The sequence below is a fragment of the Caulobacter sp. P4_E5 genome (assembly GCF_056401555.1).
On sequence record NZ_JBFUJD010000037.1, the window covers coordinates 1 to 45,645 of the forward strand.

Sequence of the window (45,645 nt, forward strand, 5' to 3'; positions counted from 1 at the left end):
TTGAGGATCATTGAGGATCAGCGCCACGTCGCGGGCCTGGGCGATCGGCGCCAGGGCGGCCACGGCGGCGGCCACGACGTCGTCGGGAGCGTCCTTCAGGCGGATCTGCAAGGCGGCCACGTCGCCGCCGTCCAGCGCCTGGGCCAGCTGGCGCCCGAAGCCGGCGAGGTCGTCCAGGGCGGGCGGGGTGATCAGGTAGAGGCGGCAGGGGAGCGTCATGGGGGCGGCTTCTAAGCCAAAACCGGAGGAGGCGCGACTCCATGCCGCTGCGAACCAGAGTGAGAGTCAGTTGCAAAGAGCCGCGCGACCGGCTAGATGAGAATGACACTCAATCGGGTAGGGCGTTCCTTCCTTGTACGTCTGCAACTGTAACGGCATCCGCGAGCGCGAAGTGCGCGCCGCCATCGACGCTGGCGCCGCTCGGCCGGCCGATATCTTCCGTCACAAGGGCTGCCAGGCGCAGTGCGCCAAGTGCGTCTGCGAGATGCGCCAGATGATCCAGGAAAACCGCGAAGCGCTCAAGTTCGCGGCCGAGTAACGGCCAAAAACCCAGCGTTTTCAGCGATCGCGAAGCACTCTCACGCTTTTCCGTGAGACCGCGAAACACTCGCACACATTGAGGTTGAAGCCTGTCCGGGCTTGGCCCAGGTTCGCCCCGACAACGAATCCCCCAGGTCGAACCAAGGAGGCCGCCATGCAGGGCGATCCCAGCATCATCCGACTGCTCAACGCGGTGCTCACCAACGAGCTGACGGCGGTCAACCAGTACTTCCTGCACGCGCGGATGTACGACAACTGGGGCTTCAAGCGCCTCGGCAAGATCACCTACGACGAGTCGATCGGCGAGATGAAACACGCCGACAAGCTGATCAACCGCATCCTGTTCCTGGAGGGGCTGCCGAACCTGCAGGACCTGCACAAGCTGAAGATCGGCGAGACCGTGCCCGAATGCCTGGCCAGCGACCTGCAGGTCGAGCTGGGCGGCCGCGAGACCCTGATCCCCGGCATCATCCAGTGCGAACAGGCCCGCGACTATGTCAGCCGCGAACTGCTGCGTGAGATCCTCAGCGACACCGAGGAGCACATCGACTTCCTGGAGATGCAGCTGGGCCTGGTGAAGTCGCTGGGCGAGCAGAACTACCTGCAGTCGGCGGTCGGCGAACTGCCAGCGTAGTGTCGAGATCCAGGGCGGAGCGCTGATCAGCCTCCGCCGGCGGATCCGGTCGGTCCCCTCCCCGGCCGGTAGAGAAAAGATCGCCCGCCGCGCGGATGTCAGGCCTGCGCGACGGGCAAGGAGGAGGAGTGGCGTCGCGCGTGAGGGCGCGGCGCTCTGTTGTCAGCCCATCTCGATGATGGCGCTGATCCGGGTGGCGGCTCGCGGGAACCCGGTCGCCCGCCGCTGTTGCTGCGAACCTCCGCGCCAAGAGCCCACGTCGCTGCCTAGGTCCTGCGTCGCCGGCACGCTATTCCGCTTGGAAGAAAGAGGCTGGCCCCCAATGGCGGGGACCAGCCCAGTGGCTTCACGGGGAGTGAAGGTTAGAAGGTGGCGCGCGCCGTCGCTGTGAAGGTGCGGCCATCGTAGTCGACCCAACGCGACACCCGGTGGTCGTTTTCGTATTCGAAGCGAGCCGAGTTCGTCAGGTTGTAGGCGTCCAGCGACAGGGTGACGTTGTCGTTGACGTTGTAGGATGCCGAGAGGTCCAGCTGGCCACGCGCCCGCACCGAGCGGGCGCTGCCGGTATAGGTGCCATTGGCGTTCAGCGGATAGTCGGAGCGGTAGTTGTAGACGGCGCGCAACCCGTACTTCGGCGTCTCGTAGTAGCCGATGACGTTGATGTTGTGCTTGGAGATGCCCGGGAACGGGGCGATCGACGGGCTCTTGGACGTCGTATAGGCGTAGTTGAAGCTGCCGCCGAAGTTCTTCCAGAAGCCCGGCAGGAAGTCCAAGTTCTGCTGGATGTTGAACTCGACGCCCTCGACGGTGGTCGGCTTGTCGAGGTTATAGGCGCCGCTGGCGTTGACGTGCACCGTCTTGGCGGCGCTGCCCAGGGTGGTGGCGTTGCAGTAGGTGCCATCCCACGACAGGGCCCCGAAGCCCCAGGTCGAGCCGTCCGACGGGCAGATGATCGACGGATCGGTGGTCGTGGCCACGCGGCCGGTGATGTTCTTGTGGAAATAGGCCAGCGAGATCAGGCCGTTGGGGCGGTTGTACCATTCCAGCGACAGATCGAACGACTCGGCCAGATAGGGCCGCAGCTTGTTGTTCCCGATCTGCACCGAGACGTCATAGACGCTGACCGAGCCCGAACTCAGTCCGTTGTTCAGAATCTGGCCGGGATTGATCTTGGTGGCGGGCGAATACTGGCGCGGGTGCGGGCGAACATAGGTCTTGTAGTAGGCGCCGCGCAGGATCAGGTCATCGGTGACGTCGGCCACGAAGATCGCCGACGGCAGGAAGTAGTGGTACTTGTTCTTGTACTGGTCCGTCACGAAGTCGTTTGGCGAGCCGATCGAGTCGGTCGGCGGCCTTTTTCGGTCCAAGGTGGTGATGGTGTTCTTGGTGTCTTCGTAGCGGCCGCCAAAATTACCGCGCACGCCGTGACCGAAGATCTCGGTGTCGTACTTCGCCTGGATGTAGAACTGATTGATCTCGTTCTCGTTGGTGAAGTTCTTGTCGTAGTAGGATCCGTCCGTGTACTGGATATTCAGGCCGGTCGGCGACAAGCCACCGCCCGGATACACCGCAACGGGTTGGACGGCGTTCAGGAAATCTCGAATCTTCAGCGTTTGCCAATTGTGGCTGTAGTCGCCGGCGATACCGCCCATGAAGTCCTTTACGAACGGAGCGGTCGTCAACATGTCCGGCGTGATCTTGGACACTTGGGCGCCGTAGCCGAAGACACGATAACCGGTGGAGACGTACTTCTCGCGCTCCAGGCGCACGCCGGCCTGCAGGCTCTTGATCGGGCCGAACTTGACGAAACGCTCGGCGTCGAAGGCGGCGCTGTTCAGTTCATTCTTGGCGTAGCTTTGCGAGCCTTCGATCCCGATGCGGGCCGTGCTGTTGGCCGACGTGCCGTTGTTGTAGTACGAGACGGGGTCATTGGGTCCGCCCCAGGTCCAGGTCGTGCCCGCCGCACCGAGCGAGTTCTGCGGGTTGGGACGCGTGACGTAGGAATAGCCGCCGATATCGTCCAGGCCGGTGGAGATCGAGCCGGTAATGCCGTTGCCGCCCGCGCGGGTTGGGGTGACAACGTCGACCGAGGTCTCGACCGACGCGTTGGAGCCCGACGACAGGCTCAAGACGGCGGCCAGGCGCCACTCGTCGTTGCTCCAGTCGACATTGCCAATGACGCCGTTCGACTTTTGACGCTGTGAATATAGCCGCGTCGAGGACAGCGCGTTCATGTTGTCGAACGAATAGCTCTCGTAGAGATAGCGGTCGTCATTGGTCTTGATCGGCGTGCCGGTCGGGGTGATCACCGTGCCCGCGCCCGGGGTCGAGGCCGGGGCGACGTAGTTGATCAGGAAGTACTGGGTCGTGTCGGGCAGGTTACGGTCGGTGAAGAACCCGACCAGGCCGACCTTGGTGTTGTCGTTCGGCTTCCACTCGAGGCCGCCCGAACCCGACCAGACCTTACCGACGTTCATGCGGGTGTACTGGCGGATGGCGCTGTTGGCCCAGACGCCGTTCTTGCCGGTCGCGCCGGTGTTGCTGGTCACATAGGCCGCCGCCGCGGTCGGCGAGAGGCCCAGGGCCTGGCCCAGCGAGCGGCAGTACGAGGTCGCGCTGGTGGGGCAGGCGGTCGGCGAAAAGTATTGGCCGTAAGCCGCGTTGAACTGGGTGGGCGTCAGGCCCGTCATCGCCGAGGTCAGATAGTCGTAGTTGTTGAGGCGGACCGTATCGCGGCGGAAGTTTTCCTTCTTGTAAGCGATCGTCCCGAACACAGCGAGGGTGTCCGACAGATGCTTGTTGTAGCCGACGGTGGCGGCCGGGGCGTTCAGGTCCCCTAGGGTGTTGTGCTCGTACGACACCTTCATGAAGCCGCCGTCCTTGCGCGACAGCGCCGGGGCGATCTGCATGTCGACATTGCCCGAGAGGCCGCCGGACACAGTGTTGGCCATCGGCGACTTGGCGATCACGAAGGCCGAGAAGATGTCGGAATTGAACGCGCCCAGCGGCGAGCCCTGGTTGTCGCGCAGCAGCGCCGGGCCGGCGAACGACTGGCCGTTCAGCGTGGTGCGAGCGTATTCGCCCGGCATGCCGCGCAGGTTGATGGTGGCGTCGCGGCCCTCGGCCTCGCGGTTGATCTGCACGCCCGGGATGCGCTGCAGCGCCTCACCGACGTTCAGGTCCGGAAAGCGGCCCAGGCCGTCCGACGAAATGCCGTCGGTGATTTCGACGGCGGTCTTCTTGGCGCGAACCGCGTTGGCGTAGCTCTGCTTGAAGCCGGTGACCACGACCGCCTCGAGCGTGTCGGTCGGATTGGCGGCGGCCGCCTGCGCGGCAGCGAGGCTCGGCAGCCCTGCCATGACGGTGGCGGATAAAAGCACGGCCCTGAAGGCGCCGCCCGGGCGATTCTTGAAGCTCACGATAACCCTCCTCATGCGCTGGGCCGTCTTATCGGTGGCCCTTATTGGCCTGACCTCTCCGCGTTTTCCCCGCCGGCCAGCCCACCTTCATTTCTCATACAAACGCCTTTTTGGGAATGAAATATTTTTCTAGTTTGAAATACGCTTCATAACATATTGTATTAAAACAGTTTATTTCCACTTTTTGACTGGCACGAAAATTCGCACTCGATCGAGAGTTGGAACCTAAGTTCCAGTTACCAGAAGTGGTCAGGCCAAATTTTCGAGATGAAGCGCACCGCGCGCCAAGCGCCTGTCGCCGCGCAGATGGCCGCCCCGCGCGCGCCGGCGCGAGTCTCGCATCGCTTGTCAGTGCGATCGTCGGCAAGCCGTCGCCGAAGTGCGGTCTCACCAGCGGACAAACCCGCTCGGTCCAGCGCATGGAGCCTTAAGCGTTGAAGCTATGAAGCCTGTTCATCCGGAAGCTTCGGCTCTGGAACTGGAGRATCGCGACCCCCAGCCTCGTTCAAGCCGCCCGGCGACCCGTGTCGGCGCCGAGGTCGAACTGGCCCACCAGGTCCGACAGCCGTCCGGCCTCGCTCTTCAGCGCGTGGGCCGCGGCGGTGGTTTGCTCGACCATGGCCGCGTTCTGCTGGGTCATCTGGTCCATCTGATTGACGGCGGTGTTGATCTGGCCAAGGCCGGTGGCCTGTTCCTGCGCCGCCGTGGCGATCTCGCCGACCAGGGTCGAGATCTCGCCGACCCGGGTGATGATGCTGCCCAGAGCCACGCCCGTCTGACCGACCAGGCCAACGCCCTCGCTGACCTTGGCCGAGGCGGCGCCGACCAGGCCCTTGATCTCCTTGGCGGCGTCGGCCGAGCGCTGGGCCAAGGCCCGCACCTCCTGGGCCACGACCGCGAAGCCCTTGCCGGCGTCGCCCGCGCGGGCGGCTTCCACCCCGGCGTTCAGGGCCAGCAGGTTGGTCTGGAAGGCGATCTCGTCGATCACCCCGGTGATCTTGCCGATCTGGGCCGAGGCCGTCTCGATCTCGCCCACGGCGCGGACGGCGTCCTCGACGGCCCGCTCGGTCGACTGAGCCTCGCGGCGCGCCTCGCAGACCATGCCGTTGGCGCGTTGGGCGCCCTCGGCGGCCTGGCGGACCGTGGCGACGATCTCGTCGAGGGCGGCGGCGGTCTGTTCCAGGCTGGCGGCCTGCTGTTCGGTGCGGCGCGACAGGTCGTCGGTCGCCTGGGCGATCTCGACCGCGCCGGCCCCCACCCCGTTCGAGGCGTCCTGGATGTCGTGAAGGGTGCGGCTGAGCTTCTCGGCCGTGGCGTTGAAATCGGTCCGCAGCGCCTCGTATTCTGACGCGAAGGCGTTAGGCAGACGGAAGGCGGCGTCGCCGGACGCCAGACGGTCCAGCCCCTGGCCCAGGGCCTCCATGGCCACGCGCCGGTCCTGCTCGCCATGGCGGCGCTCGGCCTCGGACGCGGCCCGCTCGGCTTCGTCACGAGCCTGGGCGGCTTCCTGTCCCTCGCGCATCGCGCGGCGCTCGAGGACGTTCTGGCGGAACACCTCGATAGCCTTGGCCATGTCGCCCAGCTCGTCGGTCCGGCCCGCGAACGGCACGGGCTTCTCGTAGTCCCCGGCCGCCAGGTCGCGCATGTAGCCGGTGATCGACTGGATTGGATTGACGATCGACCGGCGCATCTTCCAGACGCCGCCGACGATGATCGCGCCCAGCAGAGCACACAAGCCGGCCATGATGCTGACCAGCACGATCTGGCGGTGGCGCGCGTCGGCCTCGACGGCGGCGTTGTCGGCGGCGATCATCGGCACGATCTCGTCGATCGCCTTGCGGTGGGCGCGATAGCCGTCCGTCATCTCCGCGAAGGCGGCGTCGGCCCCAGGCCCGTCATTGGCGCGCAACGCCTGGATCAATCGGTCCGAAGCAGCCCAAGCTTTCTGGGCGCCGGCGTCCGAAGCGCCCAGCAGCACGGTCTTGACGCGAGGATCGAAGTCATAGGCTCGCCAATAGGTGGCGCGAGCCTCGTATTCGGATTTCAGGCGACGCAGCTCCTTATCGGCGCTGTCGGTCTCGGCCGGGGTGCGCAGGCGATAGGCGGTCTGGGCGTCGAGATAGGCCTCGATCACATAGAGCGGCGGAGGCAGGATGTCGGCCGTCAGATCCTTGCCGGCCACGATCTTGGTGTAGAGCGGTCCGCCGATGCGGACGGTGGCGATGGCATTCCACGAGGCGGCGATCAACACGATCAAGCCGATCGCGAGCGCGCCCCCGAACACATTCATCGCACCCGCGAGTCGCAAGCGCATTGGGCGATCCCCCCGATTCCCTTGCGACAAAGAGTCCGCGCTTCGGCTGAAGAAAACTTTAAGGCGAAGGCTCTCGGCCGAACACCTCTTGCGAATGTCGGGCCTTACGAGGGAAGGAAAAACCGCGACTCCTCGTGGATGGTGCGCCAACTTGCCGCACCCACTAGTCTCTGGAGGTGCGCGCCATGAACAGCCGTCGGTCCTCGTCGAGGCCCCGAGCCAGGTGCTCGGCGCGAATGGCCAGCAGGCCCGGCGTCAGCGTCTTGAGCGCGACGAAGCCCAGCCGCCGGTAATAGGGCGCGTTCCATGGCACGTCACGGAACGTCGACAGCGCCAGGCCGGCCAGGCCCAGGGTCCGCGCGCGCTCGGAGACAGCGTCCAGCAGGGCCGCGCCCAGCCGTCGGCCCGCGAAGGCCGGCAGAACGTCGATCTGCTCGACATAGACGTGATCTTCCAGCGGGCGGAACATCACGAAGGCGGCCAGGACGCCGTCGACGGTCGCAACCAGCAGGCCGCCGTCGTCCAATCGCTGGGCGAGCAGAGCGGCGGGCGAGGGCTCGTCGGCCGCTATGGCGTCCATCAGCCCGACGAAACGCTGGGCCGAGGCGCGTTCGATCTCTCGAACGGCTTCGATCTCGGCGTGTAGGGCGGAGCGGATGGCGACGGTCACGCCGCCATGCTGGCCCGGTCCCCGCCCGTTACCAAGCCGCTTAGACGGCTAGGCGCATCGTTTGAGGCGATTTCGCGTGGCGTCGCCGACAGTCTGCGCCATCATGGGTCGCAGGCCCTGCTGAAGCTGGAACCAAGGTTCAGCTGGGCTGTTTGACCTTGCGAGTTCACGAGGGAGTCCCGCCATGCATATCGCCAACGGAAAGTCGCGCGAGCGCGCCCTGGCCGGCCGCGAAGCGTTCCAGCTCGATCGGCGGGAGGGGCATCACCCCGTGGCCCAGATCGCCGTCGGCGCGGCCTTGGCCGGCGGCGCGATCGTGGCGGCCATGATGATGGGCCGTCGGCACGAGCGCGTGCTGGACGACGAGATGTACGCCGTCGAATTCGCCGAGATGCACGAGCCGGTGGCCCATCAGCCCAAGCCGCTGACCAGCCTGCTGCTGCCGCCGCTGTTCATCGCCATGACCCTGTCGGGCCTGCGCACCTGGAACGCGCCGGCCAGTCCCGCCCGCACCCGGGCCCTGACGATCTGGAGCCTGGTGCAGGGCTTCAACGCCCTGTGGCTGGGTCTGGGCGCCCGCCGGGTCGGCGGCCAGCTGGGCGCGGCGACGGCCTCGCTGGCGGCCTCGGCGGCTTACGCCCTGGAGGCCCGCAAGGTCGGCGGCGGCACGGCTCCGGACCTCGGCTGGCTAGGGCTGGCCAACGCCCTGACGGCCCAGCTGTGGCGCCGGCCGATCCCGCGCATGCCGACGATTCATTGAGCCGACGCAGGGCGCGTTCGCTCACGCAGGGCCAGCAGCAGCGGCAAGCCTAGAGAGACGCCGACCACCAGGGTCGCGGCGGCGGTCAGCCACAGCACATGGCGGCCTAGCCGGCGCGACTCGACGGCGGCGAAACCCAGCAGCACGACGGCCGAGACGACGACGTCCCAGCCGAAGAAGGCGCCGATCCGGGTCGAGAACAGTTCGGCCACGAACAGGCGCGGCGCGAGCCCGTGGTCCACGACCCACGGTAAGAAGGCGCCATAGGGCAGGATCAGGCCCGGCAGGCACAGGAACCAGTAGAACCGAGCCATCGGCCTCTCCCTCCGCGAGGTCTGATTGACCGCGCGCGGGCGGCCGTTGTCGACCTCAGGGCAGCCGCAACAGGTGATCCAGGCTGAACCTGCCGCCGCCGCGGGCGATCAGGAACAGCAGCAGCCCCGCCCACGACAGGTGGGTCGGCCAGGCGTCGGGATAGACGAAGATCTCGATCACCGCCGTCATGCCCAGGAAAGCCAGGGCCGACAGGCGCGTGAACAGGCCCAGCACCAGCAGGATCGAGAACAGGTGCTCTGAATAGGTCGCCGCGTGGGCCGCCACGGCCGGCGGCAGCAGGGGCACGTGGTACTCGCTCTCGAACAGCGAATAGGTCCCGTCAGTGATGTGCAGGATCCCGTCGACCTTGGTGCGGCCGGACTGGAAGAAGATGGCGGCGACGCCGAAGCGGGTGACGAGGGCCAGGACGTCTTCGGTCAGCAGCTTGCGGGCGGTCTGGGCGAAGAGGTCGAGGGGCGCCCTCAAGGACAAGGTATTGGCGGTCATCGGTCGGTTTCCAGGGTGAAGCCGCCGAACACGCCGTCGGCGATCAGGGCGGCGAACAGGGGGGCAAGCGGTACATCGGGATCGGCCATGGCCGCGCGCTCGGCGGCCTCGGCGCAGGTTTGGCCCGCGCGGCAGGCGCGCAGGAATTCGGTCTCGGCGGCGCCGACGACCCGACTTCGGACCGCGCTGCCGCGGCGGACCAGCAGCAGGGCCTCGGGCGTCTCGGAGAGATCGAGCTCCTCGGCGCCGTCGCGCGCGGCGACCCACAGGCTGGGCAGGCCGGCCTCGAACGCGGCGAAGCGGACGCTGGGATGCAGAGCCAGGCGCATCGTCGCCAGGACTTCCGGCGCCCGGGCCGACAGCGCTTCGGCCGTCAGGGCTGGGGCCTCGCCCGCGAACAGAGTCTCGGTCCACAGCCGGTCCAGATGGGCGATCCCGGCCAGGTACGGCAGGTCCAGGGCCGGCGGGAAGCGGTCCAGCCAGGTGGGGAAGTCCTCGCCATAGTCCAGCAAGGCGGCGCTGGCCGGCGGGACCTCGCGGGCGAACAGGGCGGCGGCGGCGCGGAACCAGTCTTCGCCGACCATCGACAGCACGGTCGGAAAATTGGCCGCCAGGGCGTCGATGCAGCCCTTGGCGATCGTGTTGCGATAGACGGCCAGGCCCGCCTCGCCCTCCCCCGGCGCCAGCCACGGGGACAGGGCCAAGGGCGCGCCGGCCAGGGCGGCGACGAAGGCGTCTTGGAAGTCCAGCAGCTCAGGCATCGGCTGTTTCCAGCGCGGCGAGCTCGCCGGCGGCGCGGTCGCGCTCGGCCATCAGGACCGCGAAGGCGGGAATGTCGTCATCCCGCTCAATGAGCGTTGGACGTGGGCCGATGCGGTGGATCAGCCGCCGGTAGAGGGCCCAGACCGGTTCGGCGATCGGCGCGCCGTGGGTGTCGATCAAAAGATCCGAACCACCTTCATCGGCGCCGTGGCCAGCCAGGTGGATCTCGCCAACCGCCTCGGCTGGGATGGCGTCCAGATAGGCCTCGGGCGCATAGCCCAGGTTGCTGGCGCTGACGAAGACGTTGTTGACGTCGACCAGCAGGCCGCAGCCGGTTCGCCCGACCAGGGCCTTCAGGAACTCGACCTCGTCCAGGTCGTGGCCGGTCAGCGGCAGGTACAGCGACGGGTTCTCGATCAGCACGGTGCGGCCCAGCGCGTCCTGCATCCGGCCGATATTGGCGGCGATGCGGGTCAGGGCGGCCTGGGTGCGGGGGAAAGGCAGCAGATCGGGCTGGTGCGCGCCGCGATGGGTGGACCAGGCCAAGTGCTCGGAGACCACGAACGGCTCGAACCGGTCGACCAGGCGCTTGAGGGCGGCCAGGTGCTCGCGGTCCGGATCGGCGTCGGCGGCCAGGGACAGGCCCACCCCGTGCAGTGAGACGGGGCGGCGTCCGCGGACCTTCTCCAGCGCCGCCAAGCGCGATCCGCCGGCCGACATGTAGTTCTCGGGATGGACCTCGAACCACAGCCCGGCCGCGTCGCTGGCCAACGCGTCGTCATAGTGCTGGGGCTTCAGGCCGAGGCCGGCGGTGCTCATGGGGGAGTCCTTGCGGTGGCCTACTCGCCCCCTCCGGGCCTGCGGCCCTCCTCCCCCGGAGGGGGAAGAAGACACGCGCCCCTTCTTCCCCCTCTGGGGGAGGAGCGCGAAGCGCGGAGGGGGCAAGTGACCGCGGCGGCCGTTAGGCCTTCGGCGTCAGCGAGCCCATGCCGGTCGGCGTCTTGATCGTGACGCACGTGCCCTTCTTGACCATCTTCCAGGCGTCGCCCTGGTAGTCGGCCTTCGAGGTGCCGGCGCACGAGGTGCCCGCACCCGCCTTGCAGTCGTTCTCGCCGGCCTTGGCGACGCCGTAGCACTTTTCGGTGTCGCCCTTGGCCTTGTGTTCGTCGGCGGCGGCCATCGAGATGCCGGCGCTGAGGGCGAGGACGGCGGCGAGGGCGGCGGTGGTGGCGGTGCGGTTCATGGGGGGCTCCTTTGAAGCGTTTCTCTCGCCGAGCGGCCTGTCGCCGCCCGGTCGATGGGGGATACGAAGGTTCCGGGGCGAAGGTTACACCCGCTCCAAACAAAATTGGTCGGCGAACAAAATTTCGGCCACGTGGCGCCAGGCGGTTCCGGCGCGGCGCGACAGCGTGTAACCATCCGGCCCTCGCACGCGAATAGGGGCTGGCGTGACGGATACTGAAACCCGTTTGAAGGCGCTGATGCTGCGCGGGATGGATGGCGACGCCGCCGCCTATCGCGAGTGTCTGGCCGTTCTCGGTATCCGGCTTCGCGCCTATTTCGCGCGACGGATGTCCGGCGCGCCTGGCGATGTGGAGGATCTCGTGCAGGAGACGCTGCTGGCGGTGCATCTCAAGCGGTCGACCTGGGACAGCGCCCAGTCGTTCACCGCCTGGGCCCACGCGGTGGCGCGCTACAAGCTGATCGACCACTGGCGGCGACGGAAGATCCGCCAGACCCTGCCGATCGAGGACCACATCGAATTCCTGGCCGCCGACGAGCCCGATCCGGGCGTCGGCATCGAGCTGGACCGCGCCTTGGCCAGCCTGCCGGAAAAGCAGCGGATCCTGGTGTCCGACGTCAAGCTGACCGGCCTTTCCCTCGCGGAGGCGGGCGCCCGGGCAGGCATTTCCGAAGGCGCGGCCAAGGTCGCCCTGCACCGGGCGCTGAAGGCCCTGGCCGAAAGGATGCGCCGTGCGGACGGATGATCTGATCGACGCCCTGGCCTCGGACGCCGGCGAGGCTCGGCCCGCGCCGCCGCGCCGCCTGGCCCTGGTCGCGGGCCTGGGCGCCCTGGCGGCGCTGATCCTGGTGCTGGCCTGGCTGCACACCCGTCCCGACCTGATGCCGGCGATGCGCGGCGGCATGTTCTGGATGAAGGCGCTCTACACGGGCGCGCTGGGCGTCGCCGGTTATCTGGCGATCGAGCGCCTGGCGCGGCCGGGCGGCTCTGGCCGGCGCGGTTGGATCCTGGGCGGCGTGGTGCTGGGGCTTTTCGCGCTCGTGGGCGTGATCCAGGCGATGATGAGCCCCGACATCCAGATGGCCCTGGGGATGCTGCGCGGTCATTCCTGGACCCGCTGCAGCCCCAACATCCTGGCCTTGTCGCTGCCGATGCTGGCCCTGGGTCTCTGGACCGTGCGGGGCATGGCCCCGACCCGTCCGACCCTGGCCGGATTCGCCACGGGACTGTTCTCCGGCGGGGTGGCGGCCACGGTCTATGGCCTGCACTGCCCCGAGCACACCTTCACCTTCGTGGCGCTGTGGTACAGCCTGGGCGTCCTGCTGACCGCGGCCCTGGGCGCGCTGATCGGGCGCTGGGCCCTACGCTGGTAGGCGCTCCTCCAGCGACAGCGCCGCCGTCGATCAAACTTTGTTCCGTCGCCTTCCGGTCGGTTGACAAACCATCGTTCCGCCACTGAAGTGCCGGACGCTTTTCGCGAATGAGACGCGATAAGCGTTTCTGCAACCGCTCTCTGTGGGGAGAGGCGCGTGACGATCGACGAAACCCTCGTTCCCGCGAGTGGCGCGGGAGGCGGCGCGCCCATCTGGTCGGCTGCGACCCTGCCCTGGCGATTGGCCGAGATCGCCGCCGCCGGCGCCCTTGCGGGCGTCCTGATGATCCTGCTGTGGCTGGGTCTGCGGCCGGATCTGCCGGTCGCGGCGGCGCATCCCTTCTTCTGGATCGCGGCCGCCTATCCGGCCGGCGCCGCCGGCTGCGCTCTGGTCGCCGCCACCTGGCTGGCGCGCGCGAGACCGGGCGGAGCCATGGCCCTGGCGCTGGCCGGAGCGGGCGCCTGCGCCATGCTGATCGCCGCCGCCGCCCAGGCCTCGGGCATGGCCTCATCCGCGCTGGCGTCGCTCTACTGGCCGAACGGCGCCATCTGCCTGGGCGACATCCTGGTCATCGCCGCGCCAATGCTGGCCCTGGCCGTGGCCGGCCTGCGCCGCGTCGACCTGGAGCGGCCAGCCGCCACCGGTTTCGCCTGCGGTCTCTTTTGCGGCGGTGTCGCCGGAACCATCGACGGCCTGCATTGCGGGCAAGAGACCTACGCCTTCGTCGGCGTCTGGTTCACCCTGGCCATGCTGGTCAGCGGCGGCGTCGGGGCGGTGGCGATCACGCTGCTGACCCGCCGCCGCCTGGTCGCGGCCGAATAGAAAAGGCCTCCCGGATCGCTCCGGAAGGCCCCTCGCTTCTTCGATGGTTCGTAAGCCTTACTCGGCGGCGGCCTTGGCCGCGCCGGCGCCGAACTTGGCGTCCAGCTCGCCCTTGACGTAGCGCTTGGCCATGACGGCGGTCGACAGCGGCTTGATCTTGTCAGCCCAGCCGGCCGAGCCGAACTCGGTGAAGCGCGCCTGACAGACCTTGCGCATGGCTTCCTTGGCGGGCTTGAGATAGGCGCGCGGGTCGAACTCGTGCGGCTTCTCGGCCAGGATCTTACGGATGGCGCCGGTGATGGCCATCCGGTTGTCGGTGTCGACATTGACCTTGCGCACGCCATGCTTGATGCCGCGCTGGATCTCTTCCACCGGCACGCCCCAGGTCTGGGGCATCTCGCCACCGTACTGGTTGATGATGTCCTGCAGGTCCTGCGGAACGCTGGACGAGCCGTGCATCACCAGGTGGGTGTTGGGCAGGCGGCGATGGATTTCCTCGATCACGTTCATGGCCAGGACGTCACCGTCCGGCTTGCGCGTGAACTTGTAGGCGCCGTGGCTGGTGCCCATGGCGATGGCCAGGGCGTCGACGCCGGTGGCTTGGACGAAGTCGACCGCCTGGTCGGGATCGGTCAGCAACTCGTCGTGGCTGAGCTTGCCCTCGAAGCCGTGGCCGTCCTCGGCCTCGCCCATGCCGGTTTCCAGCGAACCCAGCACGCCCAGCTCGCCTTCGACCGAGACGCCGCAGCTGTGGGCCATCTGGACCACCTTGCGGGTGACCTCGACATTGTACTCGTAGGTGGCGGGGGTCTTGGCGTCTTCCATCAGCGAGCCGTCCATCATCACCGAGGTGAAGCCGTACTGGATCGCCGTGGCGCAGGTCGCCGGGCCGTTGCCGTGGTCCTGGTGCATGCACACCGGGATATGGGGATAGATGTCGACCAGAGCGTCGATCATCTTGGCCAACATGATGTCGTTGGCGTAGTTCCGCGCACCGCGCGACGCCTGGATGATGACCGGCGAGTTGACGGCCTCGGCCGCCTCCATGATCGCCAGGCCCTGTTCCATGTTGTTGATGTTGAAGGCGGGAAGCCCATACTCATGCTCGGCGGCATGGTCCAGCAACTGTCGCAACGTAATGCGAGCCACGTATTTCTCTCCTGCAAGCGTGAAGTGAGGCTTAAGTCGTTTCTTGTTTTTGGGGCCGTGACGCTTGTGCGTTCTCTGCCCGGGCCTGTTCTATCAAGGTTGAACGCGGATCTGCACGATCCGCGCCAACGAAGTCGGTCAATTATTCAAGGCGGCGACGCCTGGAAGCGTCTTGCCTTCCATCCATTCGAGGAACGCGCCGCCGGCGGTCGAGACGAAGGTGAAATCGGCCGACACGCCCGCGTGGTTCAACGCGGAGACAGTATCACCGCCCCCCGCGACTGCCACGATCTTACCCGATTTCGCCAGGAAAGCGGCATGTTTCGCCGCCGAAACGGTCGCTTCGTCGAACGGAGGGACTTCGAAAACGCCAAGCGGACCATTCCAGATCAGGGTCAGGCTCTGGTCCATGGCGGCCAGCAGGCGCTTGGCGCTCTCGGGGCCGGCGTCCAGGATCAGGTCGTCGGCTAGGACTTCGCTCAGCGCGCGGACAGCGGTCTCAACACCGGGAGCGACCTTCTTGGCCACGACGACGTCGACCGGCAGCAGCAGCTCGCAGCCGGCGGCCTTGGCTTTTTCGATGATCTCGCGGGCGGTGTCGGCCAGGTCCTTTTCGCAGAGCGAGCCGCCGACATCGTGACCCTGGGCGAACAGGAAGGTGTTGGCCATGCCGCCGCCGATCGCCAGACGGTCCAGCTTGGCGACCAGGTTGTTGAGCAGGTCCAGCTTGGTCGAGACCTTGGAGCCGCCGACGATGCCGATCACCGGCTTCTTCGGATTGCCGAGCGCGGCGTCCAGCGCTTCCAGCTCGCGCTGCATCGACAGGCCCGGATAGGCCGGCAGCAGCTTGGCCAGGCCTTCGGTCGAGGCGTGGGCGCGGTGGGCGGCGCTGAAGGCGTCGTTGACATAGAGGTCGCCGTTGGCGGCCAGGGCGGCCGCGAACGCGGCGTCGTTCTTTTCTTCACCGGCGTGGAAGCGGACGTTCTCCAGCAGGGCGACGCCGCCGTTCTCCAGGCCGTTGATCACTTCGGCGGCGGCCGGGCCGACGCAGTCGTCGGCGAAGGCGACCGGCTGCTCCAGCAGCTTGCTCAGCGGCTCGGCCACGAAGGCCAGGCTCATCTCCGGCACGACCTTGCCCTTGGGGCGGTCGAAGTGGGCCAGCAGCACCACCTTGGCGCCCTGCTTGGACAGGTAGGCGATGGTCGGCAGGGCCGCGCGCAGGCGGGTGTCGTCGGTGATCTTGCCGCCATCGACGGGGACATTGAAGTCCACCCGGACCAGGGCGCGCTTGCCGGCGAGGTCGGCGGTGTCGAGGGTGCGGAAGGTCATGGGAGTCACCAAGAGGAGGAGGAAGCTTTTTGTTCTCTTAAAGTTCTTGCGGCGGACAGAGAGAATCGGCGACTATCACGTTGCTGGGGAGCCCGGTTTGATCGCTGGATACCTCCCAACTCGCCCGGAGGAAACTGGGATGGAGCACAGTAAAACCTCGTCCGTAGCGCTCAAGTCCCGGCAACGGGGAGCCTCGAGTTTGCGCGGTGATCAACGAGTGACGCCCGATACGGTCTAGAACGTAAAGGGCGGACCGATAATCGTTCTAACGACGGGTATTCGTTGTGAACGGGCCATTCCGCTTTTCCCTTACCGGATAGGCGGCGCGCTGCCATCCGAGGGATCAGGACCATGAAGTCCTCCTTTCGGTGCAACGTGTCAGTGACCTTAAATGTGAACGTAGCTGCCTGCCTTTTGGCTATTGCTGCGATCATCAGGGCACTGACCTGACCAAGGACAGGGTCCCAGGAAACTGGGACCCTGTTTTGTTTGTCTACAGGAACTTCGCCATCTCGAGAGCGGTGTCGCTCATGCGCGTCGCGAAGCCCCACTCGTTGTCGTACCAGCTGAGCACGCGGACCAGCTTGCCCTCGATGACCTGGGTCTGGGGCAGGGCGGCCGTCGAGCTGGCGGCGATGTGGTTCAGGTCCGACGAGACCAGCGGGTCGGTCGTCGTGAACAGCACGCCCTTCATGTCGCCGTCGGCGGCGGCCTTCAGGGCGGTGTTGACCTCGTCCACCGTGGTGTCGCGCGAGGGCACGACCTTCAGGTCGATGACCGAGACGTTCGGGGTCGGGACGCGGATCGACGAGCCGTCCAGCTTGCCCTTCAGGGCCGGCAGAACAAGGCCCAGGGCCTTGGCGGCGCCGGTCGAGGTCGGGATCATGCTCAGGGCCGCGGCGCGGGCGCGGTAGAGGTCCTTGTGCATGGTGTCCAGCGTCGGCTGGTCGCCGGTGTAGCTGTGGATCGTGGTCATGTAGCCACGCTCGATGCCGACCAGGTCGTGCAGGACCTTGGCCACCGGGGCCAGGGCGTTGGTGGTGCACGAGCCGTTCGAGACGACGATGTCGTCGGCGGTCAGGGTCTCGTGGTTGACCTTGTAGACGATGGTCTTGTCGGCGCCGTCGGCGGGCGCGGAGACCAGCACGCGCTTGGCGCCGGCTTCCAGGTGCAGGGCGGCCTTGTCGCGGGCGGTGAAGATGCCGGTGCACTCGAAGGCGATGTCGACGCCGAGATCCTTGTGCGGCAGGTCCTTGGGATCACGGATCGCCGTGACCTTGATCTTGCCCATGCCGACGTCGATCCAGTCCTCGCCCGAGGTGACGACGCCCGGGAAACGGCCGTGGACGCTGTCGTAGCGCAGCAGGTGGGCGTTGGTCTCGACGGGGCCCAGGTCGTTGATGGAGACGACCTCGATGTCGCGGCGACCATGCTCGGCGATGGAGCGCAGGACCAGACGTCCGATGCGGCCGAAGCCGTTAATGGCGACGCGAATAGCCATGGGTCGTTCTCCTGTTATGGCCGCCAGCCGGTGTCGACCGACGTTCCCTATTTGGGTGCGCGTTTTGCGGGGAAAAGGCGCGAAGTCAAGCCCGAGAAACTGACACCGCCAGACCGATAGCTGAAAGCGAGCGGATTTCGGCGCCGCAAATATGGGGAAGAGCCCCTCCGCGACGCGGACAGGCGAGGACAAATGCTGCTATGGGCACTGTATCGCCCAAATCTCGCCCCGCCGTATGGCTTAGACGGGCTCGATCTATATGTTGCGTTGCATGATGGAAATTCGCCGATGATCCCGGCCGACGGTACGGCCCTCGACCTCGCCGTGCGCCGCCTGGAACGGGCGGTGAGCCAGCTCGAACAGCGTCTGGCGGCCAAGGCCGCCGAGGCCGCACGTGCGCCCGCCCCCCCGGTTGGCTTGGTCGCGGGCGCCGCGCCGGGGCTGTTTGACGACGACGAACGCGCGCGCCTGCTCGTCGAACTGGAAGCGGCCCACGAGCGCGAGAAGGCGCTGGAGGAGGCCGGCGAGCAGGCCTCGGTGGCGCTGGGCCGCGCCATCGCCGAGATCCGCGCCGCCCTCGGCGACGAGGCCGTGGCCAACGACGATCATGACCACGACGACGATCCTGTGGTTCCGGCGTCCGAGGACGACCTGTTCGACGATCCCGAGGAGGCGTGACCATGTCCCAGGTGACCATCCACGTGAACGGCCGTCCCTACATGGTCGGCTGTGAGGACGGCCAGGAGCCGCACCTAACCGAGCTGGCCCGGCTGTTCGACCGTCAGGTCCGCCAGGTCAGCCAGGATGTCGGCCAGCTGGGCGAGACCCGGCTGTTCCTGATGGGCGCCCTGCTGCTGGCCGACGAGCTGTCCGACATGAAATTGCGCCTGGCCCACGCCAACGCCGAGATCCTCCGTATGCAGCAGGACGGCACCAAGGCCGAGATCGCCGCCATCCGGGCTCTGGACGCCGCGGCCGAGAAGATCGAGAAGCTGGCGGCGGAGTGATCCAGATCCTCCCCCGCGTAGCGGGGGAGGTGGCCCAGAGGGCCGGAGGGGGCTAATGCGGCCTCTGTCCAGCTAGCCCCCTCAGTCGCTTCGCGACAGCTCCCCCGAAAGGGGAGCATCTTTCAGACCCGCGTCACTGCGCCCCTGGCTTTCCGCCTCCCGAAGCCCTATCTTGTTCAACGGCGGGTCTTGCTGTGGCTCTCGTCGAAGATTTCTATTCCCAGGGACCTTAATCTCTCTATCGGGACCTGTTCCCTCCCGTGGCCGTGGCTGCGGGAACACGGGGCCCACCTGTTACTAACAGGTTCGAGTGGATTGAAACGTCTTCACGGTTCTTCGCGGCGCCGCCACCTTTCTCCTATAAGCAGCATATGACGATCAACGACCCCGTCGTGGCCAAGACCGCGCTGCGCGTCTTCCTGCGCAACCAGCGCAAGCAGTTGGCCCTGGAGCATCCCGAGGCCGACTGGATGATCGCCGAGGTGGCGCGCGAGCCGTTGGCCGAGCTCTTTCCCGATCCGTCCGGCAAGGTGGCCGCGCTGTATCACGGCCTGGGCTCGGAGATGTCGCCGCGCCTCCTGGCCGACCAGCTGCGCGAGGCCGGCTGGTCCCTGGCCCTGCCCGCGGTCGAGGATGCCGAGACCGGCCACATGGTGTTCCGCGCCTGGGACCCGGCCCAGCCGCTGGTCCACGACGCCATCGGCCTGCGGTCGCCCCCGCCGGAGCAGCCGGCGCTGGAGCCGGACCTGGTGATCACCCCGCTTCTCGCCTTCCAGGCGGACGGCGTGCGCCTGGGACAGGGCGGCGGCTACTACGACCGGGCGCTGGAAGCCCTGCGGGCCCGCAAGCCGGTATTCGTGATCGGCCTGGCCTACAGCGGTCAGCAGACGGAGAATTTGCCGCACGAGCCGCACGATCAAAGGCTGGACGCCATTCTCACCGAAAAAGAGTATAGGACCGTCAAGGACATGGGCCGCTGACGGCTCACTGTATGTCGTTTTTCTGGGACTTCTGATGCGTTTCGCCTTCTTCGGCGATGTCGTCGGCAAGTCGGGCCGTGACGGCCTGGCCGACCATCTGCCTGACCTTCGCCGCCGGCTCTCCCTCGAGTTCGTGATCATCAACGCCGAGAACGCCGCGGCCGGGTTCGGCATCACCGAGAACACCGCCCGCGAGCTGTTCGAGGCCGGGGCCGACTGCCTGACGCTGGGCAACCACAGCTGGGACCAGCGCGAGGCCCTGACCTACATCGTCCGCGAACCGCGCCTGATCCGTCCGGCCAACTACCCGATCCTGTCCGACGCCCCGGGGCGCGGCAGCCACCTGTTCCAGACCGAGAGCGGCAAGACGGTGTTCGTCGTCAACCTGCTGGGCCGGGTGCACATGGACGCCATGGACGACCCGTTCGCCGCCGCCGACCGCGAGCTGGACAAGGCCCCGCTGGGCCAGGTGGCCGACGCGGTGATCGTCGACATGCACTGCGAGGCGACGTCGGAGAAGATGGCCATGGGCCACTATTGCGACGGCCGCGCCTCGCTGGTGGTCGGCACCCACACCCACGTCCCGACCGCCGACTGCCAGGTCTTGCCCGGCGGCACCGCCTACCAGACCGACGCCGGCGCCTGCGCCGACTATGACAGCGTGATCGGCAACCAGAAGGACGAGCCGCTGCGCCGCTTCACCACCAAGATCAGCGGCGGGCGGTATACGCCGGCCTCGGGCCCCGCGACGGTGTGCGGCGTGTTCGTCGAGACCGACGACCGCACCGGCCTGGCGAAGCGCGTGGAGCCGATCCGGGTGGGCGGACGGCTCGCTCAATACATCCCTCTTCCGTAGGGAGAGGGAGGGCCCGTCGCGTAGCGATGGGAGGGTGAGGGGTTTCACCGCCAGCCGGAAAATCCCAAATCATAGCCGCGCTTCGTCTCTGACAGGATGTACCCTCTCACCCTCCCACGCCTTCGGCGCGGGCCCCTCCCTCTCTCCATGAGAGAGGGATTCAGACATTGCGGCCGTCACATCTCCGGTCGCATGATCCAGGCTCCCCCAAACGGAGCCTCCCCATGACTGACGCYATCTACACCGCTCATGCCCACGCCGTGGGTGGCCGCAACGGGACCGCCAAGTCCGACGACGGGCATCTGGACGTCAAGCTGGCCTTCCCCAAGTCGATGGGCGGCGACGGCAACGGCACCAATCCTGAGCAGCTGTTCGCGGCCGGTTACAGCGCCTGCTTCCTGGGCGCGCTGGGCCTCGTCGCCCGCAACCAGGGCGTCAAGCTGGGCGAGCACAGCCTCGACGCCGAGGTCGACCTGATCAAGGACGAGACCAGCTTCCACGTCGGCGTCCGCCTGAAGCTGAACGCTCCGGAACTGGACCGCGAGACCGCCGAGAAGCTGCTGCACGCCGCCCACGCGGTCTGCCCCTATTCCAAGGCCACGCGCGGCAACGTGGATGTGGCGCTGGAAGTGGCTTAGGCCTCCGGGAAGAACTTGAAGAACGGCTCGGCCTCGGTCAGCACGCGCTGGACCGAGGGCCGGGCCTTCAGCCGTTCCAGATAGGCCAGGCACAGCGGCCAGCGGCCCGTGAACGCCTGGACCTTGTCGGCATAGTACAGCGCCGGCATGGCCGCGCAGTCGGCCAGGCCGAAGTCGCCCAACATCCAGGTCCGGCCGTCGGCCAGCTCCGTCTCCAGGTGGTCGCAGGCGAGCGCCAGCTGCGCGTAGGCCTCGTCGACCCCGAACCCGTCCTTGGCTTCCGGCGGCCGAATACGATCGGCGACGATCTTCTGCATCGGCGTCTGGACATAGTTGTCGAAGAACCGGTCCCAGAACCGCATCCGCCAGGCGAAGTCCGGGTTCTTGGGCACGAAGCGGATCGGCCCTGGATAGTGGGTGTCCAGATAGTCGAGGATGACGCTGGTCTCGATCATGGTCTCGTCGCGAGCCGCATCACGCAGGGCCGGCATCTTGCCCATCGGCGACAGCTTCAGGAACGCCGCGCGCCCGACCGGGTCGCCGAGGTCCACGAGCACGTTCTCGAAGGCGATGTCGTTCTCGTAGAGGCCGATCAGCACCTTCCAGCAGAACGAGGCCAGCGGATGGGCGTGCAAGGACAGGCTCATGGCGGACCCTCCAGATACTTAAGTCAACGCCTAACTATCATCCTGTGGGCCGCCTCGCAACCCTCCCAGAAAGGCGCCTGGGGGTGACAAAACCCGTCCGCGGACGCTAGAAGCGCCCACACTCCATTTTCAGATCAGAGACAGAGCCTCCGAATGGCCGGCCACTCGAAATTCAAGAACATCATGCACCGCAAGGGCCGCGCCGACGCCGCGCGGTCGAAGCTGTTCTCCAAGCTGTCGCGGGAAATCACCGTGGCCGCCAAGACCGGCCTGCCCGATCCGGCCATGAATCCGCGCCTGCGCCTGGCCGTGAACAACGCCAAGGCCGAGAGCCTGCCCAAGGACGTCATCGACCGCGCGATCAAGAAGTCGCAGATGGGCGACGCCGCCGACTATTCGGAAATCCGCTACGAGGGCGTCGCCGCCGGCGGCGTCGGCATCATTGTCGAGGTGCTGACCGACAACAAGAACCGCGCCGCCGCCAATGTCCGCTCCTACTTCACCAAGATGGGCGGCAACATGGGGGCCACCGGCTCGGTGACCTTCAACTTCGACCGCGTCGGCCAGATCAGCTATCCGGCCAAGATCGCGTCGGAAGACGCCATGATGGAAGCCGCCATCGAGGCCGGCGCCGACGACGTCACCTCGGACATGGACGAGGAAGGCGCGGGCCACACGGTCTACACCGCCTTTGAGGATCTCAATGAGGTGGCCGCCGCCCTGGAAGCCAAGTTCGGCGCGGCGTCGAACACCAAGATCGCCTGGCGTCCGAAGATGCAGGTCCCGGTCACCGGCGACAGCGTCGCCACCCTGATGAAGCTGCTCGACCTGCTGGACGAGGACGACGACGTCCAGGCGGTGTACTCGAACGAGGACATCAGCGACGAGGATCTGGCCAAGCTGGGCTAGCGAACTTTCCCTTCTCCCTCGCGGGAGAAGGGTCGCCGCCCCTCTACGCCGCTTCGACCCCGAACTGCAGGCTGGCCAGGCGCGCGTAAAGCCCGCCCTTGGCGAACAGTTCGGCGTGCGTGCCCTGCTCGACGACGCGGCCGTTCTCCATCACCACGATCCGGTCGGCCTTCAGCACCGTGGCCAGGCGGTGGGCGATGACCAGGGTGGTGCGGCCTTCCATGGCGGCGGTCAGGGCCTGCTGCACCAGGCGCTCGCTCTCGGCGTCGAGGGCGCTGGTGGCCTCGTCCAGCAGCAGGATCGGGGCTTGGCGAACCAGGGCGCGGGCGATCGCCAGGCGCTGGCGCTGACCGCCCGACAGGGTCTTGGCGCGCTCACCGACAGGAGTGTCGAAGCCTTGGGGTAGGGCGGACAGGAAGCCGGACGCCTGGGCGGCCTCGGCGGCGGCGCGCAACTCGGCGTCGGTGGCGTCCTCGCGGCCGAAGCGGATGTTGTCCAGGGCCGAGCCGGAGAACAGCGGCGAGTCCTGGGCCACCAGGGCCATGCGAGCCCGCACCTCTTCGGGCTCGGCGTCGCGCAGATCAACGCCGTCCAGGCGGATGGCGCCGCTCTGCGGGTCATAGAAGCGCAGGAGAAGCCGCAGGACGGTGCTCTTGCCCGCGCCCGAGGGACCGACCAGGGCGACCGTCTCGCCGGGCTTCACGGCCAGGTCGAAGCCGTTCAGGGCCGGCAGGTCCGGGCGGCCAGGATAGGCGAAGATCACGTTCTCGAAAGCGATCGCGCCGCGGGCCGGAACCGGCAGGGCCGTGGGCGCCGGCGGGGCGGCGATGTCGGGCTTGGCGTTCAGCAGGTCGGCGATGCGGTCCATGGCCCCGGAGGCCTTCTGGACGTCGCCCCAGACCTCGCCCAGGGCCCCGATCGAGCCGGCCGACATCACCGCCAGCATGGCGAACTGGGCCAGGGTGCCGCCGGTCATCTCGCCCGACAGCACCAGGCGCGCGCCGGTCCACAGCAACAGCGTGATGCCGCCGAAGGCCAGGGTGATGACCATGGCCGTCATGCTAGCCCGGGCGGTGATCCGGCGCACCGAGGCCCGGTAGGCGGTGTCCACCGCCTCGCCGAAACGCCCGGTCGAGGCGGCCTCGCGCCCGAAAGCCTGCACGGTCTCCAGCGCGTCCAGGCTCTCGCCGGCATAGCCGACCGCGTCGGCGAACTTGTCCTGGGCGGTGGCCGACAGCTTGCGCACCCGGCGGCCCAGGAAGAACATCGGGGCCAGGATCACCGGCACCATCAGGGCGATGAACCCGGCCAGCTTGGGCGAGACCACCGCCATGTAGCCGAGGCCGCCGACCAGGCTCAGGATATTGCGCAGGGCGATCGAGGCCGAGGCGCCGACCAACTGCTCGATCAGGACGACGTCGGTGGTCAGGCGCGACAGCACCTCGCCCGTACGGGTCTTCAGGAAATAGGCCTGGTCCAGGCCCAGGGTGTGGCCATAGAGCGCCCGGCGCAGGTCGGCGACCACGCGCTCGCCCAGGCGGCTGATGAAAAAGAATCGACAGGCCGTCGCGATGGCCAGCACCAGGGCGACCGCGCCGAGGCCGACGAAGGCATTGTTGATCTGCGCCTCGCCGCCCTTGGCGAATCCGTGGTCGATCACCGCCTTGAAGGCGGCGGTCAGGCCCAGGGTCGCGCCGGTCGAGAACAGCAGGAAGAAGCCCGCCGCCAGGCCGTCGCCCTTGTGGGCGCTGACAAAAGGCAGCAGATGGGCCAGGGGACGGATGTCCTTGCGGCGCTCGCGGCGGGCTCCGGCCTCGGCCATGCTCTGGACCAGTTCGGCCCCCGCGCCGGGTCGGCCGTCGGCCTTTTGCTCGCCGCCGTTCACGTCGGTCATCAACAGTCCCTTGCCAAAATCGCGCGGGTTCTTTATAGCCGCGCGTCTTCGAGGGCCACCCCGCACGTACGCGGGCGGCCCTCACTCACCATTTTCAGTCGCCGCCGTAGTCGGTCCGGATCGCCGCCATGAAACAAGACATTCACCCCGACTATCACTTCATCACCGTCACCATGACCGACGGCTCGAGCTATCAAACGCGCTCGACCTACGGCAAGGAAGGCGCGACGCTGGCGCTGGACATCGATCCGCGCACCCACCCGGCGTGGACGGGCGGCAACGCCCACCTGATGGACCGCGGCGGCCGCGTCTCGCGCTTCAACGCCAAGTTCGCCGGTTTCACGAAGAAATAAGAAGCCTCGCGCTTCTCGCCGTAAGGGCGACGAAAAGCCGGTTCCGCGATCGCGGGCCGGCTTTTTCTGTGTCTAGAGGTCAGGCGAAAGCCCAAGTTGGGTCCGGGTCGTCGGAAGCCTTGGCCGGACGGCGGATCCGCCGGCCCCGCGCGGCGCGCGGCCGGGCTGCGAACCGGCGCTGAATGGTCCTGGCGGCATGGGCCTTGAACCCCCGCCAGCCGGGCGCCAGCCGGGTGACGATCAGGGTCGCCGCGAATAGCTCGACCCAGCCGGCGATGTCGAAGGCCAGCACCCAGACCAGGTCGGCGATCATCAGCTCGGCGGCGAAGATGGCGAAGCCCAGCACGATCGCGGCGGCCAGCGCCCTTTGCCAGGTCATCGTGTCGAGCCAGCGCGCCGACGCCTCGACCAGCATGCGCCAGAGTCTGCCGCCCGGGTTTCGGGCGAYGACCAAGGCCAAGAGCCCGATCAGGGCAGCAAGCAGCAGCGACATGCGAGCGGTGTCCGGTGGAAGCTGTACCGGAGATGGGGAGGTTGGCCGCGCCCGCAAGCGCCCCCTCCGTCACGATGCGTATCCGCATCGCGCCACCTCCCCCGTACGCTTCGCTACGGGTGAGGAGGAAGCGGCCTCACCCTCCTGCCCCGTGTAACGGGGGAGGTGGATCGGCGCCGATAGGCGACGAGACGGAGGGGGCGTCCTAGCCCGTCAGTCCTCCTCCGGCTCGTACAGGTCGTCCCCGCGGTCGCGCATCAGGTCGGTCGCGACGAAGTCCATGGCGTCCTCGGCGTCGACGAAGCTGAGTTCCGACACCGTCTGATCACGCACCGACACGCCGGCCTTGTGCGTGCTCTCCGGATCGCCGGTGATCAGCGGGTGCCAGAGCGGCAGGTCCTTGCCCTCATGGATCCGGCGATAGGCGCACGAGGGCGGCATCCACTCCAGGTCCTCGATGTTGTGCGGCGTCAGCTTGATGCAGTCCGGCACCGTCTTGCGGCGGTTCGGATAGTCCTTGCATCGGCACAGATGCTCGTCGAACAGCTGGCAATGCACCCGCGTGGGGATGATTTCGCCGGTGTCTTCGTCTTCGAAGCGAACTAGGCAGCAGAGACCGCAGCCGTCGCATAGGCTCTCCCACTCGGGGACGGTCATCTCGGAGAGCGTCTTCGTCTCCCAGAAAGGTTTGCGTGGCGTCATGTCGCCGTCCTAAACCCGATTTACCCGGCGACCAAATAGAGCCTGACGCAAACCGTGAACGACTGGACGCTGCCACCCTACAAGTTCGACGACAAGGAGCCGCGCAAACCCGCGTCGGCGCCGAGCGCTGGCGCGTCGCCGCCGACGCCGCCGCACGATCCCGCCGTTCACGATCCCCCCTCTCATGATCCATGGGCTCCGGAGCCGCCGCTGCAGGACCCGTTCCGCCTCTCGCCCCCGGCCGCGGCCGCGCCGCCGCCTGCATCCCCTCCCCCGCCCGAGGAGCCGTTCCGCGCCGACCTCAAGCATCACGCCGCCAAGAAGAAGGCGCGCAAGTGGGGCTGGATCTGGGGCGTGGTGCTGGTCGCGCTGCTGGCCGGGGTGCTGGCCGTCGGCGGCGGGGCCGGCTACGTCTGGTTCAAATATCTGAAGGACGCCCCACAGCTGCCCTCGCGCGAGGCGCTGTTCGCGGTCAACCGCGCGCCTGGCATCCGCTTCGAGGACCGCAACGGCCAGGTGATCGCCACGCGCGGCCCGCGCTATGGCCAGCGCATCACCCTGGGCGGCGTGCCCAACTATGTCCCCCTGGCCTTCCTGGCCGCCGAGGACCGGCGCTTCTACAAGCATGGCCCCATCGACGCCCAGGGCATTGTCCGGGCCGCCTGGGTCAACTGGCGCGGCGGACGCACCAAGCAGGGCGCCTCGACCCTGACCCAGCAACTGGCCAAGGGCCTGTTCCTGACGCCCGACCGCGTGGTCAAGCGCAAGCTGCAAGAGATGCTGCTGGCCTGGAAGCTGGAGCAGGTGCTGAGCAAGGACGAGATCCTCGAGCTCTATCTGAACCGCATCTATTTCGGGGCTGGCACCTACGGGGTCGACGGCGCCTCCCAGACCTATTTCGGCAAGCCCGCCAGCCAGCTGACCCTGTCGGAGTCGGCCCYGCTGGCCAGCTTGCCCAAGGCCCCCTCACGCCTGGCCTTGACCAACGACATGGAGCGCGCCCTGGCCCGCTCGCGCCTGATCCTGGCCAATATGCGCAAGGAAGGCTGGATCACGCCCGAGCAGGAGAGCCGCGCGCTGGACGACACCCCGCGCCTGTCGCCTTTGGCCCTGCAGGACGAGGGCGACTACGGCTGGGTGCTGGACTACGCCACCACCGAGGCCGTGAAGATCGCCGGCCAGAACGCACCGGACCTGATCGTGCGCCTGACCATCGATCCGGTGCTTCAGCACGAGGGCGCCGAGGTCGTGCGCCAGACCATGGCCACCGAGACCACCCGCTCGGGCGCCAGCCAGGCGGCCCTGCTGTCGCTGTCGGCCGACGGGGCCATCCGGGCCATGGTCGGCGGCACGAGCTACAGCGAGAGCCCGTTCAACCGCGCCGTCCAGGCCAAGCGCCAGCCCGGCTCGACGTTCAAGCCGTTCATCTACGCCGCCGCCGTCGAGAAGGGCGTGCTGCCGACCGACATCCGGGTCGACGAACCCGTGAAGTTCGGCAACTGGGCGCCGGAAAACTACAGCGGCGGCTATCGCGGGCCGATGACCGTCGAGCAGGCCCTGATCACCTCGACCAACACCGTGGCGGTGAAGCTGGGCAAGGAAGCCGGCGGAGCCGCGATCGGCGACCTGGTCCGCCGCTTCGGCATCACCAGCCTGCCGCCCGCGCCGGACCTGTCGGTGGCCCTGGGCTCGTACGAGGTGAACCTGCTGCAGCTGACCTCGGGGTTCCAGGTCTTCCAGCAGGGCGGCGTGCGGCTGGAGCCCCATGTGATCGAGTCGATCACCACCCAGGGCGGCCAGCCCGTCTTCGCCCACCAGCCGCCGGCCGCCGAGCGCCGCGTCTACGACATCGGCCACGCCAGCATCATGGTGAAGATGATGGAGAAGGTGGTCTCGCAGGGCACGGCCAAGCGCGCCGCCTTCGGACGTCCGACCGCGGGCAAGACCGGCACCAGCCAGAACTGGCGCGACGCCTGGTTCGTCGGCTTCACTCCGGACTACGTGACCGGAGTCTGGGTCGGCAACGACGACGAGAAGCCGATGAACAAGGTGGTCGGCGGCGACATCCCGGCCAGCATCTGGCGCCGCTTCATGCTGACCGCCCACCAGACCCTGGCGGTGCGCGACTTCGACTGGCTGCTGCCCGACCCGGCGCCCCAGACCACGCCCGATCCGCGCAACGGCTATTACGAGACCCTGTCGGCCGAGTTCGCGCGGGCGGCGTCCGAGCTGGAGAGCGCGGCGCAGGCGGAGCCTCCGCCAACGGCGCCGGTTCCTGGACAGCCGGCGCAGGAGAATTTGCCTTATTAGGGATCACCCCAAGAAGGTCGTGTAGTCCTGGTAAGGACTCTTCWCGAACAGCACATTCACGACGCCCGACGTGGTGGAATCCGGCGGATCCGGAATGACCTCGTAGTGGATTTCGTATCCACCCGAGGTGCTGCATTTGCGACGCCCGTTCGGGAAGAAAATCGGATGCCGCAATGGGGCGTCACTCAGACCTTCAATGCTCGACTTGATGGCGTCGAGTTTCCTGAGCGCCTGTGATCCCGCGCCCGGCTGGGACAACCATCTGGTGACGCCCCGCAAATCGGCTCGTGCGCCTGCGGATAGCCTCACCCGCCAGGCCAAGGCTTAGTCAGGCTTCGTCAGAGGGGATTGTAAGGCTATCCAGAAAGGCCTTCAGTTCATCGCCCTCGATATAGTCACCCGCAGCGATCTGGGCTCGTCCCAGCTCGGCCCGTTGCTCGTCAGACATGAGCTCGCGTGGCGTGGCGTGCGACGAGCGACTCGGCGGCATCACGAAATTGGCGGCATTCGTCAGGCGGGTCATAGGAACTCCTGATGAGAACATAACGCCAACTTCGGTGACTTGTCACTAGTCTACCGTTCGCCCCTACCGATACGCCGTCATCGACGCCGGCCGATCTTGCGCCCTTGTCGCCCAGGTCTTGTTCGGCGTCGCGCTCATCGTGAACACCAGCTCGCCGCCGGCCATGATCTCGTCGTGCTTCAGGAAGGCCCGGATCAGCGGCTTGCCGTTCAGGGTCACTTTCGCCACGTAGGGCCGCGCGTCCGCCATGCCCTCGGCCCGGACCGTGAAGCGCTTGCCGTTGGACAGGTTTAGCGCCGCCCGGTCCACGAACGGCCGGCCGATCGCGTATTCGTTCGAGGCCGGGGTGACCGGATAGAAGCCCAGGCTGGTGAACATCAGCCAGGCTGACATCTGGCCCAGGTCGTCATTGCCCGACAGACCGTCGGACGTGGGCTTATACTGGCTGTGGATGATCTGGGTCAGGCGGGCCTGGGTCCGCCACGGCGCTCCGGCGTAGTCGTACATATAGGCGACGTGGTGGCTGGGCTCGTTGCCGTGGATGTACTGACCGATCAGGCCGGCGATGTCCTCGGCGTGCGAGTAGTCGATCTTCGAGTTGTCGAAGTCGAACATGGCGTCCAGCTTCTTGACCGTCGCCGCATCGCCGCCCAGCACCTGGACGATCCCGCCCAGGTCCTGCGGCGCGAACCACGAATACTGCCAGGCATTGCCCTCGGTATAGTCCGAACCGTAGTTGATGGCGGTGGGGTTGAAGGGCTCGCGGTAGGTCCCGTCGCTCTTGCGGGCCCGCAGGAAGCCTGTCTTCACGTCGAAGCTGTTGCGCCAATTGCTGGCCCGCTTTTCGAAGGTCGCCGCGACATCGGCCTGGCCCATGTCCTTGGCCATGCGGGCGATGGTCCAGTCGTCGTAGGCGTATTCGACCGTCTTGGACGCCGCCTCCGGCTCCTTGTCGATCGGCGCGTAGCCCAGCTTCATATAGTCGCCGAGCCCGCCATACGGGGCGTAGGTCGCGCTCTTGACCATGGCGTCCAGCGCCGCCTTGCCGTCATAGCCGCGGATGCCCTTCATCCAGRCGTCGGCGATGACCGGCACGGCGTGGTAGCCGATCATCGTCCAGGTCTCCTGGCCGTGGAACTGCCAGACCGGCAGGATGCCGTAGGGGCTCTGGCGCTGCGAGGCGATCAGCGAGTTGACCACGTCGTTGGTGTAGTCGGCCGGCTGCACCAGGGTCAGCAACGGGTGCTCGGCCCGGAAGGTGTCCCACAGCGAGAAGGTCGAGTGGAAGATGAACGGCCGGCCGTCCAGCTTGCCCTCGTGCACCTGGTCGTCGGTCCCGCGATAGCGCCCGTCGGCGTCGGCGAACACGCTGGGGGCCAGCAGGGTGTGGTAGAGCGCCGTGTAGAGGGTTTTCCGCATCGGGGCCGGGGCCTCAATGTCGACGGCCCCCAGGGCCTTCTCCCAGGCGCTCTTGGCGCGGGCCCGCTGGGCGTTGAAGTCGAAGCCGGGCTCGTCGCTGGAGAGGTTGGCGATCGCCCCGTCCTCGCTGACCGACGACAGCGCCACCTTGGCCGTCAGCGGCCCGTCGATCTGGCCGAAGTCGAACACCCCGACCAGGGCCCGGCCCTGGACCTGGGCGCGGTCCTCGGGCGTCCGGCCAGGCTGGGTGAAGCCCTTATAGGGAATATCCGCCTCTCGATTGTGGAAGGCCTGGCCGACCAGCGGCTTGTCGAAGCGGATGGCGAAGAACAGCTTGCGGCCCGGCGCCCAGCCGCGCGTCTCGCGATAGCCGGTGACCGTCCCGTCCGGGGCCACGCGCAGCCGCGACCACAGCACCTTGCCCGGATAGTTGTAGATCGCGCTGCGCAGGTCGATCAGCACCTGGGCCCGCTGACCCTTCTGGAAGGTGTAGCGATGCAGGCCGGTGCGCAGGCCCGCCGTCAGCTCGGCCCGCACCTGGCTGTCGCTGAGGGTGACGGCGTAGTAGCCCGGCTGGGCGACCTCGGTGTCGTGGCTGTAGCGCGAGCGGTAGCCCGAGCCCGGCTTGGCGACCTCGCCCGGCTCCAGCTTGGCCTCGCCCGAGACCGGGGTCAGCAGGATGTCGCCGAGGTCCGAGTGGCCCGCGCCCGAGAAGTGGGTGTGCGAGAAGCCCAGGATGGTCGGGTCGGCGAACCGATAGCCGGCCGCCCGAGCGTAGCTCTGCTTGAACGGCAGGATCTCGGTGTCGGGGCTGAGCTGCACCATGCCGAACGGAAGCACCGCCCCCGGGAAGGTGTGGCCGTCACCGCCCGTGCCGATGAAGGGGTCGACGGCGTCGTAGGCTGACGCGGTCTGGGCCAGGACGGGACTCGCCACCAAGAGGGACAGGCCGGCGAGCAGGGCGAGGCGCAGACGCATGGGAAACTCCGCAACTTAAGCGGAGGGCACCGTAGCAGCGGTCTTTCTGAAGTTCCGAGTTCAAAATGCTCGTCATCCCGGAAGCCTCGCGGAGGCTATCCGGGACCCAGGGGCCAAGCCCAGCGCGGTGGCCCCTGGGTCCCGGCTCTCCGCTTCGCTGCGGCCGGGATGACGAGGGAATTTGAGCGTTGGTGTTTCAGACTCTCCCCAACGCCCGCTCCACCGCCGCCATCGCGTGCAGGGTCGTCGTGTCGAACACCGGCACGCGGCTGTCGGCCTGGCCGATCAGCAGCATGATCTCGGTGCAGCCCAGGATGACCGCCTGGGCCCCACGCGCGACCAGTCGTTCGATCGCCGCCTTGTAGACCTCGCGGGAGGCGTCCAGCACCCGACCGGCGACCAGCTCCTCGTAGATGATCCGATGCACGGCCGCGCGGTCGTCGGCGTCAGGAGTCAAGACCGTCAGGCCGTGTTTGGCCTCCAACCGGCCGCGATAGAAGTCGTGCTCCATGGTGAAGGCCGTGCCCAGCAGGCCCACGGTCGAGAGGCCCGCCGCCTTGATCGCCTCGCCCGTCGGATCGGCGATGTGCAGCAGCGGGATGTGGACCGCCGCCTCGATGGCGTCGACCTCGCGGTGCATGGTGTTGGTGCACAGGACCAGGAACTCGGCCCCGCCAGCCTCAAGGGCCCGCGCCGCGTCGGCCAGACGCCGCGACAGCTCGGGCCAGCGGCCGGCGTGCTGCAGATGCTCGATCTCGGCGAAGTCGAATGACCACATCAGGGTCCGCGCCGAGGCTACGCCGCCCAGGCGGTCACGCACCGCCTCGTTGATCAGCCGATAATATTGGGCCGAGCTTTCCCAGCTCATGCCGCCGATCAATCCGATGAGCGCCTGTTCGGCCATGCCCGTGTCACCTAACCTATGGTCAGCTTCGCCTAACGAACTCGAGGGAGAGACGCCATGGAAACCGTGACCCATAATCCGACCGAGGGCGTCTACACGACCACCGACGACTACGTCCACGCCATCGAGGTGCGCAATCCCCAGCGCCTGCTCTACGTGGCCGGCACCATGGGGCTGGAGGTCAACGGCGAGCCGGGCGCGACCCTGGAGCGCCAGCTGGAGCTGCTGTGGGACAATCTGCGCGCCATCTTGAAGAGCGCCGACATGACGGTGGACAACATCGTGCGCCTGACCAGCTATCTGCGCGACGCCGCCTATGTCGAGGCCAACGGCGCGGCCCGCGTGAAGGCTTTGGGCGACCGCCGCATCCCAACCACCGCCATCATCGTCCAGACCCTGTCCGAGGACTGGCTGGTCGAGCTGGAGATCGTCGCGGCGGCCTAGAGCACCTCGCGCCGGGCCAGGTGGACGATCGCCAGGGTCAACATCACCAGCCCCAGCCCGCCCCCCAGGGTCAGGGCCGTTTCCACGCGCCAAACCTCCTTGGCCATCATGTTGACCGGCATCTGCCAGGGAAAGAACACCCCTTCCTTGGCCGAGGTGGCGACGACCGAGAAGAAGGTCCCGCCGATGCCCACCGCCAGGGCCGGGACGAAGCTGGAAAAGCGCAGGGCTGTCCACAGCTGGATGGCGATCATCAGGGTGGCGGCGGCCACGATCTTGGCGTTGACCAGCAGCAGCTTCGCCACGTCGGGTGTTCCGGTCGGCGCCACGGCGGGCTTGAGAGCGCCCGCGACCGAAACCGAGGCCCAGGTCAGCGCCAGGTTCAGGCCGGTCATGGCGATGACGATTGCGATCACGCACAGGGCCTTGGCGGCGTAAATCCGCCACCGCGGAACCGGCAGGGACCGCAGGTGATCCCAGGCGCGTGGGCCGTGCTCCATGTGCGCGATTAGAGCGGTCAGCGCCGTCACGCTCATCGGCAGCATGAAGAAGGCCCAGGTGGTGGTCGCCCCCTGCAGGAACATGTCCCACGGCCCGGCCCGCTGGCCGCGCAGCACGATGAAGAACGCGAGGAAGGCGATCAGCGACGGCGCGGCCAGGGCCAGGAGGCTCGCCAGCGAGCGGTTCAGCTTGCGGATTTCGACGGACAGGACAGCGAGCATCAGGCGGCCTCGGCTTGGTGTTGATCGGACGGCTGGGCGGGCGCGGCGACGCGGCGGTAGATGTCCTCCAGCGACCGCGCACGCGGGCCGATGGCGAAGACGGAAAGGCCCGCCTGGACCAGGGCCCGATTGAGCGCGGCGACGGCCCGGTCGATGTCRTCGCCGGGGCGCAAGGCCGCCGACAGACCTTTTTCGGTCGTGAAGGCCACGAGGTCGTGGCTGGCCAGCAAGGCGGCGGCGCGGACGTCATCGTCGGTGCGCAGGACGATCTCGGGCGCCAGGTCGGCCTTTAACCGGGCGAGCTCACCCTCCAGCACCAGCTTGCCGTCATTGACGACGCCGACATGGGTGGCGGTCTGCTCGATCTCGCCCAGCAGGTGGCTGGACAGCAGCACCGTGGCGCCGGTTCGCTCGGGCAGGCTTTTCAGGAACCGGCGCATGTCGGCGATGCCGTCGGGGTCGAGGCCGTTGGTCGGCTCGTCCAGCACCAGCACCGGCGGCGCGCCCAGCATGGCGCGGGCCAGGCCCAGCCGCTGGCGCATGCCCAGCGAATAGCCGGCGACCTTGCGGCCGGCGTCGGCCCGCATCTCGACGACCTCCAGCACTCGATCGATCTCGGTCTTGGGCGCGCCCAGCAGGGTCGCGGTCAGAGCCAGGTTCTCGGCGCCGGTCAGGTTGACGTAGAAGCCGTGGGCCTCCAGCAGCGCCCCGATCTTGCGCGCCGCGGCGATCCGGTCGCGGGCGACGTTCAGGCCGCAAACACGGGCCACGCCTTCAGTCGGCCGGATCAGGCCCAGCACCATCTTCAGCGTCGTGGTCTTGCCCGCGCCGTTGCGGCCCAGGAAGCCGTAGACGGCCTGCTTCGGCACGGTCATCGACACGTGGTCGACCGCCAGGCGGCTTCCGAAGCGTCGGGTCAGGCCTTCGGTTTCAATGGCGGCGGGCATGGGGGGCGCTCGTTTCGTTTAAGTTAGATATAAAGTTGCGAAGCGATCGTCTTTAAGTCAAGATTAAAGATGAGACAGGTTTGGAGGCCGCTGTGAGCACCAGGGACGCCGAGAAATTCCGCCGCATGTGCGGCCAGTTCCGCTGGCTGGCCGTGTTCATGGTGGTCAGCGTCGGCCTGCTGCTGGCGTTGATGGCCTGGATCGCGCCGCTTCTGTTGATGGCGCTGCACCGGCCGTCGGCGCCGTCCCCCGCCAGGATACTGGCCGTGACGATCCAGTACGCGCCGGCCGCCTGCTACCTGTTCGGGGTGTGGTCGATCGGCCAGGCGCTGGGCGAGATCGCCAAAGGCCGGCTGATCCAAGCCGCCCTGCCCTCGGCCCTCCGCCGCGTCGGCCTGGCCCTTGGGGTCGGCGGCGTGGCCAGCGTCTTCGTGGTCATCAACCTGATGCGGCTGGTCGGTGCGGACAAGCGCAGCTATCTGAACTTCGACGTGGCCGGCATGACGCTGGGCATGATCGGCGGCGCGCTCTTTCTGCTCGGCCGCGTGATGGACCAGGCGCTGGCGGCCCAGGCCGAACTCGACGAGATGATCTGATGCCTGTCCGCGTCACCCTTGACGCCCTGATCGTCGCCAAGGGCCTGAAGGCCCGCGACCTGGCGGCGGAAGTCGGCCTCAGCGAAACCCAACTGTCGCTGTTCCGCTCGGGCAAGGTGAAGGGCATCCGCTTCCGCACCCTGGCCCGCCTGTGCGCGGCCCTGGGGTGCCGGCCAGGCGACCTGCTGGACTATGCGTTCGACGCCTCGGACCTGACGGCGCCGGACGAGGGGGAGTGAGTAGCCGAACGAGCGCCTTCACAAGTATAGATTTCAATATGTATAGGTAGTCGATTCAATTTTCATCGCCAGGACCGTCCAATTGAACGTCGTCAACTTCGGACTCGTAGAAGGCGGCATTGATTGGCCCGCATGGCTTCAGGCGGGAGGGTCAGTTATAGCCATACTTGTAGCGGTTGCGGTACCTGCATACCAGTCTTGGCTGCAGAGAAGGCGAGATCAGTCAGGCGATAAAGCATACGCTCTTGGAGCAGTTGTCGCGCTAGAACACGCCGAAGCTGCAATTAGCCAAGTCCAAACAGACCTTGGGGGAATGAGGTCAGTTTCCCGAGACCAAGTCGCAATATCACCCAGCCTTCATATGTTGGAAGCCGTCGAAAACGCTCTATCTTCCCTCGCAATAGATCGCGCGCCAAATGCTGAGATTGCTCGTGCACTCATGGGCGCACGCTTCCATATTCGCAAAGTCAGCGGAGGCATTCGCGCCTTCCTCTTATCCGACAACACTATCTGCCGTGCCGCCTATGACCAAGACGAGATCGAAATCGGCAAGGCCGCCAAGTCTCTCCGAATCGAAGCTCGAAAACTGGGTTGTCAACCGATGCAATAGTTGGGGCGGAAGCTCTAACGGACGGCTGGCCGCCCGCTAGTCCTTCAGCGACCGCAGCCGGTTCACGTGGCCCATCTTGCGCCCCGGCCGAGCTTGGCCCTTGCCGTAGAGGTGGACGCGGGTCTCGGGTTCGGCGGCCAGCTTCTTCCAGGCGTCGACGTCGGCGCCCAGCAGGTTGGTCATCTCGACGTGGGCGTGGGGCTGGGTCGGACCCAACGGCCAGCCGGCCACGGCGCGGATGTGCTGCTCGAACTGGTCGACCTCGCAGCCGTCCTGGGTCCAGTGGCCGGTATTGTGGACGCGCGGGGCGAACTCGTTGACCAGCAGCTTGCCGCCAGCCAGTTCGAACAGCTCCACCCCGATGACGCCAACATAGTCCAGGGCGGTCAGGATCTTGATGGCGATGGTCTCGGCCTGGTCACGGGTGGCCGGCGTGACCTTGGCGGGCGCGGAGGTGCGCTTGAGCACGCCGCCCTCGTGATGGTTCTCCGACAGCGGATAGCAGGCGATCTCGCCGTCGCGGCCGCGCGCGGCGATTACCGACAGCTCCCGGCCGAAATCGGCGGGGGCCTCCAGGATCGCCGACTGGCGGCCGATCTTGTCGAACGAGGCCTTGGCGTCGGCGGCCTTCTGGATCCAGGCCTGGCCCTTGCCGTCATAGCCCTCGCGACGGGTCTTCAGCAGCGACGGGGCGCCGATCTTGGCCAGAGCCTCGGCCAAGCTGTCGCCGTCATCCACGGCGGCGAAGGCCACGGTCGGCACGCCGATCTCGGCCAGGAAGCTCTTTTCGACCACCCGGTCCTGGGCCGCGGCCAGGGCCTTGGCGCCGGGCGAGACGATCGCGCCGAGCGAGGCGAGTTCGGAAACCGTGTCGGCCGGGACGTTCTCGAACTCGTAGGTGACGACGTCGCACGCCTCGGCCAGGCGCTTCAGGGCCCAGCGGTCGTCATAGGAGGCGACGATCTGACGGGCGGCGACGCGGCCGGCCGGCGAATTTTCCTCGGGATCCAGGATCACCACGTCGAAGCCCAGCCGCGCGGCGGCCAGGGCCAGCATCCGGCCCAATTGTCCCCCGCCGAGGACGCCGATGGTCGAGCCGGGAACCAGGGGGAACGAAGCCATGTCTTAGTCCTCGACGCTCTCGGCGACGCTCTCGGTCTGGGCGGCGCGGAAAGCCGCCAGACGCTGGGCCAGGGCCGGGTCAGACAGGGCCAGGATCTGGGCGGCCAGCAGGCCCGCATTCTTGGCGCCGGCCTCGCCGATCGCCAAGGTCGCCACGGGGATGCCGCCCGGCATCTGCACGATCGACAGCAGGCTATCCAGGCCGCTCAGCGCCTTGGACTGCACCGGCACGCCCAGCACCGGCAAGTTGGTCATCGAGGCGGCCATGCCCGGCAGGTGAGCCGCGCCGCCGGCCCCGGCAATGATCACCTTGAACCCGGCGCCTTGCGCGCCCGTGGCGAAGTCGAACAGGCGCTGGGGCGTGCGGTGGGCCGAAATCACCTTGGCCTCGTAGGCGACGCCCAAGGCGTCCAGCGCGTCGGCCGCGCCCTTCATGGTCGGCCAGTCCGAACGGCTGCCCATGATGATGGCGACAGGCGGCGTGGTCGAAGGCATCGGCGTCGTCTCTTTCGGCGGCGGCGGATGAAAGTCGCCCCGTATGCGCGTCCGGGCCCCAGGCGCAAGCCCAAAACGACACAGATCGCCCATAAGGCGAGCGTGCGACCACCGGTCCCTGCGACTTATCGGCGCCCCGGATTGCGTCGAACACCGTTCCCGTTAACCATAGTGGAGCTGTGCCATATCGATTCCAGTAGGCCTATGAAGATCACCGGCGCCCGAACCGACCCTTTCGCCGCCATCCGCAAGCGCGCCCTGGTGCGCGCGGGCGCCCAGGTCGTGGCCCGTGAAACGGCCGCGCCCGACAGCGCCGCGTTCCTGGGCCTCAGCGAAACCGACATGACCCCGAAGGTCGTCGAGGCGCTGCAAACCCTGATGACCGAGATCGACGACCTGCGAAACGAGGTCTCGGTCCTGAAGCTCCGCCTGAACGAGGCCCAGGGCCTGGCCGACATGGACGTGCTGACCCCCGTGCTGAACCGCCGGGCGTTCCTGCGCGAGATGAAGCGGGTCGCCGCCTTCGCCCAGCGCTACGGCTCGCCGGCCAGCGTGGTGTTCTTCGACCTGGACAACTTCAAGAACGTCAACGACCGCTTCGGCCACGCCGCCGGCGACGAGGCCTTGAAGGCCGTGGCCAAGCGCTTGCTGGGCAATGTCCGCGAGAGCGACGTGGTCGGCCGCATGGGCGGCGACGAGTTCGCCGTGCTGCTGGCCCAGGCCGACCGGGAAACCGCCCTGGTCAAGGCCCAGAGCCTGGCCGACGCCGTGCGCTCGACGCCGGTCGAGTTCGGCGAATGGTCGGCTCCGCTGCACATCTCGTTCGGCGTGCGCGAGATCGAGCCCGGCGCCGATCCTGAAGCCGCCCTGGCCGAGGCCGACGCGGCCATGTTCCTCCGCAAGCGGAAGACCGCCTGAGCCTCCGCTTCGCGGATAATCCCGTTTTATCAAAGGTGTAGAGCGTGGCCGGACGCGACCGCGTACACTTTCGGCTGCCACGCTCGGCCTAACAACCCGCGGTCATGCGACCTTATCGCACGGCGACTCACACCGGTCCGGTGCGTTAACACGTGTTCATAGTCTGTTAAGCATGACTGGGCGCGGGGCGGATGCAACGTATTCTGATCGCCGAGGATGATCCTGTCCTCTCGATGATCTACGAAATTACTCTGACCGAGGCCGGTTTCGACGTCCTGCTTTGCCAGGACGGCCAGGAAGCCTTCGAAGCGCTCGACAGCTTCGCCCCGGATCTGGTGATCACCGACCACGCGATGCCGCGCATGACGGGCGGCGAGCTGGTCAGCGCTGTGCGCAAGGCGCGTCCGGGCGCGGCCACCCTGATGGCCTCGGCCTGCGATCCTCGCCTGCTGAAACACGACCAGCACGCCGACGCGCGCCTGGAAAAGCCGATCACGCCCGGCCGCCTGCTGCTGACCGTCCGCGACCTGGAAGCGCGCGCGGCCTGATCTTCCCCAAAGACCCTAGGCGATGATGTCGGGCGTCAGCTGGTCTTCTAGCCGGCCCATCTCATCCTTGATGGCCAGCTTCTTCCGCTTCAGGCGGGCGATCTGCAGCATGTCGGGCTGGTAGCGCAGTTCCAGCGCGTGGATCGCGTCGTCGAGATCCTTGTGCTCCTCGCGCAATTCGGCGAGGCGACGTTCGACCGCGATGTCGGTATCTTCCGACGGATCATCGTCGTTCATGGACTTGGTCTCGGATTGGCCCCACCAAAGCCTATCCGAACAGACAGGCTCCGGTCTTGAATTTAGCGCGTGATGGTCGCCGAAACCGGCATTCGCTTTCGGCCATCACGCTCCAGGGGTGATAGATAGTAAAGGCTGACGAGCCGTAAAGGCGTTCAGCCCGACGGCTTTTCGAGGGCCAAGGCCAGCTTTTCCAGCGCGGCGCGCCGCGGCGGATCGCCAGAGGCCACGGCGGCGGCGACCAGGCCGTCCAGCACGGGGATCGGCGCGCCCGAGGGCGTCGAAAGCGCCTCCAGGCTTTCCATCAGCACACGCTCGCCCCGCAACTCCACGGCCTTCACGGCGTCGCGCAGGGCTTCCTTGGCGCTTTCATCGACCGGCGGACGCGGCGGCTTCAGCGCCCGGCGCACGCCGCGCAGGGGCGCGCCGACCTCGACGTCCCACTGGCGCATCATCCGGGCGGCGTCCTTGAGGTTCGCCTCGCGGCCCTCCTCCGCCATCCAGGCCGCCCACAGCAGGAAGGGCACGTTCTGGCCGTGGGCGTCCTGCAGGTGCAGGCACGCCTCCGCGACAGGTTGTCGCGCATAGACCTTCAGAGCCCAATCCCAGATGCGCATCGGCGTTAACCTTCGGCCTTGCCGGTCAGGGTCTGGAGATCCTCGCCCCAGCGCTTCACCGGCCGCCAGGACAGATCGAACAGGTCCAGGGCCCGGCCCACCGACTGGTCAACCATCTCGGCGATCGAGGCGGGCCTGGCGTAGAAGGCCGGCAGCGGCGGGGCGATCACCGCGCCCATCTCGGCCAGCTTGGTCAGGGTGCGCAGATGGCCCAGGTGCAGCGGCGTCTCACGCACCATCAAGACCAGCGTCCGGCGCTCCTTCAGGGTGACGTCGGCGGCGCGGCTGAGCAGGGTGGAGGTCACGCCGGTGGCGATTTCGCTCATCGTGCGCACCGAGCAGGGCGCGATGATCATCCCCAGGGTGCGGAACGAGCCCGAGGCGATCGCGGCCCCGACATCGGCCGCGCGGTGGACCACGTCGGCCTTGGCGTTGACGTCGGCGACCGACAGGTCCGCCTCCTGGGCGAGCGTCAGCGCTGCGGATTTAGACAGCACGAGGTGACTTTCAACGCCCAGCTCGCGCAGCGCGTCCAGCGTCCGCAAGCCATAGACCACGCCCGAGGCGCCGGTGATCCCCACCACCAAACGCGCCCGTTCCTTGGGGCGATCGGCGGTCTTCGAAGCCTCGGTCATGGTGAATTTTCGTCCGTCTTGGGAGCAAACTCGGCCACGTCAAGCGCCGCCGGTTGCAATCATATGTGATCTGACAGCGCCGCGCAGCGGGTGTTCACTTTCCTCTCCAACAGCAAGGAGCCGACAGCCATGGCCATCGAATCCCGTATCCGCGAGCTGGGATCCCGTCATGAGGTCCTCGACCGCAAGATCCAGGAGGAGACCAGTCGACCCGGTAGTGACGGAACGGCGCTCAGGGAGCTTAAGCGGCAAAAGCTACGGCTGAAGGAGGAGATCGAGGGCCTGAGGGCGCGACTTCACTAGCCGCTCGCAATAGCGGCCGAAAAACGAGAGGCCCCGTTCCGAAAGGAGCGGGGCCTCTGCTTTGTAAGCTGTCATCCCGGGCGCAGCGTAGCGAAGACCCGGGACCGCCGGAAACGCGGGCGCTTGCCGCGGTCCCGGCTCGGCGCGCTTCGCGCTTGGCCGGGATGACAGTTTTAAAGGCTAGTCCTCGTCTTCCTCGTCGACATAGGCGCCGGCCTTGCCGAACACGTCCTCGGCCTTGAGGTCGCCGCGCTTGGCGCGGAAGTCTTCTTCTTCCTCGACCTCGGGCTCGAACTGGCCGGCTTCCGAGGCGGGGCGCAGGGTCGGGTCTTCCGGGACGATGCCCTTCTTCAGGTCGTCCTTGGCCTTCTTCTCGGCGGCCTTCTTGACCAGGGCGTCCAGCTCCAGCTGGCCGATCAGGCCCAGGGTCACCGGATCGATCGGCTTGATGTTGGCCGCATTCCAGTGGGTGCGGTTGCGGACCTGCTCGATCGTGGCCTTGGTGGTGCCCAGGATCTTCGAGATCTGGGCGTCGGTCACTTCCGGGTGGTGGCGCAGGAACCAGGCGATGGCGTCCGGACGGTCCTGGCGACGCGACACGGGGGTGTAGCGCGGGGCCTTCTTCTGCGGCTTCAGCAGTTCGGCGTGACGGCTGACCTGGGCCTTCATACGGTAGGCGTCGTTGGCCTGGGCCTTGTCCAGCTCCTCGCGGGTCAGCTGGCCGTTGCCGATCGGATCGGCGCCGCGGATGTCGCGCGCCACTTCACCGTCGGCGATGCCGCGCACTTCCAGCGGGTGCAGGCCACAGAAATCGGCGATCTGTTCGAAGCTCAGCGAGGTGTTGTCCACCAACCAGACGGCGGTCGCCTTGGGCATCAGGATGTCGGACATGCGGTCCTCCAGAAATGACGGCGCCCGGCCTTTCGGCCGGGCGGGATGTTGGTCAACGCTATAATCCCGTTCACGTGAAAAGGGAACGGGGGACGGCGGGGTTCCTGCTCTCTTCTATTCAGCGACCAGAGACTTGAGGATGTCGGCGTCCTGTGGCGCGGCGCTCTTCACGTCATTGTCGAAGTAACCGTAGGTGTCGCGACCGGCTTTCCGCTGCTCGGCGATCCGGCCGGCCCAGGCCTCGAGATCCTTGCGTGGGTAGCGGCCGCGATAATGACCGCCCGGCCCGTGGCCGCGCACATAGGCGAAGTCGGCGGTGACCAGCCACGGCGACGGCGCGTCGTGATGGTCGGAGACGCAGAAGGCTGCGCCGTGGTCGCGCAGGATCGAATAGACGCCCTCGTCGTACCAGCTGTCGTGCCGGAACTCGACCGTCACCCGCCAGCCCTTCGGCAGCCAGGACAGGAACCGCTTCAGTCGCTCGTCGTCGCGATGCAGCATCGGCGGCAGCTGCGCCAGGGCGGGACCCCGGTGTTCGCCGAGCGGCGCCATGCGGCCGAAGACCAGGGCGACGCTGTCCTGGCAGTCCTTCAGCTTCTTGTTGTGGGTGATGTAGCGCGAGACCTTCCAGGCGAAGACGAAGTCCTCGGGCGCCTGCTGGGCCCAGCCCTTGACGGCGTTCTCCGACGGCAGGCGATAGAAGCTGCCATTGACCTCGGTCGTGTCGAACCGGGTGGCGTAATAGGCCAAGCGGTCCTTCAGCTTGACCGTCCCGGGATAGAACGGTCCCCGCCAGTCGTCATAGGTCCATCCCGAACAGCCGATCCGGATCTCGCTCATGCGGAGCGGAACGCGGGCGGCGGGCTGGGGTTCGCAACCCACTCACCTGTCATCCCGGACAAGCGCGCAGCGCGCCGATCCGGGATCGCCACAGGCTCAGCGCTTCCGGCGGTCCCGGCTCTCCGCTGCGCTGCGGCCGGGATGACAGCTTAAATGGTCAGCACCACCTTGCCCACGTGCTCTCCGACCTCGAGGTGCGCGTGGGCCTTGGCGGCTTCCGCCAAGGGGAAGGTCGCGTCGACGATCGGCTTGAGTTTGCCGTCGGCCACCCACGGCCAGACCACGCGCTCGATCTCGGCGGCCAGGCGGGCCTTCTCGTCGGCCGAGCGGGGTCGCAGGGTCGAGCCGGTGATCACCGCCCGCTTCTGCATGATCCGCATGACCGGGACCTCCAGCACCGCTCCGCCCAAGCTGGCGATGTAGACGATGCGGCCGCCGGTGTTGAGCACGTCGAGGTTCTTCTCGAAATAGCTGGCCCCGACCATGTCGAGGATCACGTCGGCCCCGCCGGCGGCCTTGACCACCTCGGCGAAATCCTCGGCCTTGGCGTCGACGGCGATGTCGGCGCCCAGTTGCAGGGCCTTGGCCTTCTTGTCGGGACCACGCCCGGTGGCGATGACCTTGGCCCCGGCCGCCTTGGCCATGGCGATCGCCGTTGTCCCGATACCGGACGTCCCGCCGTGAACCAGCAGCGTCTCGCCAGCCTTCAAGGCCCCGTGCTCGAAGACGTTGGCGAAGACGGTGAAGACGGTCTCGGGCAGGGCCGCGGCGTGGACCAAGTCGAGGCCGGCGGGGATCGGCAGGGCGTGGCGGGCGTCGACCACGGCGTATTCCGCATAGCCGCCGCCGCCCAGCAGGGCGCAAACCTTGTCGCCGACCTTCCAGCGCCCCTCGGCCGTCACGATTTCGCCGGCGACCTCCAGACCCAGGGTCTCCGGCGCGCCCGGCGGCGGCGGGTAGTAGCCCAGGCGCTGCAGCAGGTCGGGACGGTTGACGCCGGCCGCGGCGACCTTGATCAGCACCTGTCCCGGTCCCGGAGCGGGACGGCCCAGCTTGACCGGCTTCAGGGCCTCGGCGGGCCCCTTGCCGCCTTCTATCGTGATCGCGGTCATCGTTTCGGTCATGGGCCGACTTCCTCGTTACGCTTGCCTTGGGGGCTAGGTAGGCGTCAGATATCCGACAGAAAAGGGAGAATGCCTATGTTGGAAGAGCCTGCGGAACCCCGCGCCTTCGGCGGACGTGCATTGAACGAGACGACCCACGAGGACCTCGAAGTCTATGGCGTCGCGGAATTAGAGGAGCGGATCGAGGCCCTGCAGGCCGAAATCGAGCGCACCACGGCCTTCCTGGCCAAGAAGAAAGCAGGCCGCGACGCGGCCAATGCGCTGTTTGGTCGCCTCGACTAAGGGTTCTTTTAAGGTTTCGGTGAGGTTACTGGCGTCTTAAGCGTTCATCCGCTTTCGGACGCATCTTGAGTACGGTCGGTTCGAAGGGGTGGGTCGCAACGGGACGGCGCGCGTGGCACGGGGGTTGCACTCCCCCTCGTCAAGCGAGACGTCCTCGCGGCCTTTCGAGGGGCATTGAGTAGCTATGACCGAAATGAGCGCGTTCACGGACACGCCTTGGCGAGCTGGAGTGATCCAGGACTTCGCGCGATCGGAACTATTCGACCGCACGTTCGAGGAAGGCATGCAGCTGGTCGAGGAGACCGCCGCCTATCTGGACGGGGCCGGCCGTCATGACAGCAAGATCCTCTCGCGCAACGCCGCCCTGGGCTACGCCACCGAGAGCATGCGCCTGACCACCCGCCTGATGCAGGTCGCCTCGTGGCTGCTGGTCCAGCGCGCCGTCCGCGAGGGCGAGATGCCGCCGGAAGCCGCCTGCGCGGAAAGCTACCGCCTGGGCGAGGAAGCCGCGGGCGAGCCGCCGGCCGTCGAGGAACTGCCCTTCGGCCTGACCAACCTGCTGACGCGCTCGGAGCGCCTGTACGAGCGGGTCCGCCACCTGGACCGCCGCATGTACGTGGAATCGCCGAACGAAGAGGCCCCGCGCCCGGTGCAGGCTCAGTTCGACCGCCTGACGGCGGCGTTCGGGGGGTAAGGGCCGAACGCCCCTACTTCCCGTATCGCATCCGCGCCAGGGCCGAGACCACCTCGCCCGCCACGTCCATCGGCTTCAGGCCCGCCTTCCACTTCTCGAAGGCCATGACGTTGTCGATGCGGGCGTCCAGGTGCGACAACGCCGAGGCGCGGCCCGAGGCCATGTCCACGGCCAGGGTCGAGACTAGGACGCCCGACAGGATCGCCCGCTTCGAATAATGGTTCTCGTCGGTCGCCGTGTCGCCGGCCCAGCGCCAGAGCACGTCGGCCGATTCCCAGGTCAGCCGCACGGCCAGGGCCAGGTTGGTCGGAAAGGCCAGGAAGGCGGCCAGGGGGCGCAGCACATCGGCGTGCTCCTGGGCCGCGTCCAGCCGAGCCACGACGCCCTCGCGAATCCGTTGGCGAATCTTCAGCGCCGCGACGTCGAACACCTGAAGGCGAGCCAACGCCGCCGCGTCATGGCGCCGCGACAGCAGGGCGGCCAGGTCGCGCGCGCCTTCGGGCAACAGCAGCTGGCCCTCGGCCGCGGACAGGCCCGCGGCCGCCAGGGCGCGCGAGACGAGTCCGGCGTTCCAGCCGGCTTTCGGCGCCAGGCGCAGGGCTTCGTCCAGCACGCGTTGCTCGGCCGCATCGGCCCATGATAACCTCGGTTGATCCGAAGCTTGGCTGGAGGGTTCGGCGGTTTGGCTCATGAATCCGAGTCTACACCGGTGTTTCAGTCGCGTCGCGCATGGACAAAGCGCCTCGCCCCTGCTATCAGCCCCGCCTCATCGCCTGGGAGAACCCCTTCCAGGTTACCCAGTTTTGTTCGCCCGCCCGGCCCCTCAAGAGGGACTTGGGAACATTGGTCGGGCTGTCGRATGGAGAGATACCCCTGGTCCAGATTTTCGTCCGCGACAACAACGTCGATCAGGCCCTGAAGGCTCTGAAGAAGAAGATGCAACGCGAAGGCTCGTTCCGCGAAATGAAGCGGCACGTGCATTATGAAAAGCCGTCGGAAAAGCGCGCCCGTCAAAAGGCCGAAGCCGTCCGTCGCGCTCGCAAGCTGGCCCGCAAGCGCGCCCAGCGCGAAGGCCTGCTGCCGATGCCGAAGAAGGTCGCCCGGTAAAACCGGACTTCTTCAGCTTCGCCGAAGATTTCGAAGGCCGCGCGGCGATCCGCGCGGCCTTCGTTGCGTTTGTGGGTTTGAGTTACGGCCGGGGCCAGAATTCCCCGCCTTCCCAGAAAGCGAAGATCTCAAAACCCGTGTCATCCCGGAAGCCTCGCAGAGGCTGTCCGGGACCCAGGGGCCAGGCCCAGTGTGGCGGCCCTGGGTCCCTGTGTGTCGAAACTGTGAGAGATTGGTCACGGGCGGGAGATCGTTGGGTCCCAGGTCTTGAGACCGTTAGCCGGCCAGATCCCCGCCCGCTTTAGACCACACCTGAACAGTTG

55 protein-coding genes and 1 other RNA gene are annotated in these 45,645 nt (G+C 67.3%); 25 read left to right on the forward strand and 31 right to left on the reverse strand.

The genetic code is table 11. The annotated features are described in order from the left end of the window. Positions 1 to 219, reverse strand: a 219-nt coding sequence (locus AC1DSO_RS12960) for a thiamine phosphate synthase (protein ID WP_477069209.1), incomplete at its 3' end; no start/stop codon positions are given. A 133-nt stretch (positions 220 to 352) separates the two neighbouring features. Here AC1DSO_RS12960 and AC1DSO_RS12965 point away from each other — a divergent pair. After that, entirely contained in the window at positions 353 to 538 is a 186-nt protein-coding gene (locus AC1DSO_RS12965; RefSeq protein ID WP_047403649.1) for a (2Fe-2S)-binding protein, read from the forward strand. A gap of 156 nt (positions 539 to 694) precedes the next feature. Then, positions 695 to 1,174: a bacterioferritin gene (bfr, locus tag AC1DSO_RS12970; RefSeq protein ID WP_047403647.1), complete on the forward strand. Its 480-nt coding sequence runs from the start codon at positions 695 to 697 to the stop codon at positions 1,172 to 1,174. A gap of 362 nt (positions 1,175 to 1,536) precedes the next feature. Here bfr and AC1DSO_RS12975 read toward each other — a convergent pair whose 3' ends face one another. From AC1DSO_RS12975 to AC1DSO_RS12985, 3 genes are all read right to left on the reverse strand, one after another. After that, positions 1,537 to 4,533: a TonB-dependent receptor gene (locus AC1DSO_RS12975; RefSeq protein ID WP_477069255.1), complete on the reverse strand. Its 2,997-nt coding sequence runs from the start codon at positions 4,531 to 4,533 to the stop codon at positions 1,537 to 1,539. 565 nt (positions 4,534 to 5,098) lie between these two features. Beyond that, positions 5,099 to 6,907 carry a methyl-accepting chemotaxis protein gene (locus AC1DSO_RS12980; protein WP_477069210.1) on the reverse strand — a complete coding sequence of 603 codons (1,809 nt, stop codon included), beginning with the start codon at positions 6,905 to 6,907 and terminating at the stop codon, positions 5,099 to 5,101. 163 nt (positions 6,908 to 7,070) lie between these two features. After that, positions 7,071 to 7,577: a GNAT family N-acetyltransferase gene (locus AC1DSO_RS12985; protein WP_477069211.1), complete on the reverse strand. Its 507-nt coding sequence runs from the start codon at positions 7,575 to 7,577 to the stop codon at positions 7,071 to 7,073. Positions 7,578 to 7,761: 184 nt separating this feature from the next. On the opposite strand from AC1DSO_RS12985, the gene AC1DSO_RS12990 reads away from it, so the two are divergent. Then, the gene (locus AC1DSO_RS12990; protein ID WP_477069212.1) at positions 7,762 to 8,337 is read left to right on the forward strand and encodes a tryptophan-rich sensory protein; all 576 of its coding nucleotides are present in this window, start codon (positions 7,762 to 7,764) and stop codon (positions 8,335 to 8,337) included. Here the strand turns inward: AC1DSO_RS12990 and AC1DSO_RS12995 are convergent. The 5 genes from AC1DSO_RS12995 to AC1DSO_RS13015 form a co-directional block, all read right to left on the reverse strand. Beyond that, entirely contained in the window at positions 8,331 to 8,651 is a 321-nt protein-coding gene (locus AC1DSO_RS12995) for a DUF2834 domain-containing protein (RefSeq protein WP_477069213.1), read from the reverse strand. The two genes, AC1DSO_RS12990 and AC1DSO_RS12995, sit on opposite strands and share 7 nt — an antisense overlap. Before the next feature lie 55 nt (positions 8,652 to 8,706). Then, on the reverse strand, positions 8,707 to 9,159 hold the full coding sequence (locus AC1DSO_RS13000; RefSeq protein WP_477069214.1) for a DoxX family protein: 453 nt from the start codon (positions 9,157 to 9,159) through the stop codon (positions 8,707 to 8,709). Next, positions 9,156 to 9,920 carry an HvfC/BufC family peptide modification chaperone gene (locus AC1DSO_RS13005; RefSeq protein ID WP_477069215.1) on the reverse strand — a complete coding sequence of 255 codons (765 nt, stop codon included), beginning with the start codon at positions 9,918 to 9,920 and terminating at the stop codon, positions 9,156 to 9,158. The genes AC1DSO_RS13000 and AC1DSO_RS13005 overlap by 4 nt, the downstream gene beginning before the upstream one ends. Then, positions 9,913 to 10,740: an MNIO family bufferin maturase gene (gene bufB / locus AC1DSO_RS13010; RefSeq protein ID WP_477069216.1), complete on the reverse strand. Its 828-nt coding sequence runs from the start codon at positions 10,738 to 10,740 to the stop codon at positions 9,913 to 9,915. Before bufB ends, AC1DSO_RS13005 begins: the two co-directional genes overlap by 8 nt. A 142-nt stretch (positions 10,741 to 10,882) precedes the next feature. Continuing rightward, entirely contained in the window at positions 10,883 to 11,164 is a 282-nt protein-coding gene (locus AC1DSO_RS13015) for a BufA1 family periplasmic bufferin-type metallophore (RefSeq protein WP_477069217.1), read from the reverse strand. Positions 11,165 to 11,369: 205 nt separating this feature from the next. Between AC1DSO_RS13015 and AC1DSO_RS13020 the strand changes: the two genes are divergently transcribed. The 3 genes from AC1DSO_RS13020 to AC1DSO_RS13030 all read left to right on the forward strand — a co-directional run bounded on the left by AC1DSO_RS13020 (position 11,370) and on the right by AC1DSO_RS13030 (position 13,359). Next, the gene (locus AC1DSO_RS13020; RefSeq protein ID WP_477069218.1) at positions 11,370 to 11,909 is read left to right on the forward strand and encodes a sigma-70 family RNA polymerase sigma factor; all 540 of its coding nucleotides are present in this window, start codon (positions 11,370 to 11,372) and stop codon (positions 11,907 to 11,909) included. Further along, positions 11,896 to 12,537 (forward strand): anti-sigma-F factor NrsF, encoded by a 642-nt coding sequence (nrsF, locus tag AC1DSO_RS13025; RefSeq protein ID WP_477069219.1) that lies wholly within the window; start codon positions 11,896 to 11,898, stop codon positions 12,535 to 12,537. The genes AC1DSO_RS13020 and nrsF overlap by 14 nt, the downstream gene beginning before the upstream one ends. A 156-nt stretch (positions 12,538 to 12,693) precedes the next feature. Next, complete coding sequence (locus tag AC1DSO_RS13030) at positions 12,694 to 13,359, forward strand: NrsF family protein (RefSeq protein WP_477069220.1); 666 nt, start codon at positions 12,694 to 12,696, stop codon at positions 13,357 to 13,359. Between the two features lie 57 nt (positions 13,360 to 13,416). Here AC1DSO_RS13030 and fba read toward each other — a convergent pair whose 3' ends face one another. The 3 genes from fba to gap form a co-directional block, all read right to left on the reverse strand. Then, positions 13,417 to 14,508, reverse strand: coding sequence for a class II fructose-bisphosphate aldolase (gene fba, locus AC1DSO_RS13035; protein WP_477069221.1), 1,092 nt, complete (start codon positions 14,506 to 14,508; stop codon positions 13,417 to 13,419). Positions 14,509 to 14,646: 138 nt separating this feature from the next. Next, on the reverse strand, positions 14,647 to 15,837 hold the full coding sequence (locus AC1DSO_RS13040; RefSeq protein ID WP_477069222.1) for a phosphoglycerate kinase: 1,191 nt from the start codon (positions 15,835 to 15,837) through the stop codon (positions 14,647 to 14,649). A gap of 493 nt (positions 15,838 to 16,330) precedes the next feature. Further along, positions 16,331 to 17,338, reverse strand: coding sequence for a type I glyceraldehyde-3-phosphate dehydrogenase (gap, locus tag AC1DSO_RS13045; RefSeq protein WP_477069223.1), 1,008 nt, complete (start codon positions 17,336 to 17,338; stop codon positions 16,331 to 16,333). 288 nt (positions 17,339 to 17,626) lie between these two features. On the opposite strand from gap, the gene AC1DSO_RS13050 reads away from it, so the two are divergent. The 6 genes from AC1DSO_RS13050 to AC1DSO_RS13075 all read left to right on the forward strand — a co-directional run bounded on the left by AC1DSO_RS13050 (position 17,627) and on the right by AC1DSO_RS13075 (position 20,819). After that, the gene (locus tag AC1DSO_RS13050; protein WP_477069224.1) at positions 17,627 to 18,016 is read left to right on the forward strand and encodes a hypothetical protein; all 390 of its coding nucleotides are present in this window, start codon (positions 17,627 to 17,629) and stop codon (positions 18,014 to 18,016) included. A gap of 2 nt (positions 18,017 to 18,018) precedes the next feature. Beyond that, positions 18,019 to 18,345: a cell division protein ZapA gene (locus AC1DSO_RS13055; RefSeq protein ID WP_477069225.1), complete on the forward strand. Its 327-nt coding sequence runs from the start codon at positions 18,019 to 18,021 to the stop codon at positions 18,343 to 18,345. 186 nt (positions 18,346 to 18,531) lie between these two features. Next, positions 18,532 to 18,694, forward strand: a non-coding RNA gene (ssrS, locus tag AC1DSO_RS13060) — 6S RNA. A 22-nt stretch (positions 18,695 to 18,716) separates the two neighbouring features. Beyond that, positions 18,717 to 19,325, forward strand: coding sequence for a 5-formyltetrahydrofolate cyclo-ligase (locus tag AC1DSO_RS13065; RefSeq protein ID WP_477069226.1), 609 nt, complete (start codon positions 18,717 to 18,719; stop codon positions 19,323 to 19,325). 22 nt (positions 19,326 to 19,347) lie between these two features. Next, a complete protein-coding gene (locus AC1DSO_RS13070) occupies positions 19,348 to 20,181 on the forward strand; it encodes a TIGR00282 family metallophosphoesterase (RefSeq protein ID WP_477069256.1) in 834 nt (277 codons plus the stop codon). Positions 20,182 to 20,405: 224 nt separating this feature from the next. Continuing rightward, entirely contained in the window at positions 20,406 to 20,819 is a 414-nt protein-coding gene (locus AC1DSO_RS13075; RefSeq protein WP_477069227.1) for an organic hydroperoxide resistance protein, read from the forward strand. Here AC1DSO_RS13075 and AC1DSO_RS13080 read toward each other — a convergent pair. Further along, positions 20,816 to 21,466 carry a glutathione S-transferase family protein gene (locus AC1DSO_RS13080; RefSeq protein WP_477069228.1) on the reverse strand — a complete coding sequence of 217 codons (651 nt, stop codon included), beginning with the start codon at positions 21,464 to 21,466 and terminating at the stop codon, positions 20,816 to 20,818. The genes AC1DSO_RS13075 and AC1DSO_RS13080 overlap by 4 nt on opposite strands. A gap of 153 nt (positions 21,467 to 21,619) precedes the next feature. On the opposite strand from AC1DSO_RS13080, the gene AC1DSO_RS13085 reads away from it, so the two are divergent. Next, complete coding sequence (locus AC1DSO_RS13085; protein ID WP_477069229.1) at positions 21,620 to 22,375, forward strand: YebC/PmpR family DNA-binding transcriptional regulator; 756 nt, start codon at positions 21,620 to 21,622, stop codon at positions 22,373 to 22,375. A 43-nt stretch (positions 22,376 to 22,418) separates the two neighbouring features. On the opposite strand, the gene AC1DSO_RS13090 is transcribed toward AC1DSO_RS13085, so the two are convergent. Continuing rightward, positions 22,419 to 24,272 (reverse strand): ABC transporter transmembrane domain-containing protein, encoded by a 1,854-nt coding sequence (locus AC1DSO_RS13090; RefSeq protein WP_477069230.1) that lies wholly within the window; start codon positions 24,270 to 24,272, stop codon positions 22,419 to 22,421. 125 nt (positions 24,273 to 24,397) lie between these two features. Here AC1DSO_RS13090 and rpmE point away from each other — a divergent pair, with 125 nt between their 5' ends. Next, complete coding sequence (rpmE, locus tag AC1DSO_RS13095; protein ID WP_047403625.1) at positions 24,398 to 24,622, forward strand: 50S ribosomal protein L31; 225 nt, start codon at positions 24,398 to 24,400, stop codon at positions 24,620 to 24,622. Between the two features lie 79 nt (positions 24,623 to 24,701). Here rpmE and AC1DSO_RS13100 read toward each other — a convergent pair whose 3' ends face one another. After that, on the reverse strand, positions 24,702 to 25,115 hold the full coding sequence (locus AC1DSO_RS13100) for a hypothetical protein (RefSeq protein ID WP_477069231.1): 414 nt from the start codon (positions 25,113 to 25,115) through the stop codon (positions 24,702 to 24,704). A gap of 213 nt (positions 25,116 to 25,328) precedes the next feature. Continuing rightward, a complete protein-coding gene (locus AC1DSO_RS13105; RefSeq protein WP_477069232.1) occupies positions 25,329 to 25,817 on the reverse strand; it encodes a YcgN family cysteine cluster protein in 489 nt (162 codons plus the stop codon). A 54-nt stretch (positions 25,818 to 25,871) separates the two neighbouring features. On the opposite strand from AC1DSO_RS13105, the gene pbpC reads away from it, so the two are divergent. Beyond that, positions 25,872 to 28,127 carry a multimodular transpeptidase-transglycosylase PbpC gene (pbpC, locus tag AC1DSO_RS13110; RefSeq protein WP_477069233.1) on the forward strand — a complete coding sequence of 752 codons (2,256 nt, stop codon included), beginning with the start codon at positions 25,872 to 25,874 and terminating at the stop codon, positions 28,125 to 28,127. A 3-nt stretch (positions 28,128 to 28,130) separates the two neighbouring features. Here pbpC and AC1DSO_RS13115 read toward each other — a convergent pair whose 3' ends face one another. The 4 genes from AC1DSO_RS13115 to AC1DSO_RS13130 form a co-directional block, all read right to left on the reverse strand. After that, positions 28,131 to 28,436 carry a type II toxin-antitoxin system RelE/ParE family toxin gene (locus AC1DSO_RS13115; RefSeq protein WP_477069257.1) on the reverse strand — a complete coding sequence of 102 codons (306 nt, stop codon included), beginning with the start codon at positions 28,434 to 28,436 and terminating at the stop codon, positions 28,131 to 28,133. A 19-nt stretch (positions 28,437 to 28,455) separates the two neighbouring features. After that, positions 28,456 to 28,650: a hypothetical protein gene (locus AC1DSO_RS13120; RefSeq protein WP_477069234.1), complete on the reverse strand. Its 195-nt coding sequence runs from the start codon at positions 28,648 to 28,650 to the stop codon at positions 28,456 to 28,458. 63 nt (positions 28,651 to 28,713) lie between these two features. Beyond that, a complete protein-coding gene (locus AC1DSO_RS13125; RefSeq protein ID WP_477069235.1) occupies positions 28,714 to 31,047 on the reverse strand; it encodes a GH92 family glycosyl hydrolase in 2,334 nt (777 codons plus the stop codon). Positions 31,048 to 31,243: 196 nt separating this feature from the next. Further along, a complete protein-coding gene (locus AC1DSO_RS13130; RefSeq protein ID WP_477069236.1) occupies positions 31,244 to 31,951 on the reverse strand; it encodes an aspartate/glutamate racemase family protein in 708 nt (235 codons plus the stop codon). A gap of 57 nt (positions 31,952 to 32,008) precedes the next feature. On the opposite strand from AC1DSO_RS13130, the gene AC1DSO_RS13135 reads away from it, so the two are divergent. Further along, entirely contained in the window at positions 32,009 to 32,395 is a 387-nt protein-coding gene (locus tag AC1DSO_RS13135) for a RidA family protein (RefSeq protein WP_477069237.1), read from the forward strand. Here the strand turns inward: AC1DSO_RS13135 and AC1DSO_RS13140 are convergent. Together AC1DSO_RS13140 and AC1DSO_RS13145 are read right to left on the reverse strand one after the other, a co-directional pair. Further along, positions 32,392 to 33,117, reverse strand: coding sequence for an ABC transporter permease (locus AC1DSO_RS13140; protein ID WP_477069238.1), 726 nt, complete (start codon positions 33,115 to 33,117; stop codon positions 32,392 to 32,394). The genes AC1DSO_RS13135 and AC1DSO_RS13140 overlap by 4 nt on opposite strands. Continuing rightward, on the reverse strand, positions 33,117 to 34,064 hold the full coding sequence (locus tag AC1DSO_RS13145) for an ABC transporter ATP-binding protein (protein WP_477069239.1): 948 nt from the start codon (positions 34,062 to 34,064) through the stop codon (positions 33,117 to 33,119). Before AC1DSO_RS13145 ends, AC1DSO_RS13140 begins: the two co-directional genes overlap by 1 nt. Before the next feature lie 92 nt (positions 34,065 to 34,156). Here AC1DSO_RS13145 and AC1DSO_RS13150 point away from each other — a divergent pair, with 92 nt between their 5' ends. The 3 genes from AC1DSO_RS13150 (at position 34,157) to AC1DSO_RS13160 (ending at position 35,509) form a co-directional block, all read left to right on the forward strand. Next, complete coding sequence (locus tag AC1DSO_RS13150; protein WP_477069240.1) at positions 34,157 to 34,660, forward strand: DUF2975 domain-containing protein; 504 nt, start codon at positions 34,157 to 34,159, stop codon at positions 34,658 to 34,660. Continuing rightward, positions 34,660 to 34,899, forward strand: coding sequence for a helix-turn-helix domain-containing protein (locus tag AC1DSO_RS13155; RefSeq protein WP_477069241.1), 240 nt, complete (start codon positions 34,660 to 34,662; stop codon positions 34,897 to 34,899). The genes AC1DSO_RS13150 and AC1DSO_RS13155 overlap by 1 nt, the downstream gene beginning before the upstream one ends. A 361-nt stretch (positions 34,900 to 35,260) precedes the next feature. Further along, positions 35,261 to 35,509, forward strand: a complete 249-nt coding sequence (locus AC1DSO_RS13160) for a hypothetical protein (protein WP_477069242.1) — start codon at positions 35,261 to 35,263, stop codon at positions 35,507 to 35,509. 36 nt (positions 35,510 to 35,545) lie between these two features. On the opposite strand, the gene AC1DSO_RS13165 is transcribed toward AC1DSO_RS13160, so the two are convergent. Together AC1DSO_RS13165 and purE are read right to left on the reverse strand one after the other, a co-directional pair. Further along, positions 35,546 to 36,631 carry a 5-(carboxyamino)imidazole ribonucleotide synthase gene (locus AC1DSO_RS13165; RefSeq protein ID WP_477069243.1) on the reverse strand — a complete coding sequence of 362 codons (1,086 nt, stop codon included), beginning with the start codon at positions 36,629 to 36,631 and terminating at the stop codon, positions 35,546 to 35,548. 3 nt (positions 36,632 to 36,634) lie between these two features. Further along, a complete protein-coding gene (purE, locus tag AC1DSO_RS13170) occupies positions 36,635 to 37,126 on the reverse strand; it encodes a 5-(carboxyamino)imidazole ribonucleotide mutase (protein ID WP_477069244.1) in 492 nt (163 codons plus the stop codon). Between the two features lie 204 nt (positions 37,127 to 37,330). Here purE and AC1DSO_RS13175 point away from each other — a divergent pair, with 204 nt between their 5' ends. Together AC1DSO_RS13175 and AC1DSO_RS13180 are read left to right on the forward strand one after the other, a co-directional pair. Further along, complete coding sequence (locus tag AC1DSO_RS13175) at positions 37,331 to 38,044, forward strand: GGDEF domain-containing protein (protein ID WP_477069245.1); 714 nt, start codon at positions 37,331 to 37,333, stop codon at positions 38,042 to 38,044. A 191-nt stretch (positions 38,045 to 38,235) separates the two neighbouring features. Further along, positions 38,236 to 38,592, forward strand: coding sequence for a response regulator (locus tag AC1DSO_RS13180; RefSeq protein ID WP_477069246.1), 357 nt, complete (start codon positions 38,236 to 38,238; stop codon positions 38,590 to 38,592). A gap of 15 nt (positions 38,593 to 38,607) precedes the next feature. On the opposite strand, the gene AC1DSO_RS13185 is transcribed toward AC1DSO_RS13180, so the two are convergent. From AC1DSO_RS13185 to AC1DSO_RS13195, 3 genes are all read right to left on the reverse strand, one after another. Beyond that, entirely contained in the window at positions 38,608 to 38,829 is a 222-nt protein-coding gene (locus AC1DSO_RS13185; RefSeq protein WP_477069247.1) for a YdcH family protein, read from the reverse strand. Positions 38,830 to 38,984: 155 nt separating this feature from the next. Further along, complete coding sequence (locus tag AC1DSO_RS13190; RefSeq protein ID WP_477069248.1) at positions 38,985 to 39,446, reverse strand: TIGR02444 family protein; 462 nt, start codon at positions 39,444 to 39,446, stop codon at positions 38,985 to 38,987. Positions 39,447 to 39,451: 5 nt separating this feature from the next. Further along, a complete protein-coding gene (locus AC1DSO_RS13195; RefSeq protein ID WP_477069249.1) occupies positions 39,452 to 40,081 on the reverse strand; it encodes a UbiX family flavin prenyltransferase in 630 nt (209 codons plus the stop codon). A gap of 129 nt (positions 40,082 to 40,210) precedes the next feature. Here AC1DSO_RS13195 and AC1DSO_RS13200 point away from each other — a divergent pair, with 129 nt between their 5' ends. Further along, entirely contained in the window at positions 40,211 to 40,384 is a 174-nt protein-coding gene (locus AC1DSO_RS13200; protein ID WP_047403605.1) for a YdcH family protein, read from the forward strand. Positions 40,385 to 40,564: 180 nt separating this feature from the next. On the opposite strand, the gene AC1DSO_RS13205 is transcribed toward AC1DSO_RS13200, so the two are convergent. The 3 genes from AC1DSO_RS13205 to AC1DSO_RS13215 form a co-directional block, all read right to left on the reverse strand. Further along, positions 40,565 to 41,275 (reverse strand): DUF1013 domain-containing protein, encoded by a 711-nt coding sequence (locus AC1DSO_RS13205; protein WP_477069250.1) that lies wholly within the window; start codon positions 41,273 to 41,275, stop codon positions 40,565 to 40,567. Positions 41,276 to 41,389: 114 nt separating this feature from the next. After that, positions 41,390 to 42,115 carry a DUF72 domain-containing protein gene (locus AC1DSO_RS13210; protein WP_477069251.1) on the reverse strand — a complete coding sequence of 242 codons (726 nt, stop codon included), beginning with the start codon at positions 42,113 to 42,115 and terminating at the stop codon, positions 41,390 to 41,392. A 149-nt stretch (positions 42,116 to 42,264) separates the two neighbouring features. After that, a complete protein-coding gene (locus AC1DSO_RS13215; RefSeq protein ID WP_477069252.1) occupies positions 42,265 to 43,239 on the reverse strand; it encodes an NAD(P)H-quinone oxidoreductase in 975 nt (324 codons plus the stop codon). Between the two features lie 75 nt (positions 43,240 to 43,314). Between AC1DSO_RS13215 and AC1DSO_RS13220 the strand changes: the two genes are divergently transcribed. Next, positions 43,315 to 43,521, forward strand: a complete 207-nt coding sequence (locus AC1DSO_RS13220) for a DUF1192 domain-containing protein (protein ID WP_477069253.1) — start codon at positions 43,315 to 43,317, stop codon at positions 43,519 to 43,521. Positions 43,522 to 43,705: 184 nt separating this feature from the next. Next, positions 43,706 to 44,215, forward strand: a complete 510-nt coding sequence (rcdA, locus tag AC1DSO_RS13225; RefSeq protein WP_047403598.1) for a protease adaptor protein RcdA — start codon at positions 43,706 to 43,708, stop codon at positions 44,213 to 44,215. A gap of 13 nt (positions 44,216 to 44,228) precedes the next feature. On the opposite strand, the gene AC1DSO_RS13230 is transcribed toward rcdA, so the two are convergent. Then, the gene (locus AC1DSO_RS13230) at positions 44,229 to 44,906 is read right to left on the reverse strand and encodes a COQ9 family protein (RefSeq protein ID WP_477069254.1); all 678 of its coding nucleotides are present in this window, start codon (positions 44,904 to 44,906) and stop codon (positions 44,229 to 44,231) included. Between the two features lie 182 nt (positions 44,907 to 45,088). Here AC1DSO_RS13230 and rpsU point away from each other — a divergent pair, with 182 nt between their 5' ends. After that, entirely contained in the window at positions 45,089 to 45,322 is a 234-nt protein-coding gene (gene rpsU, locus AC1DSO_RS13235; protein ID WP_082009052.1) for a 30S ribosomal protein S21, read from the forward strand. Positions 45,323 to 45,645: the final 323 nt, after the last annotated feature.

What these genes read in the sequence shown, in the direction of transcription:
- AC1DSO_RS13200 (WP_047403605.1), top strand. Translation starts at nt 40,211, where the DNA reads ATGGCCATCGAATCCCGTATCCGCGAGCTGGGATCCCGTCATGAGGTC.
- gap (WP_477069223.1), bottom strand. Translation starts at nt 17,338, where the DNA reads ATGGCTATTCGCGTCGCCATTAACGGCTTCGGCCGCATCGGACGTCTG.
- AC1DSO_RS13130 (WP_477069236.1), bottom strand. Translation starts at nt 31,951, where the DNA reads ATGGCCGAACAGGCGCTCATCGGATTGATCGGCGGCATGAGCTGGGAA.
- AC1DSO_RS13005 (WP_477069215.1), bottom strand. Translation starts at nt 9,920, where the DNA reads ATGCCTGAGCTGCTGGACTTCCAAGACGCCTTCGTCGCCGCCCTGGCC.
- AC1DSO_RS13055 (WP_477069225.1), top strand. Translation starts at nt 18,019, where the DNA reads ATGTCCCAGGTGACCATCCACGTGAACGGCCGTCCCTACATGGTCGGC.
- rpmE (WP_047403625.1), top strand. Translation starts at nt 24,398, where the DNA reads ATGAAACAAGACATTCACCCCGACTATCACTTCATCACCGTCACCATG.
- AC1DSO_RS13210 (WP_477069251.1), bottom strand. Translation starts at nt 42,115, where the DNA reads ATGAGCGAGATCCGGATCGGCTGTTCGGGATGGACCTATGACGACTGG.
- AC1DSO_RS12980 (WP_477069210.1), bottom strand. Translation starts at nt 6,907, where the DNA reads ATGCGCTTGCGACTCGCGGGTGCGATGAATGTGTTCGGGGGCGCGCTC.
- AC1DSO_RS13120 (WP_477069234.1), bottom strand. Translation starts at nt 28,650, where the DNA reads ATGACCCGCCTGACGAATGCCGCCAATTTCGTGATGCCGCCGAGTCGC.
- AC1DSO_RS13105 (WP_477069232.1), bottom strand. Translation starts at nt 25,817, where the DNA reads ATGACGCCACGCAAACCTTTCTGGGAGACGAAGACGCTCTCCGAGATG.
- AC1DSO_RS12975 (WP_477069255.1), bottom strand. Translation starts at nt 4,533, where the DNA reads ATGGCAGGGCTGCCGAGCCTCGCTGCCGCGCAGGCGGCCGCCGCCAAT.
- AC1DSO_RS13135 (WP_477069237.1), top strand. Translation starts at nt 32,009, where the DNA reads ATGGAAACCGTGACCCATAATCCGACCGAGGGCGTCTACACGACCACC.
- AC1DSO_RS13000 (WP_477069214.1), bottom strand. Translation starts at nt 9,159, where the DNA reads ATGACCGCCAATACCTTGTCCTTGAGGGCGCCCCTCGACCTCTTCGCC.
- bfr (WP_047403647.1), top strand. Translation starts at nt 695, where the DNA reads ATGCAGGGCGATCCCAGCATCATCCGACTGCTCAACGCGGTGCTCACC.
- AC1DSO_RS13050 (WP_477069224.1), top strand. Translation starts at nt 17,627, where the DNA reads ATGATCCCGGCCGACGGTACGGCCCTCGACCTCGCCGTGCGCCGCCTG.
- AC1DSO_RS13065 (WP_477069226.1), top strand. Translation starts at nt 18,717, where the DNA reads ATGACGATCAACGACCCCGTCGTGGCCAAGACCGCGCTGCGCGTCTTC.
- bufB (WP_477069216.1), bottom strand. Translation starts at nt 10,740, where the DNA reads ATGAGCACCGCCGGCCTCGGCCTGAAGCCCCAGCACTATGACGACGCG.
- AC1DSO_RS13180 (WP_477069246.1), top strand. Translation starts at nt 38,236, where the DNA reads ATGCAACGTATTCTGATCGCCGAGGATGATCCTGTCCTCTCGATGATC.
- AC1DSO_RS13205 (WP_477069250.1), bottom strand. Translation starts at nt 41,275, where the DNA reads ATGTCCGACATCCTGATGCCCAAGGCGACCGCCGTCTGGTTGGTGGAC.
- AC1DSO_RS13185 (WP_477069247.1), bottom strand. Translation starts at nt 38,829, where the DNA reads ATGAACGACGATGATCCGTCGGAAGATACCGACATCGCGGTCGAACGT.
- rcdA (WP_047403598.1), top strand. Translation starts at nt 43,706, where the DNA reads ATGACCGAAATGAGCGCGTTCACGGACACGCCTTGGCGAGCTGGAGTG.
- AC1DSO_RS13175 (WP_477069245.1), top strand. Translation starts at nt 37,331, where the DNA reads ATGAAGATCACCGGCGCCCGAACCGACCCTTTCGCCGCCATCCGCAAG.
- AC1DSO_RS13190 (WP_477069248.1), bottom strand. Translation starts at nt 39,446, where the DNA reads ATGCGCATCTGGGATTGGGCTCTGAAGGTCTATGCGCGACAACCTGTC.
- AC1DSO_RS12995 (WP_477069213.1), bottom strand. Translation starts at nt 8,651, where the DNA reads ATGGCTCGGTTCTACTGGTTCCTGTGCCTGCCGGGCCTGATCCTGCCC.
- purE (WP_477069244.1), bottom strand. Translation starts at nt 37,126, where the DNA reads ATGCCTTCGACCACGCCGCCTGTCGCCATCATCATGGGCAGCCGTTCG.
- AC1DSO_RS13230 (WP_477069254.1), bottom strand. Translation starts at nt 44,906, where the DNA reads ATGAGCCAAACCGCCGAACCCTCCAGCCAAGCTTCGGATCAACCGAGG.
- AC1DSO_RS13015 (WP_477069217.1), bottom strand. Translation starts at nt 11,164, where the DNA reads ATGAACCGCACCGCCACCACCGCCGCCCTCGCCGCCGTCCTCGCCCTC.
- AC1DSO_RS13155 (WP_477069241.1), top strand. Translation starts at nt 34,660, where the DNA reads ATGCCTGTCCGCGTCACCCTTGACGCCCTGATCGTCGCCAAGGGCCTG.
- AC1DSO_RS13080 (WP_477069228.1), bottom strand. Translation starts at nt 21,466, where the DNA reads ATGAGCCTGTCCTTGCACGCCCATCCGCTGGCCTCGTTCTGCTGGAAG.
- AC1DSO_RS13220 (WP_477069253.1), top strand. Translation starts at nt 43,315, where the DNA reads ATGTTGGAAGAGCCTGCGGAACCCCGCGCCTTCGGCGGACGTGCATTG.
- AC1DSO_RS12990 (WP_477069212.1), top strand. Translation starts at nt 7,762, where the DNA reads ATGCATATCGCCAACGGAAAGTCGCGCGAGCGCGCCCTGGCCGGCCGC.
- AC1DSO_RS13085 (WP_477069229.1), top strand. Translation starts at nt 21,620, where the DNA reads ATGGCCGGCCACTCGAAATTCAAGAACATCATGCACCGCAAGGGCCGC.
- AC1DSO_RS13040 (WP_477069222.1), bottom strand. Translation starts at nt 15,837, where the DNA reads ATGACCTTCCGCACCCTCGACACCGCCGACCTCGCCGGCAAGCGCGCC.
- AC1DSO_RS13165 (WP_477069243.1), bottom strand. Translation starts at nt 36,631, where the DNA reads ATGGCTTCGTTCCCCCTGGTTCCCGGCTCGACCATCGGCGTCCTCGGC.
- AC1DSO_RS13215 (WP_477069252.1), bottom strand. Translation starts at nt 43,239, where the DNA reads ATGACCGAAACGATGACCGCGATCACGATAGAAGGCGGCAAGGGGCCC.
- AC1DSO_RS13195 (WP_477069249.1), bottom strand. Translation starts at nt 40,081, where the DNA reads ATGACCGAGGCTTCGAAGACCGCCGATCGCCCCAAGGAACGGGCGCGT.
- AC1DSO_RS13140 (WP_477069238.1), bottom strand. Translation starts at nt 33,117, where the DNA reads ATGCTCGCTGTCCTGTCCGTCGAAATCCGCAAGCTGAACCGCTCGCTG.
- AC1DSO_RS13160 (WP_477069242.1), top strand. Translation starts at nt 35,261, where the DNA reads ATGTTGGAAGCCGTCGAAAACGCTCTATCTTCCCTCGCAATAGATCGC.